Consider the following 57671-nt stretch of genomic DNA (forward strand, 5'->3'; position numbering starts at 1 on the left):
TCCACTGAAAAGAAGCGCCGAGCGCGCCTCGGCATGCGCACGCGCGCCCGCCTTCGAGCGGCCGTCCCGTGCGCATTCCAAGGCCACCCGCTCATCGAATCGCATAACCCTTAGCCGTATGGAACACATCATGTCCACGCCCTCCAACGTCTCTCCACCGATCGCGGCCGAACGCAGCGCCGTGCTCGACGACGCCCACCTGGGCGACATCCGCGGCGCGCTCGGCACGATCTCGCACCACGACACCGGCGCACGCGGCACGTGGTGGGCGCGCCTGCGCACGCTGCTCGCGATCATCGGCCCGGGGTTGATCGTGATGGTCGGCGACAACGACGCCGGCGCATTCGGCACCTATACGCAGGCCGGCCAGAACTACGGCACGACGCTGCTGTGGACGCTGCTGCTGCTGGTGCCCGTGCTGTACGTGAACCAGGAAATGGTGCTGCGCCTCGGCGCGGTCACGGGCGTCGGCCATGCGCGCCTGATCTTCGAACGCTTCGGCAAGTTCTGGGGCGCGTTCAGCGTGATCGACCTGTTCCTGCTCAACGCGCTGACCATCGTCACCGAGTTCATCGGCATCACGTTCGTGCTGGATTTCTTCGGATTGCCGAAGGTGGCCGGCGTGTGCGTGGCCGCCGCGCTGACGATGGCGGCGGTGAGTACCGGCGATTTCCGGCGCTTCGAGCGGTTCGCGATCGGCCTGTGCGTGATGAGCCTGCTGCTCGTGCCGGTGCTCGTGTCGATCCACCCGCCCGTCGCGCAGATGACGCGCGACTTCTTCGTGCCGAACTGGCCCGCGCACGCGAAGCTGTCGGACGTGATGCTGCTCGTGATCGGTATCGTCGGCACGACGGTCGCGCCATGGCAATTGTTCTTCCAGCAGAGCTACGTGATCGACAAGCGCATCACGCCGCGCTTCATGAAATATGAAAAGGCCGACCTGTGGATCGGCATCGCGTTCGTGCTGGTCGGCGCGGTCGCGATGATCGGCTTCAGCTCGGCGTTGTTCAGCGGCCATCCGGAAGCCGGCAACTTCACCGACGCGGGCGGCATCATCGCCGGCCTCGAGAAGTATGCGGGCCGCACGAGCGCGACGCTCTTCGCGATCGCGCTGCTCGACGCGTGCATCATCGGCGCGGCGGCCGTGTCGCTGTCGACCGCGTACGCGATCGGCGACGTGTTCAAGATCCGCCACTCGCTGCACCGCGGCGTGACCGACGCGAAGGGCTTCTATCTCGTCTATTTCGGTATCGTCGCGGCCGCGGCCACGCTCGTGCTGATCCCGGGCAGCCCGCTCGGCCTGCTGACCGAAGCCGTGCAGACGCTGGCCGGCGTGCTGCTGCCGAGCGCGACGGTGTTCCTGCTCGTGCTGTGCAACGACCGCCAGGTGCTGGGGCCCTGGGTCAACTCGACGAAGCTCAACGTGTTCACGGGCGCGGTGATCTGGGTGCTGGTGCTGCTGTCGATCATCCTGACCGCATCGGTGATGTATCCGGATATCAGCGGGGAGGCGATCGTCGACGTGCTGGTGGGCGGCACCGTGCTCGCGATCGCCGGCTATCTGGCGACGGTGTTGATTCGCCGCAACAAGCGCGTCGTCGAGCCGGGCATCGACCGCTCGCTGCGCGACTCGTGGCGCATGCCGCCGCTCGATACGCTCGAGCCGCAGAACATGACGCTCGCGACGCGGATCTGGATGGCCGTGTTGCGTGGCTATCTGGTGATCGCGGTCGGGCTCGTGATCGTGAAGGTCGTGCAGATGACGCTGCTGAAGTAACGGCGATCGTCTGCGAGGAAGCGGCGCCGGTCCGGCGCCGCGCCGCAACCGAAACATGCCGGCCCGCGAGGCCGGCATGTGCGTTTACGCGATCGGCGAAACGAAACTGCGCCGCGCCGCCGCCCGCGCGTCAGATCAGCTCGAGCTTCGACGTCAGGTACGTGAGCTGGATCCGGTTCGCGACGCCGAAGCGCTTGCGCAGCTTGCGCAGGTGATAGTCGACGTTGTGCGCGCTGGTGTCGAGGCGCCGGCCGATCTCCTTGTCGGACGCCCCTTCGGCGATGCCGAGCAGCAGTTCCTGCTCGAACGGCGTGAGCCCGTTCACCGCGCGTTCGCGCGACGTCGAGATCAGTTGCGGCGATGCGAACTTGTGGACCGACAGTCCGATCGACAGCGCCTGCTCGATCGTCGCCGGCGTGATCCATTCGCGCGTGCGGCGCGGCGCGGTGAAGCTCATGAACGCGTGCAGCCGCGTGCCGGGCACGGCCATCGAATACATGATGCCGCTGCACATCCCGTCGTCCTGCATCGTCTGCAGGAAGCCGTCGAGCGCGGCCGGGCTCACGGACGGCGCGTCGTCGCGCTCGCGGTGTTCGCGGCGCAATTGCTGCAGGTCCCACACGATCGGCATGTTGCACACGCGCGCGCCGAGCGTGCGCGGATCGACGTCGTGATGGTTGTGCCGCACGTAGTCGCCGCGATAGGTGGCCGGCGTGAACGCTTCGTGCAGGTAGAGGCTTTCGACGCGCTCGCGCGCGAATTCGAGTGCGAAGTACGCGAACGTCGAGAAGCCTGTCAGATGCAGCAGGCTCGTGACGATCCGGTTGCGCTCGGCCGTGCTCTGCGCGTGCGCGAGCGTATCGGCGACGCCGAGCTTCGGTGCGTGCGGCTGCGCGTCGTCGCCGCGCTTCACGTCGTCGCACCAGACGACCTGCACGGGGCGCTCGCGCAGCGCGTCCGCGCATGCGTTCAATCCGCGCGACGCGCGCGGCAAGGTGGTTGGGGCGACCGCTTCTTCATGCAATGCAATATCGGACATGAGCCATCCCTCGGAATCGACGCGCATCGCCTGGCGGCGGCCGTATCGTGTACGGCATTCGCGGCGGTGCGACCGAGCATCGTTGTGATATGCGCCGATCGTCATCCCTGACGAAACGCGGGGGCATTGTACAAAAATGTCGGTGTGTGGGTAATATGCCGTAATACTAATCGCGGCGAAAGTTTCATGTTCGTGTGCATATAACGACGACCAGAAAATCATAAAGAAAAGACCAGATCGTGACGGGGCGCAGTTTCACATATTGGGAAAGGGCGGGCTCCTCATGACATATGCTGACGGCACACCACGCGTCGAGTGGTTCTCACAAGCCGATATAGCGGCCGCTGCCGCTTATTCGAACGAATATCACGCAATCGAGCGTGACGTTTTTACCGGTATTCAAATAGCGCCCGGTAAAACCGACCTTGCGTCATTCGATTTCTCGCAATGCCATGCGCGATTGCGGCAAATCGGATTCAGTACGCTCGGTTACGGCGCCTACGAAATGATCGGGCGGCGCATTCTGCGCGCGCATCTGCTGCGCGACCTCGCGCCGGCGACGTTCATGCAGCCGTTCATCGAAGGGATGCTGTACGACAGCGACCCGCGTTTCGCGCAGGTGCGGCAGAGCGGCTTTCCGGTCGCATGGAGGCTCGACGAGATCGAGGCGGCCGCGCAGGGCAGCGGCGATCGCAAGGTGCTGGCGCTGGCCGGCCACTTGCGGGCGCACGCAATGAACAGCGGCGTGATCTTCAGCCTGTCGGCGCCGCGGCTCGACCTGCGCGTCGCGGTGAACCTGACGTCGGAAACGCACGGCACCGAATGGATCGACGATCGCGTGATCGGCGGGGCGCTGTCGGTCAGTCTTGCCGTGCATCGCGTCGCGCTGCCGTTCCTCGAGGCGCGGGTCGCGCGCATGCGCGGCTTCGCGCTCGGCGACGAGCAGCAGGAAGTGCTCGACCGGCTCGTGCACGGGCTGTCCGACCAGGAGATCGCGAGCGCGCTGCGCACGTCGCTGCACAAGGTCGGGCACCACATCCGCTCGCTGGAAAAGCTGTTCAACGTGCAGAACCGCGCGCAGCTCGCGTACCTCGCCGCGCGGCGGCTGCCGTCCTGAGCTGACGTTTGCCGCAGGCGCGCGCCGGCGCCCCGGCGCGCGATGGAAGCGGTTCCGGCGGCGCGTGCCCGAAGTGGCCGCCGGGTTTCGTAGTCCGATTCGATCGTCTGAGGAAAACGCGCTTTCACGCTACGAGGCGCGCTTCTTTTTCCGCGGTTTCCCGTCGCTACACTCGTCCCATTCAACGGTCCGCGCGGCATGGGGCAGGGTTGCCCGTGCCAGCCGGCGATAACGACAGGACGACGGCACGATGGCTGAACCGAAGGCGCTCCCCCGCGACTGGCAGCGGTTGTTTTCCGCCGGCCGCGGCGTGTCCGGACGGCGCCTCGGGGGCGCGTCGCCGCGCGCCGACCTGTTTCTCGCGGCCTTCATCGTCGCGGTCGTCGCGCTGTTCATCCTGCCGCTGCCGCAGGCCGCGCTCGACGGGATGATCTCGCTGAATCTCGCGGCGAGCGTCGTGCTGCTGACGGTGTCGACCTACGTGCCGTCGGCGGTCAGCTTCTCGTCGTTTCCCGCGCTGCTGCTGTTCACGACGCTGTTCCGGCTCGCGCTGAACATCGCGTCGTGCAAGCTGATCCTGCTGCATGCGAACGCCGGCCACGTGATCGACGCGTTCGGGCGGCTGGTGGTCGGCAACAACGTGGTGGTGGGCGGGGTGGTGTTCCTCGTGATCGCGGTCGTGCAGTTCATCGTGATCGCGAAAGGGTCGGAGCGGGTGGCCGAAGTCGGCGCGCGTTTCTCGCTCGATGCGATGCCGGGCAAGCAGATGAGCATCGACGCGGACCTGCGCGCCGGCATCATCAGCGCCGACGAGGCGCGCGAGCGGCGCGAGAAGCTCGAGCAGGAATCGCAGATGCACGGCGCGATGGACGGCGCGATGAAGTTCGTGAAGGGCGACGCGATCGCGGGCCTCGTGATCGCGTTCATCAACATCGTCGCGGGGATCGCGGTCGGCACGCTGATGCACGGAATGGACATCGGCGAGGCGCTGCAGCGTTACGCGATCCTGACGGTCGGCGACGGGATGGCGTCGCAGATTCCGTCGCTGCTGGTATCGATCGCGGCCGGCATCGTGACGACGCGCGTCGCGACGCGCGATGCGCGGCAACGCCAGCTCGGCGAGCAGCTCGGCGAGCAACTGGGCGCGCATCCGCGCGCGCTGCTGATCGCGGCGTTCGTGCTGAGCGGTTTTCTCGTCGTGCCCGGTTTTCCGAAATGGTCGTTCGCGCTGATCGCGTTCGGCCTCGGCGCCTTCGCGTTCTCGCAACTGAAGCGCAAGACGTCAGCGCCGAGCTTCAACCTGATCCATGTCGCGGGGCGGGTCGGCGCGGCCGACGACGGCCAGCCCGCGAAGGTATCGCACGCGGCGGGCGTCACGTCGCTGATCGCGGTGTCGCTGTCCGACGACCTGCGCACGGGTCTGAACCTCGCGCAACTGCAGGCGGCGCTGTCGAGCGCGAAGGCGCGCGTCGACGCGGACATCGGCACGGTATTCCCGCGCATCACGCTGAACGACGACGAGGGCGCGCCGGCCGGCACGTACCGGATCTATCTGCAGGACGTGCTCGTCGCGCACGGCGCGCTGAAGCCGGGCTGGCTGCTGTGGGACGGCGTCGCGCCGTTGCCGGAGCGCGCGGAGCGCCAGCCGGCCGAGGCGTTCGGCCCGTTCGCGACCGCGCTGTGGATCAAGCCCGACGGCGCGGCGCCGGACGGCAAGTGGCTGTCGAGCGAGAGCGCGCTGGCCGCGCACGTCGAGCAGATCGTGCGCCAGCATGCGGACGAGCTGCTCGGCATCCAGGAGACGCAGGCGCTCGTGCATCTGGTGCGCCGCGACCATCCGGAGCTGGTGGGCGAACTGACGCGGCTCGTGCCGCTGCAGCGCGTGACCGAAGTGCTGCGCCGGCTGCTCGCCGAGCAGGTGCCGATCCGCAATCTGCGCGTGATTTTCGAGAGCCTGATCACGTGGGCGCCGAACGAGCCCGACGACGTGATCGCGCTGGTCGAGCTCGTGCGCGTCGACCTGCGCCGGATGATCACCGATCGCCATGCGGGCACGGCGCGCCAGCTGCGGGTCGTGCTGTTCGAGCAGAACCTGCAGGAGCGGATCGAGCGCGCGGTGATGCGCACGAAGCAGGGCAATTTCCTCGCGCTGTCGAGCGCGGTCAAGCAGGACATCGGCGAACAGGTGCGCGCGATCGTGCAGGCCGCGCAGTCGGCCGGCCCCGGCGGCCACGGCAACGCGCAGGGTGGCGCGCACGGTGGCGCGCGGCTCGCGGTGATGGTCGCGCTCGGCGCGCGCCGCTACGTGAAGACGATCCTGCAGCCGGTGCTGCCCGAACTCGCGGTGCTGTCGTACCAGGAAGTCGAGGAGGACGTGCAGTTGCATACGGTCGGCTGGGTGAAGAACCCGCCGGACGACGGCACGGTCGGCGCGGGCGCCGACGTGCGCGCGCCGGGAGTCGTGCAATGACGAGCTCGACGATCCTCGACCTGACGCGCCAGGCGCTGACGCTCGTGCTGCTGCTGTCGCTGCCGATCGTGCTGATCGCGACCGTCACGGGCCTCGTCGTCGCGATCCTGCAGGCCGTCACGCAGGTGCAGGACGCCAACATCGGCATCGCGGTGCGGCTGATCGCCGTGATGGTCGCGCTCGTGCTGCTGTCGGGCTGGCTCGGCGGCGAAGTGCTGCGCTTCGCGCAGCAGGCGCTGGAACGCATGTTCGTTTCTTCCACAGGAGTTCTTTGATGCGTCGACGCGTCGCCTCGATCCGGTTTCAACCGCGCAGCCTGCAACGGGCCGCGCTTGCCGTGTGCGCGACCGCGCTGCTCACGGCGTCGCTGTGCATGGCGCCCGCGCAGCATGCGCGCGCCGCGGACCTGCGCTGGCGCAACAAGCCGTTCACGATCGTCGCGAACGGCAAGAAGATCGGCGACTTCATTCGCGAGCTCGCGTCGTCGCAGGGCGTGACGGCGGTGGTCGACCCGAAGGTCGACGGCGTGATCAGCGGCCGCTTCTCCGGCACGCCGCAGCAGACGCTCGACACGATCTGTTCCACCTACGGGCTCACGTGGTACTACGACGGCTCGTTCCTGTATGTCGATCCGGCCGACCAGTCGCAGACGCAGATGATCCCGATCCCGCCGAATGCATCGGGTGAAATCGGCCGCGCGCTGCAGGCGATGCAGATTCCGGACAAGCGCTACACGCTGGTGATCAACGATCGCGCGAACAGCGTGTACGTGGCCGGCCCGCGCCGCTACGTCGAACTCGTGCGGCAGGCGGTCGGCTCGGTCGGCGATCCGTCGGCGAACGGCGCGCATGCGGACATCCGCGCGTTCCGGCTGAAATACGGCTGGGCGTCGGACTTCACGATCAACCGCTCGGGCAAGGAAGTGACGGTGCCGGGCGTCGCGACGATCCTGCGCCGGCTGTTCGGCAAGGGCGGCGGCACGACCGCGGCGCCGTCGAGCACGCCGCTCGGGCAGGCCGCGCGCCAGGTGAAGCTCGGCTCGGGGCTGACGATCGCGGTGCCGCGGCTCGACTTTCCCGACATTTCCGGCGGCCCGCGGCAGGGCGGTTATGGCGGCGCGGACAGCGGCATGGGCGGCGGCTTCTCGCCGTTCTCGAACACCGGCGGCGGCGACACGCTGCCGCAGATCGTCGCCGATCCGGCGATCAACGCGGTGATCGTGCGCGACCTGCCGGAGAACATGTACCGCTACCAGTCGCTGATCGGCCAGCTCGACGAGCGGCCGCGCATCGTCGAGATCAACGTGACGATCATCGACATCAACGAGGATTCGCTCGACAGCCTCGGGATCGACTGGCGCCTGCACACGACGCACGGCGACGTGCAGATCGGCAACGGCCAGAACGCGCTGAACGGCAACACGCAGTACAACGGCGCCGGCAACCCGCCGCTGACGTTCGGCATCGGCACGTCGGAAACCGGGCAGACGGGCACCTTCATGCCGACCGGCATCGCGCTGACCGCATCGATCGGCGGGTCGCTGCGCAACTACCTGCTCACGCGCGTGAACGCGCTCGCGCAGAAAGGCCAGGCGCAACTGCGATCGAAGCCGAAGGTGCTCGCGCTCGACAACACCGAGGCGATTCTCGAGAACCTCACGCAGTTCTACGTGCAGGTGCCGGGCTATCAGGATTCGTCGCTGTACAGCGTGACGACCGGCACCAGCATCAAGGTGACGCCGATGATCGTCGACGAGGCGATCCGCAACGCGGCGGCCGTGTCCGGCAATCCGCAGAGCGTGATGATGTCGATCGACATCCAGGACGGCAACATCGTGCCGGGGCAGGCCGTGTCGAACGTGCCGGTGATCCAGCAGCGCAACATCGTCACCAAGACGATGATCGACGAAGGCAAGAGCCTCCTGATCGCCGGTTTCAACGACGACGAGGTGAAGCTGAACAAGAGCGGCGTGCCCTGGCTGTCCGACATCCCGCTGATCGGCAACCTGTTCAAGTACACCGACAAGTCGGGCAACCACATGGAGCGGTTCTACCTGCTGACGCCGCGGGTCGTGACCAGCGCGTCGATGTACGCGCCGGACGGCTCGCCCGTGAACCCGGGCCTCGATGGGCCGGCGAGCCAGGAAGGGATGTCGATGTATCGGCCGCCCGACAACGACGTCGCGGTGCCGCTGACGCCGAAGCCACTGCCCGGCACGAAGTTCGGTCCGCCCGCGTTGCCGGCGCAGCCGTTGGATGCGGCGTCGCAGCCGGTGGCGACGACCGCAGGAGCCCCCGCCCATGTCGACGAGCATCATTGATCCGCACGGCGACGGCGCATTGCCCGGCGGCGCGGGAAGCGCGGGGGCCGGCTCGGCCGCGCTCGCGTCGCCGTGGAACCTGTGCTTCCTGAGCGGGCCGATGTACGGCCGCACGATGTCGCTCGCGCGCGGCGCGAACTGGGTCGGCACGGCGGCCGACTGCGAAGTGATCCTGCCCGATCGCGAGATCGGCGCGAAACAGGTGTGCCTGCAGGTCGGCGCGCTTGCGGTGACGGTGCAGAACCACGGCGGCGACGCCGGCGCGCCGGTGCTGTTCAACGACGAGCCGCTCGGCAGCGGTCGCCGCTCGCTGACGCCGAACGACGTCGTGACGGTCGGCTCGATCCGGCTCGGTATCGCGCGGCATGCGCAGGCGAGCGTCGCGGTGCCCGACGAAACCGATACGCCGGACGCCGCGCGCGAAGCGGCGTGGCTCGGCTGGCTCACCGGCGGCCTGCGGCGGCTGGGCAGCCGGCGGCTCGTGATCGCGCTGGTCGCGTTGTGGATCGGCGTGCTGCTCGGCGCGCTCGGCTACGGCTTCGTCGCGTGGTCGGGGCGGCTGCCGTGGCAGCACGAATCGGTGCTCGCGCGCACGCACCGGCTGCAGCAACTGCTGCATGCGTATCCGGAGCTGGCGGTCGCGCCGCGCGACGACGGCGTGATCGTGTCGGGCTATGTGAGCGACCCGGCCGCGCGCGAGCGCGTCGCGCAGATCGTCGCGGGCGTCGACAACGCGGCGCTCGGCAACATCTACGTGGTCAGCGATCTGGTCGCGACCGCGCAGACCTATTTCAGCGATACGGCGCTGACGGTCACGTATCTCGGCCGCGGCCGGATCGAGTTGACGGGCACGGCCGCGCGCGCGCAGATCGAGCCGCGCATCCGCAATTACATGAAGGACGCGCGCCCGGCGCTCGAGGTGGTCGACCACGTGCGCGATGCCGATGCGGCCGCGCCGCGCACGGCGACGACGCTCGGCGGCACGGCGGGCATTCCGGAGATCACGACCGTGTTCGCCGGCGACGGCGATCAGCGCTACATCGAGACGGTCGACGGCAGCCGCTATTTCGAAGGCGCGCGGCTGAAGGAGGGCGCGACCGTCGTGTCGATCGGCCCGGACGAAGTGGTGTTCGAGCGCAACGGCCAGCGCATCACGATGCCGCTCGGCGGCCCGTCGGCGCGTGCGCCCGAACAGGCGCCGGCGCCGCCCGTGGCGCCGCTCGCGAGCGGCGCGGCGGCGGGCGTCGCGCAGCCGGTGCCGGGGCCGACGCTGTTGCCCGATGCGCCGGCGACGCCGGCCGTCGCGGCGGCCAGCGTATCGAAGGGCGCGACGCACTAGGGGCGCGACAGGATCAGCGCATCGCGTTTCGCGATGCGCGCATTACGGGACACGCCGCGCGCATGCGGCGCGTCACGTCGCCGGCGGGGCATGGGGCCGCCGCCGGAAGGTGGAGTGTGTTGTTCACGTAAAGGAGCGAAGCATGGGTACCTCGGCAGCAGGTGGTGTGACGAACACGGGCGACGTGCAGAAGCAGGCCGACGACCTGACCAAGACGCAGCTCGAACTGACCAAGATCAACTTCCAGGTTCAGCAATCGACTGCGACGTTCGAAACCAGCAACGCAGTGACCGCGCAGGAAGGGACGGCGAACGCCCAGGTTGCGCAACACCTGAGTTCCGCCGGCCGCGCGTGATGCCGGTCGCCGGCCGTGCCGCGCGACGTCGCATGCCGGGGCCGCCCGTGACGGGCGCTCGGCGTGGCGTAGGTGCGTGCCGGCCGGCCCGTTTCCGGCTTTGCCGGACAAGGAGGACACGATCATGTCGGTAACAGGCGTAGGCGCGGCGCCGCCGGGCGCGGCTGCGCTCGCGAGTGCCGCGCAGCAAACGGGCGCGACGTCCGATCCGGCGCAGGTGCGCCAATTCGATGCGCTGATGCAGCCGGGCGCATCGGCGGCCGCCCCGCCGTCTGCGTCGGGCGTCGCGATGTCGCGCGCGCCGGCGGATGCGGCACCGGCCGTGCAGATGACGCCCGCGCAGGCGAACCAGTCGTCGCTCGTCGAGCGGTTGCGCACGTACGGCAACGATCTCGATTCGCGGTACGCGAACATCGACAAGCATCGCAGCGAGATGCTGACGTCGATGGCGGACAGCCGCAGCGACCCGCTGATGACGATGGTGAAGGCGATGGATTTCCAGTGGACGGCAACCACCACGATTTCGGAATACCAGTTGAGCCTGTCGGTTGCGCAGGCGGCGAACGGCTTCACGCATACGGTGCTGAAGACGCAGGAGTGAAGCGCGCGTGATGGCTGGAGACGCTGGCCTCACGCGCCCTGAAGCGGACAAACGATGACGACGATCGATTCGACGCCACGCATGCATGCGTGGCGCAGCCGGGCGGCGCGCGCGCTGCTCGCGGGGCTGCTCGTGCTGTTGGCCGGGTGCCAGAAGGAGCTGTACTCGGGCCTGTCGGAGCGCGACGCGAACCAGATGATCGCGGTGCTCGGCGACGCGGGCATCAGCGCGTCGAAGGACAACGATGCGCGCGATACGTCGGACCGCAACGCATGGCTCGTGAGTGTCGCGGACGGCGACATGCAGGCGGCGCTCACGGTACTGCAGGCGAACGGGCTGCCGAAGCCGAGCTATGCGAGCCTTGGCGAGCTGTTCCAGAAACAGGGCCTTGTGTCGACGCCGGCCGAGGAGCGCGTGCGCTACCTGTACGGCGTGTCGCAGGATCTGTCGCGTACGCTGCAGGACATCGAGGGCGTGGTGGTCGCGCGCGTGCAGGTCGTGATTCCGGAAAACGATCCGCTCGCGGACAAGATCAAGCCGTCGTCGGCCGCGGTGTACATCCGCTATCGGCCGGGCGTCGACCTGCGCGCGATGGCGCCGATGGTCAAGGATCTCGTCGCGCACAGCATCGAGGGGCTGCAGTACGACAACGTGTCGCTGTTCCTGCAGCCGGCCGCCGCGCGCGCGACGCGCGTGGACGGGATCGGCAGCGCGGTGTCGGACATCCTGCGGCTGCGCTCGCCGCTCGGCTGGCTCGTGTTCGCGCTGATCCTGCTGACCTGCGCGGTGATCGCGCTGTCGGCCGCGCGGCGCGGGATGTTCGGCGCGCGGCTCGCGGGCCTGCTCGGTGCGCCGCGCGGTGTGAGCGGGAGCGGTGGTACGACCGCGCAGCAGGCCGGCGGCGGGCTGCGTACGCCGGACGGCGCGCGCGACGGCGCATGAGCGAGCCGCACGCGCCGCCGCCGGGCCAGGTGCACGATGCGGCCGCTGCATCCGACGCGGCGCCGCTGCCATGGCTGCATCCGCTTGCGCCGCCGCCCGCCGCACGCGCTGCCACGTTCCATGCGCTCGTCTGCGACTTCAACCTGCGGCCCGACCGCTATCTGCACGTGACACGCGTGCCGGCCGACTGGCCTGCGCGCTACCGTTCGCCGGACACGTTCGGCGCGGCCGGCCGCAAGCTGCTCGCGCGGCACCTGCTAGACCTGAGCGGCGTGGCCGACCGGCACGACTTCGACGTCGCGAACCCGTGCGCGCGGCTCGCGCTGCTGCCGGGCGCGGCGCTCGAGCAACTGGCCGCGTATGCGGGTCTGCTGCTGCATCGCGCATGGCTGCGCGACGCGCTGGCCGGGCGGCGCATCCGCGCGGAAATCGCGGCGCGGCTCGGCGGCGATGCGCTCGAACTCGCGCTCGAACGCGCGCCGGAATTCGGCGCGCTCGCGGAAACGCTCGAACCGTGGCGTGCCGATCCCGCCGCGCTGCCGGTCGTGATCCGGGCGCGCGGCGGCCGGTTGCTCGCGGATTTCATCGGCGTGGCCGGCGACGCGGTCGCGCGGCGCGTACGCCTGAAATTCAACCGCGCGATCGACGACGAGGTGCCGTACTGGCTGAACCGCGCGCAGCGCGACCAGTTCGGCGAACTGATGTTCCTGTTTCTGATTCCCGAGAGGCTTGCGTCATGGGACTGGCTTTTCTGATCACGAGCGACAACCTGCAATTGTTGTCGGAACGCAAGGTGCTCAAGGAGCGCGAATACGCGGCGCTGCTCGACGCGTCCGCGGTGATCGCGACCGCGCATGAAGAGGCGGCGCGCATCGTCGCCGACGCGCAGCGCGAATTCGACAAGCGCCAGGCGGCCGGCTACGACGAAGGCATGCGCCGCGCGCAGCGCGAGCAGGCCGCGCAGGCCTACACGCAGGCGCTTGCCGCCACGCGCACGATGGAGACGATGAAGGACGCGATGGCCGATATCGTCGTGAAGGCCGTGCGCGCGATCGTCGGCGAGATGAGCACGCAGAAGCTGTACGAGGCCGCGCTCGCGCGGATCGCGCCGCTCGTGCGCGACGAGGCGTTCCTGATCGTGCGTATCGCTCCCGGCCGCAAGGACGAGATGCGCGACGCGCTCGACGGCGCGTTCGCCGGGCAGTCGAACCGGCAGAAGATCCGCATCGTCGAGGACGCGCAGCTCGAGCGCCATGCGTGCACGGTCGAGACGCCGTCCGGGCGCATCGACGCGAGCCTCGACCTGCAGATCGACGCGTTGCGCCAGGCGATTCGCCGCGACGCGCTGAAGGGCGGCACGCGATGAACGCGCCGCTCGACGATCCACCCTCGTTCGGCGACGACGACGGCGCGCCGTTCGATCGCGGCCGCCTGGTCGGCGAGCTCGATGCGGGGCTCGCGTTCTTCTCGCCGGTGTCGGTGCAGGGCCGCGTCAACCACGCGGTCGGGCAGATATTGAACGCGACAGGCATCCGCGCGCGGCTCGGCGAGATCTGCGAGCTGCGCACGCCGAACCAGCCGACACTGCTTGCCGAGGTGGTCGGCTTCTCGCGGCAGACGACGCTGCTCACGCCGCTCGGCGACGTGGCCGGGCTGTCGCCGGAGACGACCGTCGTGCCGTCCGGGCGCGAGCACGTCTTTCCGGTGGGCGAGGCGCTGTTCGGCCGCGTGCTCGACGGGCTCGGCCGGCCGCTCGACGATCGCGGGCCGGTGACCGGCGCCGCGTGGGTCTCGACGCAGCAGGACCCGCCGAACCCGCTCGCGCGCAAGATGATCGACACGCCGTTTGCGACCGGCGTGCGGGTGATCGACGGCCTGATGACGCTCGGCATCGGGCAGCGCGTCGGCATCTTCGCGCCGTCCGGCGTCGGCAAGAGCACGCTGCTCGGGATGATCGCGCGCGGCGCGCAGGCCGACGTGAACGTGATCGCGCTGGTGGGCGAACGCGGCCGCGAGGTGCGCGAATTCATCGAGCACAGCCTGTCGCCCGAGGTGCGCGCGCGTTCGATCGTCGTCGTGTCGACATCCGATCGCCCGGCGATGGAGCGCGTGAAATCCGCGCTGGTCGCGACCGCGATCGCCGAGCACTTCCGCGATGCGGGCAAGCGCGTGCTGCTGCTGGTCGATTCGCTGACGCGCTTTGCACGCGCGCAGCGCGAGGTCGGCCTCGCGAGCGGCGAGCCGCCGACGCGGCGCAGCTTCCCGCCGTCGACGTTCGCGGTATTGCCGCGCCTGCTCGAACGCGCGGGGCAAGGCGCGCACGGGTCGATCACCGCGCTCTACACGGTGCTCGTCGAAGGCGACGAGGAATCGGACCCGATCGCCGAGGAAGTGCGCTCGATCCTCGACGGCCATATCGTGCTGTCGCGCAAGATCGCGCTCGCGAACCGCTATCCGGCGATCGACGTGCTCGCGAGCCTGTCGCGCGTGATGCCGCTCGTCGCGAGCCGCGCGCACCAGCATGCGGCCGCGCGCGTGCGCGAGCTGATCGCGAAGTACCAGGAGATCGAGCTGCTCGTGCAGATCGGCGAGTATCGCGAGGGCAGCGACCGGCTCGGCGATCTCGCGCTGCGCGCGCGCGACGCGATCGCCGCGTTCTGCGCGCAGGCGTCGGACGAGGACGTGCGCTTCGACGCGCTGCTCGCGAAACTGACGAAGCTGGCGAACGATCATGTCTGAAGCCGACGATCGCCTCGTGCTCGCGACGCTCGCCCGCCTGAAGCGCGTGCGCGAGATGCGCAGCCAGATCGCGCGCGTCGCGGCCGCGCGCCAGCAGGGCATCGCCGCGCAGAGCCGGCGGCCGCTCGCGGCCGCGCAGGCGCAGCTCGCGCGGCAGGTCGCCGCGAAGGCCGCGATCCAGACGCGGCTCGCCGACGACGTGCGCGAGGCTCGCGCGTTGCAGGACGCGGCGGCCGATACGCGTACGTTCGACCGGCATATCGGCACCGCGAACGCGTCGGTGAGCGAGGCCGCGCACGTGTATCGCGGCCACGAGGCGACGCTCGCCGACCTGCAGCGCGCGGCGCGCAAGGCGAAGGCCGCCGAGGACAAGCTGGAGAAAGCCGGCGAGAAGGCGCTGCACGCGCGCGCCGCGCGGGTCGAGCGCGACGCCGACGACGTCGCGGACGGCTACGCGGTGCGGCGCTTCGCGACGGGCGGCACCTGGGTAGCCGGTGCGGGCGATGCGGCCGGACATGCGTTCGCGCCGCCCGAGGCCGCCGCTGCGTTCGACGCGGCGATGACCGAAGCGGAAACGGACGCCGACATCGCCGCTGAAACCGTCGGTGAAACCGACGCATCCGCCGCGCCCGATGATCCCGCCGCGCCCGCCCCGCCCGCCGCCGCGGAGCGCCGATGCTAGACCAGGCCGCGGGCTTCAACGACGTCGCCGGCATGCTGCGGCCGCTGCTCTACGTGATGCCGCGTCTGCTGCCGATCATGTTCGTCGTACCGGTGTTCAACGAGCAGATCATCACGGGGCTCGTGCGCAACGGGATCGCGGTCGTGATCGCCGCGTTCGTCGCGCCGACGATCGATGCCGCGCAGGTCGCCGCGCTGCCGTTCCTGATGTGGTGCCTGCTGGTCGCGAAGGAGGCGATGGTCGGCATGCTGCTCGCGGGCGCGTTCAGCGCGGTGCTGTTCGCGATCCAGGGCGTCGGCTACCTGATCGACTTCCAGACCGGCAGCGGCAGCGCCGCGTTCTTCGATCCGATGGGTGGCCACGAAGGCGGCCCGACCTCGGGATTCCTGAATTTCGTCGCGATCGCGCTGTTCGTCACGGCGGGCGGGTTGCAGGTGCTCGTGCAACTGTTCGCGCAGTCGTACGCATGGTGGCCGATCGGCTCGCTCGGCCCCGACTTCTCGTCGATGCTGCAAACCTTCATCGTGCGGCAGACCGACACGATCTTCGAATGGATGGTGAAGCTCGCCGCGCCGGTCATGATCGTGCTGGTGCTCGTCGAGCTCGGCATCGGCCTGGTCGGCCGCGCGGTGCCGCAGCTCAACATCTTCGTGTTCTCGCAGCCGCTGAAGAGCGCGCTCGCGGTGCTGATGATGATCCTGTTCCTGCCGGTGGTGTACGCGTCGCTGCATGCGCTGCTGAGCCCCGACAGCGGGCTGATGGCGCTGCTGCGCGCGCTGTTCGCCGCGCACGGCGGCGGCTGAGCGCGCTGGAGCCGGGATGGCTGAAAAGGACCAGAAGCCGACCGCGAAGCGCCTGCGCGAGGCGCGCGAGAAAGGCGACGTACCGAAGAGCGCGGAAACGGTGTCGTCGGCGTTCTTCGTCGGCGTGTGCGTGGCGCTCGCAGTGGGCATCGGCTCGCTGTTCGCGCGCGTGCAGGCGCTGTTCCGGCTCGTGTTCGACGCGGTCGGCGCGGCCGATCCGTCCGCGCGGCTCGCGGCGCTGATCGACGGCGCCGCGCGCGACTGGGCGACGCTGTCCGCGCAGATCGTCGCGGCCGGGCTGCTGGCGGGGCTGCTCGCGGGCTTCGTGCAGGTGGGCGGCGTGATGGCGTGGAGCCGCCTCGTGCCGCAGTTGTCGCGGCTCAACCCGGCCGAGGGGATGAAGAACCTGTGGTCGCTGCGCAACCTCGTCAATCTCGCGAAGATGCTGCTGAAGACGGCGCTGCTCGTCGCGACGCTCGGCTGGCTGATCGTCGAGTCGCTCGATCCGTCCGTGCAGTCGGGTTTCACGCGGCCGGCCTCGATCCTCGCGCTGATCGTGAAGCTGCTGATGCTGCTGTTCGGCTGGGCCGCGCTGATCTACATCGTGATGGCGCTGATCGACATCGTGCACCAGCGGCACGAATTCAACCAGAAGATGAAGATGTCGATCGACGAAGTGCGGCGCGAGCACAAGGAGGACGAAGGCGATCCGCACATTCAGGCGAAGCGCCGCCAGCTCGCGCGCGAAGCGCAGTTTGCGTCGCTGCCGGACCGGATTAGCTATGCGTCGGTGGTCGTCTATTCGCCGCGCGTGGCGGTCGCGCTTTACTACGGCGGGATGGGCTCGCTGCCGTGGGTGCTCGCGCGCGGCGAGGGCGACGCGGCCGAGCGGATCGTGCGGCTGGCCCGCGACGCGCTGCGCCCGACGCTCGCCAACGTCGGGCTCGCGCAGGCGCTGTACGAGACGACGCCCGAGAACGGCACGATCCAGCCGCAGCATTTCCGCGCGGTCGCGCAGTTGCTGAAATGGGCGACCGGCACGGCTTGACGGCGGCGTGGCGGGTTGGCGTCGCATCGCATCAAGCCCCTTTTTTGGCGGCAATGCTTGCCGGCGATCCGGTCGGATTCGATATGACCCTATCGCTCGACCATCGGCATACGGCGTTTGACGTCCATTTTTTTCCGGATTTCGCCGACATTCACTGGTGAATTATTGCTGATTTATTTCTTCGTAATATGGCTCGACCGTCACGTCCGACGGCGGGCCGCGAGGTTGCGCCACCCGTGACGGACCAGGTCAACAGGGGCAGACAAATCAATGTGCGGAATCGACGGCTTTCTGAATAGCGTCGCCTTCGATGAGGAGACAGCGCGCGGCACGCTCGCGCGAATGACGGCGAGCCTCGCGCATCGCGGGCCGGACGGGCAGGGCATCTGGGTCGACCCGGAAGCCGGCATCGCGCTCGGTCACCGGCGGCTCGCGATCGTCGACCTGTCGGTGCACGGCCGGCAGCCGATGGCTTCCGCGTGCGGCCGTTACGTCCTCGTCTTCAACGGCGAAATCTACAACCATCGCGAACTGCGCGCGGAGCTGGAGCGCGCGGGGCGTGCACCGGCGTGGCGCGGCCACTCCGACAGCGAGGTGCTGATCGCGGCGATCGTCGCATGGGGTGTCGAGGCCACGTTGCGCCGCGCGACCGGCATGTTCGCGTTCGCGCTGTGGAATCGCGCGTCGCGGGTGCTGACGCTCGCGCGCGACCGGATCGGCGAGAAGCCGCTCTACTACGGGCGGATCGGCGACGCGCTCGTGTTCGCGTCCGAGCTGAAGGCGCTGCGCGGCTACCCGGGCTTCGATGGCACGGTCGACCGCGACGCGCTGTGCCTGTACCTGCGCCAGTCGAGCGTGCCCGCGCCTTATACGATCTATCGCGGCATCCGCAAGCTGCCACCGGGCACGTACATCCAGTTCGAACATGCACGGGACACGCCGCGCCTGCGCGCGTACTGGACGCTCGAACAGGCGATCGAGGCGGGCCGCGCGCAGCCGTTCGAGGGCAGCGCCGACGAAGCCGTCGGCCAGCTCGACACGGTCCTGCGCCAGGCCGTCGCGCGCCAGATGGAGGCCGACGTGCCGCTCGGCGCGTTCCTGTCGGGCGGCATCGATTCGTCGGCGATCGTCGCGCTGATGCAGGCGCAATCGGCGACACCGGTCGACACGTTTACGATCGGCTTTCACGAAGCCGGCTACGACGAAGCCGGTTACGCGAAGGCCGTCGCGCGCCATCTCGGCACGCGCCATACCGAGCTTTACGTGACGGCCGACCATGCGCTCGGCGTCGTGCCTAAGCTGCCGTCGATCTACGACGAGCCGTTCGCCGATGCATCGCAGATCCCGACCTTTCTCGTCTCCGAACTGACGCGCCGGCACGTGAAGGTGAGCCTGTCCGGCGACGGCGGCGACGAGCTGTTCGGCGGCTATACGCGCTACTTCCTGACGCCGCGCCTCTGGCGCAAGCTGCATCGCGTGCCGGCGGCCGTACGTGCGCGGATCGCCGCCGCGCTGCACGCGTTGCGGCCCGATCACGCGGACCAGCTCGCGGCGGTCGCGCAGGGCGCGTGGGGCGGCGGCGTGGAAGCGCGCGAATCCGCGTCGCGCATCGGCGATCGCCTGCACAAGCTCGGCCATGTGATGACGGCCGAGAGCCGCATCGGGCTGTACCGCCTGCTGATGTCGTCGGTGCATCATCCGGAGCGCCTCGCGCTGTCGGGGCAGGAGCCGCCGACGCCGCTCGACACGGTGTCCGCGTGGCCCGCGCACCTGAGCTTCGCCGAGCAGGCGATGGCGATCGACACGCTCACGTACCTGCCGACCGACATTCTCGCGAAGGTCGATCGCGCGGCGATGGCCGTGAGTCTCGAGACGCGCATGCCGTTCCTCGATCATCACGTCGTCGAATTCGCGTGGCGCGTGCCGGCGTCGGTGCGCTTGCCGGAAGGGCAGTCGAAGGCGCTGCTGCGCCGGTTGCTCGACCGGTACGTGCCGTCCGCGCTGATCGACCGGCCGAAGCAGGGCTTCTGCGCGCCCGTCGACCACTGGCTTCGCGGCGCGCTGCGCGACTGGGCCGACGCGCTGTTGCGGCCGTCGCGCTTGCGCGAGGAGGGCTTCTTCGATGCGGCGTCGGTCGAGCGGCTGTGGCGCCAGCACCAGACGGGCCGGATGAACTGGCAGCACCAGCTGTGGACGGTGCTGATGTTCCAGGCGTGGCTGGAACATCAGCGGGCGGCGTGATGCGGCATGCCGCGCGCCACCGGTGCGCGCGGCGCCACGCGGCCCGCGCGCCGATATCAGCCCACGATCAGTGGCGTGCCGACCGACAGGCGGTTCGGATCGCGTGAAACCGACGGATTGAGCTGGAGGATCTCGTTGAATGCACGCGTATCCTGCTCGCCGCGCGTCATCGCCTGCTGATCGGCGCGTGACACGTGCGCGGCGTCGAGCAGCGACTGGCGATGCTGGTCGGCGATGACCCACAGCGAATCGCCCGCGACGACGATGTAGGGCTGCGGCGACCCGGACGGTTGCGCGGTCGACGGCGTGGCGCTGGCCGACGGCGAAGCCGGCGCGGCCGGCGACGTACCGGGCGATGCAGTCGCCGAAGTGCTGGGTGCAGTACTTGCCGCAGCGCTTGCCGAAGGACTGGCCGAAGCGCTCGGCGAAGCGCCGGGCGCGAGATTCGACTGCGACGAATTCGACTGATTCGACTGATTCGACGAACTGGACCCCGAGCCGAAGAACGTCGTCCACAGACTTTCGATCAGCTTGTACGCGAACGCGCCGACCGGAATCAGCACGACGGCCGTCGGGATCTTCTTGATCAGCGGCGTCGCGTTCGGGAAATGCGTGTTCAGACGGCCCCCGAGCAGCAGCGCGGTGGACACGCCGGTCGCGATCGCGAGGTCGTAATGGCCGCCGCTCCACTGCACACCGGTGCCGAGGCCGCCGTACGCGACGGCCATGAAGTCGCTCGCCGAATCGGTGAAGCGCACGATGCGGCTGCGCTTGTCGGCATTCACGCGGTGCGCGCCGATCGTGTAGACGAGCCCCGCATACGTGGCGCCGAACGCACCGCTCGCGATGGCGGCCGAGCCGTAGGCGAGATCGAACGCCCCGTGCGCGTGCACGACGCCGCTGATGCCGACCGCGAGCGTCGCGGTCGACGTGATCGCGGCGCCCGCGCGGCCCGCGATCCCGAACAGGTGACGCGGGTTGCCGGTATGGAGCTGCTGCAGCGACGTGCCGCCGACGGTGCCCTGCATCTGCGCGAGCACGTCCGCGGCGAGCGCCTTGATGTGGGTCGTGGCGTCGTCGAAACTCATCAGCCCGACGCGGTTCAGCTCGACATACTGCGCGGCCAGCGTCCGCGCTTCGTTCGAGATCTGCTCGAGCTGGGCGCGCCGGTTCTGGCCGTAATCGTGCGCACCCGAGCGCAGTTGCCGCGACAGCGTCACTTCGAGCCGCGTGAGCACCGCCTGCGCGGCCTTCGGATCGCCGGCCTGCAGGCTGCGCACCGCACCCTGGTGCATGACCTGGAACACGCGGCCCAGGCGCGCGCCCAGCAGGAACGACGACGTCGCGCTGCCGAGCATGTCCTGCCGCAGCACGTGCGTCGCGCCGAGCGTATCGGCGATCACGAGCGCGCCGGCACCGGTGACGAGCGAGCTGAAGCCGATCGATTTCCACAGCTCCGCCTTGCGGAACGACGGCCGATGCACGCGTAGCGCGTTGATCTGCGCGAGCGCCTGCAGTTCCTCGATCATCTTGGCCTGTTTCGGGTTCGCCGCGATCTGCCGGCCGACGCTGATCGGCTTCGACGGATCGTTCTTCAGCGCTTCGCGCTCGACCACCGACTGCCAGTACGCGCGACTGTCGGGCAGCGGCCCGGCGGGATCGGCGGTCGACACGACGGTGCCGCGGGCCGGTGCGCGGCCGCCGGCTTCCGCGAGCCAGCGCTCGCCGAAGCGGCGGGCGAGTTTTTCGGTGCGCGTGGCGGGCGGATGATCGGCCGACGCCCACTGCGTCATCGCATGCTCGATCGTCGCCTTGCGCGCCTGGTTGACGAGCGCGGTCGTATTGCGTTCGTACAGGTCGCCGCGCAGCGTCGCGAGCGCGTCGTCGGACAGCCCTTTCGACTTGCCGATGCGCGCGATCTCCGCGAACAGCACCTGCTGCTGGTTCGCGAACGCCTCGGGGCTCACCGGTTCGAAGACGCGCGTGAGCGCATCGGCGCCGTGCAGTCGCGCGAACTTGCCGTGACGGTCGGTCTGGTAATAGTCGACGATCCGTTCCGCCAGCGCCCGCGTCAGGTCCTGGTTCGCGATGAAGTCGGCCCCGTGCGTGCCGTACGACAGCCCGACGTGCAGCCAGTCGATCGCCTTGCGGTCGAGCAGCGCATCGAGCAGCTCGACGTGGCCGGCGCCCGGCACCGGCTCGAGCACGGCGTCCCATCCGTGGAAGCTCAGCATCACGTTCGGCGCGGGCTCGCCCGCGTGATCGTGCGACCAAGTCTCGAACGACGTCATGAGCCGCGTGTACTCGGCATAGCTGTCGTTGGTGCCGGCGATCGTACGGCGGTCGTCCGCGGAGACGAGCGGGCGGCCCGACGCGGCTTCGAGACGAAGCTGGAAGCCATGGCGCGCCGCCGCGGTGAGCCATTTGTGCAGATGCGCGATATCGTCGAGCTCGAGCGTGCGCGTGGTGCCGTCCGGCGCCTCGCGCGTGATCGTCGCGTCGGCCTCGTTGTAGCGCGCGCCGATCGGGGACCCGAACTTGCGGGCGCGCCGGATGAACGCCGGATCGTGCTTGCCGCCGCGCGCGGCCGCGAGCGTGTGCGGATCGACCGGAATCGACACCACCGGCATCGCGCCGCCATATTGCTCGACGTAGCGCACCGCGAGCGCAGGATCGTCGCGCAGGTTGAACGCACGCGCCATCGGCGCGACGCGGTCCTGGATCTCGGCCGGCGCGCGCACGAACGCCTGGATCGCGCGCTTGTCGATCATGCGCGCCGCGCTGTGGCGCGTGGCGTACGCCTGCATCCACTTCACGAAGCGGTTGTGATCGCCGCCGGGATCGGCGACCGGCCCGCGCGACGGCATGCTGGACACCTCGCGCGCGAGACCGATGGGGATGCCGAGCGCCTTCAGCATCGGTGCGTCGGCCAGGATCGTCTGCGGTTCGTCGGTCAGTGCGAGGCCGCCGGCATCGGGCTGGTTGCGACGTGCGGCGACCGCCTTCACGCGGTCGATCGTCGGGAACCAGTCGGCCACTTTGGCGGCGCCGTAACGCATCACCCATTCCGCGACCGTGCTCGAACCGAGGCTAGGCTGGTAGGGCCGCAGCGTCAGCGGCTTGGCCGCCGGCGTCTTCGGTGGCTTCTGCGGCTTCGGCGCGGCCGGCGCATTCGACGCGTTTGCCGCATTCGCGGCGCGGCGATTGCGCCGGCCGCGCTTGCCGCGCAGCGCATTGCGCACCCGGCCGGCAGGGCCCGTGGAGCCGCCGCCGGCCGGCTGCGCGGCTTGCTGGGCCGCGGCGAGATCGGCCTGAGCGGCTTTCACGCGATCGATCTGGCCGGCGATCTGCGTGCGGATCCAGCGCGTCGCGAGGTCGAACTTCTGCGGCAGCGCATCGAAATACGACTTCTCGTCGAGCAGCTGCGTGAGTCGTTGCGCGAGCGCGGCTTTCTGCGTGGCGGTCGCGCGCGGATCGAACGCATCGGGCGCGAGCGTCGACAGCAGGAAGTGCTGGTTCGCGCCGAACGGGCCGCGCCCGAGCGGCATCTCGTCGAGCGGGCGGCCCGCGTCCGGGTGGTCGCGCAATTGCTCGGCGTCGTCGTACCAGAGTGCGTTGCCGTCGTGGATCGCGATGATGCCGCGGCGCGTATGCAGCGATTCGGCAACCGGATGATCGGTCTCGTACACGTACACGTAGTGATCGCCGCGCAGCGCCTTCAGCTCCAGCGCGCGCATCAGGTGCAGCGTGTTCGCGCCGCTGAAGTCGATCGCGAGCTGCTCGCTGTCCGGGACGAGTTTCGGCGGCAGGAACGGACTGTCGGCGCCCTCGATCTCGGCGATCTTGCGGCGCACGCCGGGGTCGGCTTTCGCGAGGCCGCGCTGCACGCGCGTGCCGAGTTTCTGCATCGGCGGCTTCTCGTCGCCGAGCGCCTTGCGCATTTCCGCCGGCGCGAAGCCGCCGTAGCGCTCGACCGTGTCGTGCGTGACGTCCGTCACGACGAATCGCACGCCGCGCCGGCCGCCGGACAGGTTGCGCGCGCGCCGGCGGAACGCGGCGCCGAGATCGCGCGGCGCGATCGTCGCGTCGCCGAGCGAGGTCGACTCGTGATAGGTCCAGTCGTGCGCGGCGTTGCGCGTCGCGTAGCCGAGCACCTTGCCGGTTTCCTTGTCGATCGCGTAAAGCGTCGCGCCGTCGCCGGCCGCTTTCGCCGCTTGTTTCGGCCGGCGAAAGCGCGGCGCGTCGGCGAGCGACTTCAGCTTCGTGACGACGTCCGCGTCGGGCGTCGCGGCCGCCTGTTCGGCTTCCCAGGTGCGGCCATCGCTGCGCGCGGTGATCCGTGCGGCGCCGCCGTATTCGCGCAATTGCGCGAGCGGCACGGGCGACACGTAGAAATCGACGTTCGCCCGTTCCGCGCTGCCGTTGTCCTTCAGCGCGCGATAGACCGCATCGCGGATCGGCACGGCCGGATCGGCGGACGCCTTGTCGACGAACGTACCGTGCTCGTCGGTGCGCATGCTCGCGACGAACGTCGGCTGCGCATGGCGCGCGTCGATCGACGCGTCCGGCCGCGCTTCATGCTCGGCGATCAGCACGTGCGCATTCGTGCCGAACGCCTCCTTCATTTGCTCGAGCGACGCGAGTTGCGAACCGTCGATGCGTATCAGGTCGCGTTTGCCGTGCGAGGCGAGGTGATCGAGCGCATGCTGGCGGCGCGCGGCCTCCGCCGTCGCCGCGGGCATCGGCGCGTTCGACGCCGGCTGCGGCGCGGGCGCCGGCATCTCGCGCGGCACGCCGAACGCGTGCACCGCATCGGCCTGGCTCGCGTAGTACGCGCGATAGGTCGCGTGGCCCGGCACGGACGGCGCGACGTCGCCGAATGCGGCCGCGAGCCGGCGCAGCCCGGCTTCGTCGCCGGGCATCACGTGATCGGCTTCGCGTGCGATCGCATCGGGCAGGCGGGCATCCCTCGCGATGTCGAGGCCGGCATCGTCGAGGATTTCGCGGCGCACCGCGAACGCGTTCGCCTGCGCGCGCGCTTCGGCCATCAGCGCGCTCTCGGTCAGCGCCTGCGGCGACGAACGGTCGAGCGCGAGGCGGCGCGTGATCGTCTCGACCGCGTGCTGTGCTTCGTGCGCGAGCGTGTAGACGAGCGTGTCGGCGCCATGGAACTGCCCGTCGAGCACGATCCGCTGCTTCGCGGTATCGATCCGGCTGCCGCGCCCGGGCCGGCCCACCACGATTTTCCAGCCGGCCTCGCCGGCCAGCGCGACCTGTTGGCGCAACAGGCTCGAGCGGTCGACCAGCGCATGGGCGGCCTTGGGCAGCGGCGCGCCGCCGAACCGCATCCGGATGCGCGTGATGACGGACGGCTTCTGCACGAACGCGTCGGGCGGCAGGTGTTCGGTGATGCCGGGATGCGCGAGCTCGATCGCGCCGCGCGCGATGCCTTCCTCGAGCATCACGCGCAGCGTGCCGATCTCACGGACGATGCCTTCCACGTTCAGCTTCGGCGCATCGGTCATGACCGTCGACGGATCGCTCAGGTAGAAGTCGCCGTGCGCGTCGAACACGCCTTCGAAGTCGTAGTACAGACGGTGCCGCGCGGTGATGTCGCGCGCGCGGTCGAGCTGCGCGAACGCATCGCGGGTGACGCGCGACGGCAGCATGCCGGCCATCACGTCGTGGCTGCTCAGCGACGCGAACGGCGCGTACATCACGGCCACGCGATCGAATGCCGCGAACGGGCCGCCGACCGTGAGCGTGCGCAGCCCGTGCGCGCGCAGCGCCGCGAGGCCTTCCTGTTCGAGGCGGATCGATTCGATGTGACCGAGAATCGCGCGATTGTCCGTGCCCTCGTAGAGGCCGATCGCATTGCGGCGGCCCAGTTCGAACACGGTCTTCTCGATGCCGGCGCCGGTCGCCGCGCCGGTGAAGCGCTCGACCGGCACGCGCGCGGCCGGATCGCCGCTCACGTGGACGCCGTTGCCGTCCACGTCGAGCGCGCCCAGGTCCGGGCGCTGGTGCGGCGCCGGATCGTAGCGCAGCCACGCGTTGGTATGGCTGAGCCGCGCCTCGGCGCCGAGCCCGACCGCGATCGTCGGCGGCGCGTAGACGGGGCGCTGCCACACGTTCGCGAGCCAGGCGGCGGCGTCGCGGCCGTTGCGTGCCGACAGAATCACCGACGAGCCGGGCAGGCCGAGCACCGAGCGGTGCGCGAGCGTGACCTCGACCGGCGTGTACGGCTGGCCGTCCGGATCGACGAGGCGGCCTTGCGCGTCGGTGACCCCATGCACGATCACGATGCGGCCGTCGCGGTCGTAGGACAGCGGGCCCGAGCGGTCCAGCGTCAGCGCGTCGACGCCGGCCACCGGCTTGCCGTCGAACGGCGAGGCCTTCACCGGCCGCGCGCGCGACCATGCCGTTTCTTCGGCAAGTGTCGCGGCCGTCTCGCGCGGCGCCGGCATCGTGACGCCGGTGCGCTGCGCGGCCTGCGCGTGGCGCCGATACAGCTCGCCGTAGGTCGCGCCGCCGTCGAGCGACGTCGGGCTGTGCTCGAACGCGTCGGCGAGGCGCGCGAGCGAGGCGGCGTCGCCGGCCCGCGCGCGGCCGTATTCGTTGGCGATCGCCTCGGGCAGCGCGACGTGGCGGCCGATGTCGATGCCGAGGTTCGCGCGAATCTCGTCGCGCACCTCGAATGCGTTGACCTGCGCGCGTGCCTCGGCGAGCAGCGCGCTGCGCACGTAGCGCTGCGTCGAGCCGTAGTCGAGCCCGAGCGTGCCGGTCGCGGCCTCGAGCGCATGGCGGGCTTCGTGCGCGAGCACGTAGACCATCGATCCGGTCGACTGCAGTCCGCCGTCGATCGTGACGCGTCGCCGTCGCGTGTCGATCTTGCTGCCGGCACCGGGCTTGCCGCGCACGACTTTCCAGCCTGCGTCGGCGCCGAGCCGAAGCTGCTGCGACAGCAGGCTCGATGCGTCGATCAGCCGGTACGCTTCCTTCGGCAGCGGCGCGCCGCCAAAGCGCATCCGCACGCGCGTGATGATCGACGGCTTTTGCACGAACGCATCGGGCGGCGGCGTTTCGGCGAGTCGCGGATGCGCGAGTTCGATGTTGCCGCGCTCGAGGCCTTGCGTCAGCGCGCGCTCGATCACCGCGAGCCGCTGCAGCGTGGTGAAATGCTCGCCCGCGCCCATGCCGATCGCACCGGGGTCGCTCAGCAGGAAGTCGCCGTCGCGCGTGAAGAGGCCTTGCAGGTCGAAGCCGATGCCCGTGCGTTCGACGACTTCGCGAATCTGCCGAATGTGCTCGAGCGCCGCGCGCGACACCACGCGCGGCAGCGCGCCCGTCTCGAAGCCGAAGCTGTGGAACACGCCGAGCGGCCGGTACAGCACGGCGACGCGATTCAGCGCGGAGAACGGACCGTCCATCGTCACGGTCTTCAGGCCGTACGACGCGAGATCGTCGAGTGCGATGCTCTCGTCGATCGCCGCCTCGATCTGGCGGGCTTCCGACGTATGCGGGCCGTTGTCGTAAACCGCGAGCGCGGCATCGTGGCCGAGCGCGAACACGGTTTTCTCGGCGCCGGCGCCGAGCAGCTCGCCGACGTGACGCTCGACATCGATCCGCGCGGCCGGATTGCCTTCGAGGTGCACGCCTTCGGCGTCGGCCGCCAGGTGCCCGAGATCGTGCGGCGCCGCGGGCGCCGGGTCGTAGCGGCGGAACACGCCGGTGTCGAGCAGCGCCGCGCGTTCGCCGACCGCGTGCGGGGGCGGCGCATACACCGGCCGCTGCCACAGATTCGCGAGCCCGGCGGCAGCCGCCTCGCCGCCGTGCTTGGCGGACAGCACGATCGAATAGCCGTCCTTGACCAGGAACGACGGCGCCTGGTCGAGCGCGTATTCATGCACGCCGGCCGGCCGCCCGCCCGCGAGCAGCGTGCCGTCCGGCAGCGTGTCGGCGTGCAGCATCATCACGCCTTCGTTCTCCAGCATCGTGAAGTGGCGGCTGCGCGCGGCCTGCAGGTCGGCCGCCGCGGGCACCGGCCCGTCGCCGAACGGCGACGCATATTCCGCATGCGCGCGGCTCCATGCCACGCGTTCGTCGAAGCTGCGCACGCCGTGCGGCGCGTCGCCGGTCTCGTGCGCCTGCGGCGCGGGCATCCGGCGCGGGATGCCGCCGCGGCGCTTCTGGCGCGACCACACGTCGTCGTAGAAGTCGCGGTAGGTCTCGCCGTCGCGGCCCGACACGGGCGCATCGGCGAATGCGTCGACGAGGCGTCCGACCGTGCCCGCATAGTCGTGCGACGGCGCGCGCCATGCGGCGCCTTCGCGCTCGATCGCATCCGGCAGGCGCACGTGCGCGGCAATGTCGCCGCCGCCCGCGAGCTCGATTTCGTAGCGTGCCTCGAACGCGTTGATCTGCGCGCGCGCCTCGGCTTCGAGCGCCTTGCGCGTGAAGCGGCTGCGGTTGCCGTAGTCGAGGTTCAGCACGCCGGCCATCGCCTCGACCGCATGGCGCGCTTCATGCGCGAGCGTGTACGTGATGCTGCCCGGGTGCTGGAGCGCGCCGTCGATCGTCACGCGGCGCTTGCGCGGATCGATGCGGCTGCCGCCGCCGCGCTTGCCGAGCGTCACGCGCCAGCCGGCGTCCTGCAGCATGCGCAGTTGGGTGGCGAGCGTGCCCGACTGCATCGCGAGTGCCTGCGCGGCTTCGGGCAGCGCCGCGCCGCCGAAGCGCATCTGCATTCGCGTGACCCAGCCCGGCTTCGCGGCGCCGGGGTCGGGTGGGGCGGTTTCGGTCGTTTCCGGGTGCGCGGCGGCGAGGCCGATGTCGTCGTTCGCCGCGGTGCGGCGCTCGCCGCCCGCCGGTGCGCGGGCGGCCCGGCCGTGCGCGTCGTCGGTCGCGCGTGTGCCGCGGTCGGCCGCGGCCGTGTCGCGTTCCGCCATCCGCTCGGGCGCGCCGGCGCGTTCCGGCTTGACGAGCACGAGCACGCGGTTCGGCGCGCTGAACACGCCATCGAGCGCATTGACCGGCTCGGGCGGCGCGGCCGGCCGCGGCATCGCCGGGTCGTTCGGGCCGCGCTTGCCGGCCAGCACGATCACCGTGTCGTCGGCGGCCGGGCGTGGCGCGGCCTGCGGCGCTTCGTCGGGCGCGATGCCGTCCGGCAGGCCGGTTTCACGGGCCGCCGCGACCGTCTCCGGCGCGGGATCGAAGCGCAGCACGCGCGCGCCCGCGCGCAACTGGCCGTCCGCACCGAATGCGTCGGGCGCGGCCGCGTAGACGGCTTTCTGCCAGCGGTTCGCGAGCTCGGGTGCGAGCGCCGCGTCGTGTTCGCCGGCGACGACGATCACCGGTTCCTCGAGATCCTGCGGGCGCGGCGACGATGGCCGCGCACCCGGCGCGTCGGGTGTCGCGCCGCTGCGCACCACGTAGACCGTGCGATCGCCCACGTCCATCGGCTCGGCGCTCGGCCCGCGCGGCACGGCGATGCCGGCCGGATCGGACGTCGCCGCGCGCGTGACGGGCGCGGCGTCCGTCAGATCGACGACCTTCGCGTTGACGCGCGGCGGCGCGCCGTCCGGCCTCGCCCGCGTGCCCGGGCCGGCCGGCTCGTCGGTCGCGACGGGCCGCCAGCGCATCGATTGCGTGTCGGCGCTGCGCCGGTTGGCGCTCGCGGTCGTGCTGCTTTCGGCATCGGTTTCGTCGCGCTGCTGCTGCACGCGGGCGTGTTCCTCGCTGGTGCGGCGCGTGCTGCGCGCGTCGGCGGACACGCTCGCGGCTTCGCCTTCGGCCGCCGTCTGCGCGAGGCGGCGCGGCGCCTGTGCGCCGGCGACCGTCTGCCGATAGGCGTCGCTGGCTTGGTCGAGCACGTGTTGCAGCACGTCGAGCGGCGTCTTCGCGACGATCTTCGGCGTCACGCTCATCTCGCCGTCGGGGCCGAACGACATGCGCTCGCCGGTGCCTGTCACGTCGTCCACACGCGTGCCATTGGTCCAGGCCTTCGGCGACACCGAGACGACGGACAGCGTGCCGTCTTCGCCGAGCACCACCGATTTGCCCGGCGGCAGGCGCTTCGCGGATGCGCGGTCGAGCACGCGAATCGGCGTGTTCTCGTAGGTCAGCACCTTGTCGCCCACGCGAAGCGTGCCGTCCGGCGACACCTTGACGGCTTCGCCGTCGAGCGTCACGCGTGTGCGGCCGGCCGCGAGCGACGACGCGTCGCCGCTATTGAGGATCCGGCCGATCGTCTGGCTGTCGACGGTGACGGTCTTGCCGTCGGCCCCGCGGATCGGCACCGGCTGGCCGGTGCGCGTGCGCACCGACGTCACCGCACGTTCCTTGAGGCCGCCGGCGGCCATCAATGCGACGTTGGTGATCCCGGACTTGAGCTGCTCGCCGGCCGCCTTCTTGTCGCCGGTGACGAAATAGTCGTAGCCCGCTTCGCCGAACGCCTCGACCGCGCCGCCCACGCCCGTCACGACCGCGGTGGTCCGCGCGCCGGTGGCGAGCACCGACGCGACCTTCGGCGTGCGCGTGAGCGCCGTGACCGCGCGCGTGAACAGCTTGCTGCCGGCGAGCTTCGCGGCGCCCGCCGCGCCCATCGGCACGAGGTTGATGAAGTCGGCCCGGGCGCCCGCGTCGGTAAACGGATTGAGACTGCGCCCGTGGTCGGCGCGGTTGGCCAGATCGAGGCCGGCGCTCGTCATCGTCGCGCCGATCGCCGTGTACATCATCCCCGCGCCGAGGATGTTCAGCGGCACGCCGACGATCGCGCCGATGCCGGTGCCGTCGAGCAGCGTGCCGAGGCCTTCGAGCGCCATCCCGCCGACCATCATGCCGATGTTCAGGCCCGTGCTCGTCAGCGTGTTCAGAAAACTGTCGAAGCCGCTTTCGTGATGCGCGGCCTTCGACACCAGTTGCAGCGTGCCGTCCGCGTTGTGGCCGGTCGCGATGTCGACGGTGCCGTCCGTCGACAGCTCGTTGTTGTCGATGTAATCGTTGATGTCGTCGTAGTTGCTCGCCGTCTCGTCGACGTACTGCGTGCCGTCCTTGCCGCTGACCTTGAACAGCGCGCTGGTGGTCATGCCGGCATCCTTCGCGGCGTAGACCATCGGCAACACGCTGACCTGCGTCGTCGCGCCGCCGCCGATCGACAGCAGCTTGTCGCGCACGCTGTTGATCGTCTTCAGCTTGTCCTTGTCGGTGTAGCGCGCGACGTCGTCCTTCGTCGGCGATACGGGGTCCGAACCATCGCTCGACGCCGCGTCGTTCTGGACGTCGGGCTGCATGCCGAGCGCGACGCCGATCAGGTTGCGCTGTTCGTTGTCGGTCAGCTTGCCGAACGCGATCGTGCCGCCGTTGTTCGTGCTCGCGCTGGCCGCGTCGAGCAGCGAGTTCGACAACTCGCCGCGATGCGCTTCGTAGAAATCGTGCAGCGCCTTCTTGTAGTCGTTCTCGGCGTCCGAACCGGGTGCCGCATAGCGCAGCCGTTCGTCGAGGCCGGCGTCGAACCCGTCCATCAGCACCTGCTGGTGCGACGTCTCGCTCAGCAGCTGCAGGCGCTGCACCGCGTTGTCGGCCTGCGTGACGGCCGCCTTCGCCTTGTCGAGCTCGCCCTGATACAGGTTCGGGCGCGGCGCCGACGGCGCCGGGATCATGTCGTCGCCCGCGACGGTGCGAAAGCGCATGGGCGGCGGATTCGCGGCTGCCCAGTCGTCGTACTTCTTCTGCACCGACTCGAGCGTGCTCTTCGCCTGCGTCTGCTTGACGCGCGCCTGCGACAGCGCGAGCTGGGTCGCGCGCTCGTTGACCGAATCCGACATCCGGCTGTCGGCCGCGCGGATCGCGCCCGCGACGGTCTGCATGCGCTTCACGTCGAGCATCGTCGGGCCGGCCTGCGCGGCGGTCGGGCCCGACGATTGCGGCAGCAGGAACGGGCTGTCGAGCAGCGGCGACGTGGGCAGCGACGATGCGCCGTTGGACCCGGGCAACGTCGGCAAGGCCTGCGGCGAAGCGCTCGGCAGCGTCGGCGTGCCGGTGGGGGCGGCCGACGAGGTCGACAACGACGATGCGGGCAGGCCCGGCAGGCCGTTCGCGGTCGACAGCGACGGCGTCAGCAGCGGCGGTTGAAGCGTGGGTTTCGTGAATACTGATTGCGCGTTCACCCGCGCCTTGATCTGCGCGGCCTGATCGTCGTACTGCTGCGCGAGCGTCGCGCCGTACGCGACGACGAAGCCGTCGTGCGCGATGCTCGCCTGCTGCTTCGCCTGATCGAGCTTCGCATACGCATCGCCGAGGTCCAGATCGACCTGCGGGTCCTTGATCATCGCGTGCGGATTGTCCTTGTGCCACGCGTTGGATGCGTCCAGCTTCTTCGTATAGTCGCCCTGCAACGTGTCGACCTGCCGCTGCGCGGACAGCATCTGCAGATAGCCGCCGCTCGTGTTCGCGGCCGTCTGCGCGCGGGCGAGCGCGGTCTTCGCGTCCGACACGGCGTTCGGGACGATCACCGTCGGTCCTTCCTTGCCGCTGGCCGAATCGTAGCGCTGCTGTGCGTTCGTAAGCGCCAGGCTGTCGTTGGCCGCGCCGTACGCGGCGTTCGCATAGTTCGCATCCTTCGCGGCGGACGTGACGGCCTGCTGCGCGGCATCCTGCGAAGCGGGCGCATCGGGCATCGTGACCTGCAGCTCCAGCGGCTGCAGCGCGTCGTTCAGGCGCCCGACGCCCGCATCGAGCGCGGCCTTGTAGTCCGGATCGGCGAGGTACGACTGGAACTGCGTATACGCGAGGTTGGAATTCGCGACATCCGCGAAATATTTCGACGCGCCCACGGCCGCCTTCGCGCTCGCGGTCTGCCAGTCGTCGTAGAGCCGGATCTGCAGCGGGTTCTTGCAGTCGCCCGGCTGCGGCACCCAGTCGGGATCGTTCGCATGATCGGGGAAGGCGTCCAGCAGCGTCTTGAACTGCTGGTCGGCCGCGTGCTGCGCGTCACCGGGGTCGGTCACCTTGCCGGAATCGTCGATCTTCATCCCGGCCGGCATGTCGGCATTCGCCTGTTCGCCGTACAGGATCATGTAGCCGGCGTCGGTCGTCACGTTCAGCTCGCGCTGCGCGGTGTCGGCCGTCGTGCGCGCCTTCGCGTAGTCGGCCTGCGCGGTCTTGCGGTCGTCGGCCGTCGACTCGGGATCGCGGTTGACCAGATGCAGCACGTTCTGCGCGCCTTGCAGCGTCTGCGACGCGTTGTCGTACTTCGTCTGCGCGTCCTGGATCGCTTTCTGTACCGCGCGCGTCTTGTCGTTCTCGACGGTGATGTCGGGCGGCGGCGCCGTATATTGCGCGGCCATGCTCTGGATCAGCGACGTCGCGGACTGGATCTCGGCGTTGGTCGGCTTCGACGGATCGGTGGCAAGCGATGCGGTGACGGGAATCGGCGGGGCGGCGCTCGGGTTCGCGGGCCCGGCGGCCGGGTCGTCCTTCTTCGGCGGCGGAGGAGGCGGGGGCGGCGGTGCAACGACCGGATTCAGCGTTTCCGACAGGAAGCGCTGCCAGTTGACACCCAGTCCCAGTCCGTCGATCAACAGCATGCTCGTCTCCGTTGAGCCGCGCGATGCGCGGCACGTGCGGCGTCCTGCACGCCGCGACGTGATCGTTCGAGTGTACGGACGCACCCGGCGGCGGGAACGCCGCTGTTTCGTAGCGGCGGGAAGCGGCCGGCGCCCCGGCGTCGCGCGGGCTACGAGACGCGCGCGGCATGGCCGCCGCACGCCGCGCGTCGTCGTTCGGGCCCCCGAAAGCGACGTGGGCGCGCCCGCACGGCGCCCCGCGCGATCATGCGATCACTGATCGAGACACCGCACGCACAGCCGCTTCGCCTGGTTCGCCGGCAGCCCGCGGCACATCATCACCACCGGGCGCGCATGGCACGACGGTGCGTCGGCGGACGCGGCGGGCGACGGCAGGCGGCGCGCGCGTTCGGGCGGCGTCGTGGCGGCCGCGGCCATGCGCCGCTGGCGCTCCGGCGGCGGCGTGTCGCTCACGACGGGAATCGGTTCGACGCCGCCTTCGTGCGCATTGCGCTGCGCGCTCGCGACGACGCGGCTCACGTAGCCGCTCGAGAAGCCGGTCGTGAAGTTGCCGCTGTAGTAGCACGACAGCGCCGCGCGCAACGCGGCCTGCGTGGCGCGGCCGGTGCCCGACGAGCGCGCGAAGCATTCGGTCAGGATCGCGCCGCCGGCCTGCAGGTTGCGGCACGGCTCGAACATCGTCGCTTCGTCGAGCCCGTATTTCGCGAAATTGCGTTCGTTGACCTGCGCGAGGCCGACGCTGTAGCTGAAGCCGCGCGACGACAGTTCGCGCGCGGTCGCGCGCGCCTCGTCGAGCGAGGCGGGCTGGCGCGTCAGGTGGCCGCCCACCACGCCGATCGCATAGGGATTGAAGCCCGACTCGGTGCGCACGAGCGCGGCGAGCGTATCGGGATCGACGTTCGGCGCGCAGGCGCGCGCCAGTTGCGCGAAACCGGCGGCGCTGCCGGCCGCATGCGCGACGCCGTGCTGTCCGCATGCGAGCACGAGTGCGACGAGCGCGGCAACGCACGCGGCGGCGGTTCGCAGGGCGCGTGCGCGCATCATCCGGCTCCGGCGACCCGATACGACAGCACGAGCCCGTGCACGAGCAGCGACCAGCCGTCGAGCGCGACGAACAGCAGCAGCTTGAACGGCACCGAGATCGTCGTCGGCGAGATCATCTGCATCCCGAGCGCCAGCAGGATGTTCGCGACCAGCAGGTCGACGACGATGAACACGATGTAGATCACGAAGCCGATCTGGAACGCCTTCGTCAGCTCGGCGAGCGTGAAGCTCGGCACCAGCACGAGCAGGTCGTCGTCCTTGATGCCGTCCGCGCGGTTCTTCGGCCAGACCGACGTCGCGGTGCGCACGAAGAATTCGCGGTCGCGCTGGCGCGTATGCGACACGAGGAAATCCTTGATCGGCGGCAGCGCCGCGTCGGCGAGCGCGCCGATGTCCGAGGTCGACAACTGCCCCGACGCATCGAAGTGGCGCGCCTGCAGCGCATCGCGGATCGACATCCCGACGGGCGCCATGATGAACAGCGACAGGATCAGCGCGATGCCGTTCAGCACCAGGTTCGGCGGCACCTGCTGGATGCCGAGCGCGGAGCGCAGCAGGCCGAGCACGACGACGAGTTTCGTGTAGCTCGTCACCATCAGCGCGGCGAACGGCGCGATGCCGAGCGCGGCGATCACCGCGATCAGCGCGACCGGATTCGGCAGGTTGCCCATCGTTCAGCGCTCGCGCGGCGCGGGTTGCGTCAGCGTGACGACGCGCACGCCGAGCTTCTGGCCGACCGCGATCAGGTGGCCGGTGCCGATCAGCATCCCGTTCGCGACGAGATGGATCACGCTCTGGTTGATCCCTTGCTGCAGTTCGATCACGGCGCCCGGCTGCAGCGCGCTCAGTTCGCCGAGCGGCATCGACGTGGGCGGCAGCTCGAAGCGCAGGTCGACCGCGAGGCCGTCGAGCGAGCGTGGTGCGTCGGCGGGCGGCGCGTCGTGCGTCGTCGGCGGCGCGGAGTCGGTGCGGGTCGGTTCCAAAGGCATCTCCCTGATTCGTTCGACGGTCAGCCGGTTGCCCGACGGCCGCCCGGTGATCTCCCATGCCGGCGCGGCCGGCAGCCGCGCGACGCACAGCAGGTTCTGCTCGTGCGCCTGCCAGCGCTCGATCGCGATGATGTCGCCGCCGACCACATCGGCCAGCTCGGCCGTCGTCAGCTCGGTGCGGCCGATCTCGAACACGAGCGGCACCGGCAGGTTCGCGTAGGCCGTGCGTGTGTCGGCGAGCGCGGCCGGCGCGGCCGCGAAGAACACGGCCAGCGCATCCGGCGCGTCGAACAGCAGCGCGCCGTGGCAGCGCCACGCGGCGTCGGCGCGCCGCAACTCGAACCGCAGCGCGGCCGGCGACGCATGCCAGGCCGGCACGCCGTCGGGCGGCGGCAGCAGTTCGACGCGCTGCCGCGTCGCCGCCTGCAGCACGGCCGTGAGCGGCGCGCACAGATCGGCGAGCAGCGCCGTGCGGATCACGGCCGGGACCGCCGGATCGGCCGCGTCGCCGAGCCATTCGGTTTCCGCGAGCGGGTCGATCCAAAGCGTGCCGGCGGCCGGGCCGACGACGAAGCGGTAGGCGTGCGCATCGGCAGCCGGCTCGGCGTCGACGCGCCAGCGCACCTCGTACGCCTGTTCGCCGAGCGTGACCGGGACGGCGCCGGTCGCGCAGTACGCATGCGACAGCCCGCGCGCGGCGGCGGCGGACAGGCGCGGCAGGTAGGGCGACGCGTCGAGCGCGACCGCGGCCGGCGCGGCGGCGGGCGGCGGGGAAGCATCGGGCAGGGCCCGGTTCGCGGCGTCGCCGGCGTCGGCATTCGTCAGGAACAGCGCAGGCACGGCGGGATCGGGGCGGATTCGGCGTTGGTTCGACGGGTTGTTCTGGGGCCGGCGGCGCCGAGGGGCGCGCGGCTGCTGCGTCGATTGTAGGGACGGCGCTGGCCGCGTGCCGCGCCGGAATCCGTAGTCGCGGCCATCGCGCGCGGACGGCGGAAGCGGGGCGCTACGAAGCGCGACGAAGTGCGGCGGAGGGACGAAGTGCGGTGGAGCGGGCGGTGCGACGGCCGGCGGTCAAAAGCAACCGCCGCCCGAAGGCGGCGGTTGGGGCGTGACTGGCTGGCAGGCCGGGCGGCGTGCAGGCCGCATCCGGCTGGCAGGCCGCGAGGGGCTGCGAATCCGCGCAGCACGGTGGGACAAGCGTGGCCGGCGTGCCGCGAACGGGCGGCGCGCGGGCGAAGCGTTACGCGTAGTCGGCGGCCATCGCGGCTTGGGGCGCCGCGCGCAGCACCGGCGCCGCGTCGTGGCGCTCGACGTGCGTCATCGCCGCACCGAACAGCACCAGCCGATAGCCGACCGCGTAGATCGGGATGATCCGCAGGTTCTTGTCGTGTTCAAGTTGCAGCTTCGAACGGATTCGCGAGATATGGGTGTCGAGCGTGCGTGACGACACGCCGAGCTCGCGGCCCCACACGGCTTCCTGGATTGCCTGCCGCGGCACGATCTTGTTCATGTTGTCGAGCAGGAATTCGACGACGTCGAATTCGCGCGGGGTCACGTCGACGATCTTGTTGTCGATTTCGATCGTGCGGCGGACGAAGTTGATTTTTATGTTGTCGATGTACAGGTATTTGCAATCCATGGTGGCCCTCGCATGTCCGTAAAGGAGTGTTTGCGGGGTCCTGTGCTGCAACTTCCGGGCCAGGAGGCGGGTGGTCGGGCGGTGCCGGCAGGCGGCGACGGCACGGATGGCGGGGAGGCCTTGAATTTAAAAGAATTTTTAACGGGGAACGCCGAACGATCGATGAAAGGGGGCCGGGCGATCATGAAGGATTGTTACGTAGCATCGCGGGGCGACGTTACGGGCGTTACGTCTGACGTAACGTGGGGGAGACGCCGGTAACAAGCGCGCAACCGGGTCGGCTGCATGCGTTGCGAACCCTACATGGAACCCTACATGGAACCCTACATGGAACCCTACATGGTTATAAAAAAATCAATATAAATCAGCAATATAAGTGATTATAATTGCCGACATTGAACCCTACATGGAACCGTACAAGGAAGCATGACGACCGTTGCTACCTTCGAACCGTTGTTTCCCGAGGATCCTGTACTCGATCCGCTGCTCGAGCAGGCCGCCGAACTTGTCGATTCTTCGCAGCGGTTACTTGCCATACGAGATACCCCGCTGGCCACCGCGCTCGTGCCGCAATTGCGCGCGATGAATTCGTACTACACGAACAAGATCGAAGGCCAGCACACGACGCCTGCCAAGATCGAGGCGGCGCTGCATCGGGATTATTCGACCGATATCGTCGAACGCAAGAAGCAACGCTTTGCGGTTGCGCATATCGCGGCAGAAGCCGCGCTCGAGGAAGAATGGCGTGCGCTTCCGGTCGCTGCGTTGTTCGAGCCGGCGCGAATCTCGGCCATTCACGATCGCTTCTTTTCCTGCCTGTCTGACGACGAGCGATTGACCGCTGACGGAAATGTCGTCGTCCCGGGCGAATTTCGGCACGCGGATGTGACGGTCGGGCGCCATCTGGCGCCGGAACCGGAAATGATCGAGCCGCTGCTTCAAGCTTGGGCGACACGTTATGCGCGCATTCGCGCCAAGGAATATCAACTGATCGGCATTGCCTGTTCCCATCATCGTCTCGCCTGGGTGCACCCGTTCATGGACGGCAATGGGCGCGTGGCGCGCCTGCATTCGCATCTCGGGTTGCGCGCTGCCGATCTGACCCACGGTCTCTGGTCGCCGCTTCGAGGGCTGGCGCGAGAGCATGAGCAGTATTACGCGAGACTGAGCGAGGCCGACCAGACGCGTCGCAACGATCTGGATGGCCGTGGCAATCTATCCCAGGAAGGGTTGGTCAAGTTCGCCCGGTTTTTTCTCGACTGCTGTCAGGACCAGGTCGGTTTCATGGTGCATATGACCCAGTTCGACGGAGTGACGGGGCGGCTGCTGGATTTACTGAGGTTCCTGGAGGCCAACCCGTGGACGATTCGCTCGGAAAAATCAGTGATCAAGCCGGAAGCCGCGGCGCTGGCGATGGAGTTCGTGGCGCTGCGCCGGACCGTCACCCGCGCGGAATTCGCGCAGATGCTGGGTGTCAGCGACGTATTGGCGCGCCGGATCGTTCGATCGCTGCTCGACTTCGGGCTGCTGACCTCGCCTTCGCATCGCGGCGAGCTTTCTTTTGGATTGCCGTTGAATAGCCTCCGGTTTCTGTTTCCGAGGCTTTGGCCTGAAGTCGAGCAGGAGTGAACGAGCGTGGTGGGCCGCATCCTTTCATGCGGCTTCCGCTCGGATGGGCATGGTGTTTTCGCGATGCGCCGAAAAACACCGGCCACGGCGCACCCCTCGCCCCGTAGCCGGCGTCCCGGCACATCAAGCCTTCGCGCCATCCGCCGAATCGAACGGCAGCACGTAATGCCGCTTGCCCGTCGCCGCGAAGATCGCGTTCGCCACGGCCGGCCCGACCGGCGCGACGCCCGGCTCGCCGACCCCGGTCGGCGCCTCGGCCGACGGCACGATATGCACCTCGACCTTCGGCATCTCGGCCATCCGCAGTACGTGGTAGCCGTCGAAGTTACGCTGCTCCACCTGGCCGTCCTTCAGCGTGATCGCGCTGTGCATCGCCGCGCCGAGCCCGAAGCCGATGCCGCCTTCCATCTGCGCGGCGACGATGTCGGGATTGATCGCGATCCCGCAGTCGACCGCGCATACCACGCGCTCGACCTTCACCTTGCCGTCCGCGTCGACCGAGACCTCGGCCACCTGCGCGACATAGCTCTTGAACGCCTCGGCCACCGCGATCCCGCGCCCGCGGCCCTTCGGCAGCGGCTTGGCCGGGTCCCAGCCGGCCTTCTGCGCGGCCAGCTCGAGCACCGCGCGCATGCGCGGCTCCTTCGCGAGCAGGTCGCGGCGGAACGCATACGGGTCCTTGCCGGCCGCGTGCGCGGCTTCGTCGATGAACGCCTCGACCGCGTAGGCCGTGTGCGAGCTGCCGACCACGCGCCACCACAGCACCGGCAGGCCGACCTGGGTGGTGGTGAGCTCGACCGACACGTTCGGCACCGCGTACGGCAGGTTCGCCGCGCCCTCGACCGACGTCGCGTCGACGCCGTTCTTGACCATGAACGCCTCGAACGGCGTGCCGGCGAGGATCGACTGGCCGACGATCCGGTGGCGCCAGCCCACCAGCCGGCCGTCCGCGGTCAGGCCCGCGTCGAGCTTGTGGAAGTACATCGGCCGGTAGAAGCCGCCCTGGATGTCGTCCTCGCGGGTCCATTGCAGCTTGACGGGCTTGCCGTCCGCGCCGAGCGCCTTCGCGATCGACACGGCCTCGACCACGTAATCCGACCACGCATTCGCGCGCCGGCCGAAGCTGCCGCCCGCATACAGCGTATGGATCTTCACCTGTTCCGGCTTCAGCCCGGCCGTTTTGGCCGCGTTGCCCTGGTCGACCGTCTGGAACTGGTCGCCGGCCCAGATCTCGCAGCTGTTCGCCGTCAGCTTGACGACCGCGTCGAGCGGCTCCATCGGCGCATGCGCGAGATACGGGAATTCGTACGTCGCGCTGACCTTGCGCGCCGCCCCGGCGATCGCCGCATCGGCATCGCCATCCTTGCGCGCGGACGTGCCCGGCTTCTCGGCGAGTTGCCGGTATTCGCGCATCAGTTCGTCCGAGCCGCGCTTCTCCGCCTTCGTTTCGTCCCAGTCGATCTTCAGCGCGTCGCGGCCCTGTTTCGCGGCCCAGAAGCCCGTCGCGACGACCGCGACGCCGCCCGGTACCTGCACGACCGAGACGACGCCCGGCACGGCCTTCGCGGCCGTCGCGTCGAACGATTTCACCGTCGCGCCGAAGCGCGGCGGCCGCTGCAGCAGCGCGACGCGCATGCCGGGGAAGGTGGTGTCGAGCGTGAAATGCGCGGTGCCGTTCGATTTCGACGCCCCGTCGACGCGCGGAATCCGGTGCCCGATCAGCTTGAAGTCGGCCGGCTGCTTCAGCGCGACCTTGTCCGGCACCGGCAGCTTCGACGCATCGGCGACGAGCGTGCCGTACGCGGCCGTCTTGCCGCTCTTCGCGTGCGAGACGACGCCGTTGGCGGTGGTCAGCTCGCCGGCCGGCACCTTCCAGCGGGCCGCCGCGGCCGACACGAGCATCGCGCGCGCCTTGCCGCCCGCTTCGCGCAGTTGCTGCCACGAGTTCGACATGGCCGAGCTGCCGCCCGTGCCCTGCATCGTGCCGAACGCGAGGTTCGCATAGCGTTTCGCATCGGCCGGCGCGCTTTCGACGCGCACGCTCGACCAGTCGGCGTCGAGCTCCTCGGCGACGATCGTCGCGATGCCCGTATACGCGCCCTGGCCCATTTCGACGTGCTTCGCGATCACCGTGACGGCGCCGTCGGGCGTGATGCGCAGGAATGCGTTCGGCGCGAAATCGCCGGCCGGCGCGGTCGCGGCGAGCGCGCGGCGACCAAGGCCGGCCCAGTCGAAGCCGATGGTCAGGCTGACGGCGGCCGCGGCCCCCGCGGCTTTCAGGAAGGTGCGGCGCGACGGGCGCACCGCATCGGTGTGGTCGAGTTCGATCGTCATGGTCAGGCTCCCAGCGTCGCGGCCGCGTCGTGGATCGCGGCCCGGATGCGGGCGTAGGTCGCACAGCGGCAGAGGTTGCCGTTCATCGCGGCGTCGATGTCCGCGTCGGTCGGCTTCGGATTCTGTTCGAGCAAGGCGGTGGCCGACATGATCTGGCCGGACTGGCAATAGCCGCATTGCGGCACCTGCAGCTTGACCCATGCGGCCTGCACGGCCTGCGCGGGCTTGCTCTGCAGGCCTTCGATCGTCGTGACGTGCTTGCCCGCGATGCCGGCGAGCGGCAGCACGCACGAGCGGACGGCCTGGCCTTCGAGATGCACCGTGCACGCGCCGCACTGCGCCATGCCGCAGCCGAATTTCGTGCCGGTCAGTCCCGCGTGTTCGCGAATCGCCCAGAGGACGGGCATCGACGGATCGGCGTCGAGCGTGACGTTCTTGCCGTTCAGGACAAACGAGGTAGGCATGTTGTGTGTCTCCGTGGGGAAAACCCGCCATACGGGCAGGTTAGCCGGGAGTGTGCGCGAGCAGCCCGTTTTTGCGTCTACCCAATCCTGCAAATTTATTGAACAATCCTGCAAATTGCCCGCACGCGGCGAGCCGTTTCGCTATGCTCGCGCGACACGGGAAATCATTCGAGGATGCGCCATGGACATGACCGATATCGTCGCGTCGCGCGAAGCCGGGCGGCGCGAACTGGCGTCGCTGATCGGCCGTTTCGCGCCCGCGGACGGCTCGCATTCGACGGCCGTGCCGGGCCTGATGCTGCATCGGCACACGCGGCCGGTCGATCTCGGCTGCGCCGTGTCGCGCGCCGCGCTGGTGATCGCCGCGCAGGGCGCGAAGCGCGTGATCGTGGCCGGCCACGCTTATGAATACGACACCCACAATTGCCTGATTACGTCGATCGACTTGCCGATCCTCTCACGCGTGACGCGTGCGTCGGCGGACGAACCGTACCTGTGCCTGTCGCTGACGCTCGATCCGCAGCGCATCGTCGAGCTGGCGGCCGAGATGCGCCTGCCCGAGCCCGACGCGGGCCCGGAAGGCGAGGGGATCGCGCTCGCGGAGCTGACGCCGCCGCTGCTCGATGCGGCGCTGCGGCTGCTGCGGCTGCTCGATACGCCGGCCGACATCGCGGTCGTCGCGCCGCTGATCGAGAAGGAAGTGCTGTACCGGCTGATGACGAGCGGGCAAGGCACGCGGCTGCGCCACATGGCGATCGCCGGCAGCCAGACGCACCGGATCGCGCGTGCGATCGAATGGATTCGCGATCACTTCGCGGAGCCGATGCGCGTCGAGTCGCTCGCGCAGGCGGTCAACATGAGCGTGTCGTCGCTGCACCATCATTTCAAGCACGTGACGACGCTGAGCCCGCTGCAGTACCAGAAGCAGTTGCGGCTGCACGAGGCGCGGCGGCTGTTGCTGCGGCAGGGCGGCGACGTCGGGTCGGTGGCGGCCGTCGTCGGCTACGAAAGCGCGTCGCAGTTCAGCCGCGAATACAGCCGGCTGTTCGGCGCGCCGCCGATGCGCGACGTCGTGCATCTGCGCAAGAAGGAACTGCTCGGCTGACGGCCGACCGGTCGCCGATCGTCATTGCGCGACGACCGACCGCGTAGCGCGGGCAGTCGAACACCGGCAGGCGCGGTTCGGCGAAGCGGCCGCGCTCCCGAAATCTGCATTCCTGACGAATAAACCTTCCATGACGACGCGTTCGAACACGTAGCTGCCGAGAAAGCCTGCGCCGTTCGTGACCGGTGCGCGCCGACCGGCACGCGTGTCGATCGCGCCCCTGTCATTCATGGCTTTCGTCGTCGTCGAGCATCTCCAGGAACCACACGTCGATTTGCTCGACGGCGTCGCGCACGCGTTCCATCCCGCCGCACGGATATCGCTTCGGCAGGCGCCGGTCCGCCTCTGCCGATGTCGACGAAGCGCCGCGACAGGCGCTCCGGTTTCGTTGACAACCCCGCTGATGCTTGAACGACGCAAGCGTCGATCGATCGGTTGTGATCTTCATCGCCTTTTCCCTAGCACGCTGATTGACGAATGGCCGCCGCTTGTATTTCGTGTGCCGTGGCGTGCCGCTCGGTGAGAGCCGGACCTCAGGCAATCGGCATGCCATGAACGACGAAGTCCCGCTGCATGCGGGCGTCGCCATGCAATGACCGTTCGGCGCGAACGTTTGTGTTTCAGGCGTGAATCGTGGGGCCAGGGACGCGCCCGTGGCGATCGCTGGATCGATACGGTTCGATACGACGAAACGCGCGATAAATCAGGATTTTACGGGACTGGAGGCTTAAAAGCTGTTTTTAATCGGAATGTTTCAGTGATGAGAATCGAGCGGATAAGTGATCGAAAGCGTCTCTTCAATGAGTCGATCTTATGGGTCATGGGGTGAAAGGTGAATCGAGTTGAAATGAAAAAATGATGCTCGTGTTTCTGTCGGGGTCGTGCGTTTACATTTGTTTTAATTATTACGCTCGCAATGTGCCGGACGGCGAGGTTTTTTACCGGATGATCGTGTCGGTATTTTCACGGATGAATCAAATTCGTTTCGTATTTCCGAGTGAACCCGGGTTCCAGCCTTGTCGGTGGCCGTGCCGCGCGGAGCGTCGTGCGCCGGGAACTCCGTTCGCCAGGGGTAACGAACGGCTGTAGGCATGCCGCAACCTGCGGTTTGTCAGCGGAAACGTACGAATCACCGGCCATGCGCCGAGGCGCGCTTCTCAAGTTTGAAACACCCGTTCGCAGGCGCGTCCGGCCAGCTTGGGCGCGCCGGATTCGTCCATCAAATCACGGCATTGCGTCGCATTGTTCAACGATCGCCGCCGCGCGCTCCCGGTTATCGCGATACATTCCTGAAACAAAAAATGCCGTTCCGGGCGCAATGGTCAGGCCTGGCGGCCGCATGCCGCGCGCAACGCCCGATGGCATATCGCATGGCATGCGGTTTGCGAGGTTGGACGCACCGGCGAGCGGTCGACACGATGCAACAACGATGTGGGGGCGACCAGTTCGTCACGAGCCAGTCGGGGAAGCGGCGATGAACACTATAAGTAGTGGCTTGATCCGCGCGTTTCTTGCGCACCACAGGGGTAGTCGGAATGATCGGGGTCGTGCTCGCGACGCAGTGCCAGCGTCGAGGGTCGCGCCTTGCCGATTTCCCGCCCTCCGCGCGCGCCGCGTGCTGGAGCGGTTGCCGTTCCGTGCGGCAACCGGGCGACAGCGGTGCTCGACCTCATTCAGCATTCCCGGATGGGGCAGGCTGTTCGTGCCGGACAGCATGACGCCGATTCCTCTTCAACCGTGCAGAGCCGTTTCGATCGCGCCGGGCCAGTTCCGGCGCCGGCCGGATTAGATCGAACGCGCGTCGGCCGGATTATCCGGAAGGCCTTTCTTCGATAGCTCAGGGAGCAGACATGTCGTCTGGCTGCAATGCAGGCCCGTCGTCGCCCGGCTAAAGGTCGCGTATCGAGCGGTCGCTGCATTTAGCGGTAGTCGATGCATTCGCGAATTTTCAATTCCGAAATCGGGTGCCAGTGCCGGCATCGGTTTTCGACGGGGTATTGAAATCGCGAGCCGGAAAGATGTGCGCATCATTCCGGTAAATCTAATCGAGGTGTTTTTGATTTGACTTCAATGTTCATAAAAATAATAGAAAACACCTACTCGGAAATTTTGGACAACTTAAAAACATAAAACTAGACTTCGGCTGGCCAAAAAATAAAAGCACCGATTTGCGATTAAACAATGATTTCTTGATTTGATAGTGATCCTTATTTTTAAGGATTGCTCGAGGCAGGAAGGTTGATGGCGTGCGATCTTCCATGCTCATTCTCTCCACGCCGTTTTGGAGTCGACCATGAAGAAGCTTCTGATTGCAGCAGCAGTTCTGGCGGTTTCGGGTGCAGCGTTTGCCGGCAGCGGCACGGTGTCGAGCAGCAATTCGTCGAGCGGTGGCCAGACGATGGCCGGGGTCGCCGGGTTCGGCCACTTCACCGCGACCGATTCCGGCTCGGCACTCGGCGCAGCCGGCGCAACGGCCGGTGGCGGCAGCAGCGGTTCGATCTCGTACACGAACCACACGCAAACGTCGACGGTCGGCGGCTTCGGCTTCGGCGGCGCACAAGCGGGCGGCAGCAGCGGCGCGAACGCGGGCTCGACCGGCTGGACGTATCACCACTAAGCCGCGACGCGTAGCGTTCGTCATTGGCTGGCGGCACGGATGCCGGGTCTTGTCCCGCAAGGGCAGGCCCGGCTCCGCCACCGTCGAACTTCCTCACAGCAAGGAATTGCTATGAAAGCCAAAGTCATTTTAGCGACAGCGCTCACCGTCATTTCGTCCGCTGCGTTGGCGGCCGGATCGTCCACGACCAACCAGACGCAATCCGTCGCGGCGGGTGTTTCCGGTTCGGTGCTGGTCGGCTCCGGCAGCTATACCAGCAATTCGACTTCGACGGCCGGCGCGAATGCAGGCAGTACCGTGACACCCGCCGGCTCCGCCGGCACGGCATCCGCGTATCACAACTCGACTTCGACGGCCAGCGGTTCGGGCACGAACGGGGGCGCGTTCGCGGCGGGCGGCGGTATCGGTGCCGCGGGCTCGTTTGCTGGAAACGGCAGCACGAACGAAAACGCGAATGCGCTTTCGGGAGGGGTGACCGCCACGATCGTACTCGGCGCGAACCACTACACGGCCACGGGCGCGAACGACCACGGCAATGCCAACGCGGGTGCCGTGGGATGGACGGGCAGTGGCGGGTCGGGCGCGATCACGGGCTCGAATCACTACAACTCGTCGACCGTCTGGAGTACCGGTCCGGCCGGTTCGCCGTCCGCATCGGGCGGAAGCCAGGGCGACTCGAGCGCGACCGGGAGCAGTCATTAGTCAGGTGTGGGGGGACCAGTTTCCAGTTTCCCAGCGACGCTGGTCTCTTTTCCGCATCGTTGTCACGTAAGGAGTTGGCATGAAGCAGAACCTGATTGCCGCCGCTCTGATGTTCGCGTCTCTGACGGCGTATGGCGCTGACCGTGCCGCCGATGGTGGGCAATCGACTATGCAGACGTCAAACAAACCTGACCAGACAACCAAACCGTCAGAACAACAAACGCTTTCGTCGGGCAGTGCCATCGGCGGACCGGACACCCAGCAGTGGCAGGGCATGTCGGCCGGCTCGTGGTCCCAGCTGGGCAGCGGCTGGAAGCAGTTCGGGGAAGCAGCGAAAACTGAAGGCATTCAGGGGAATTAGTACGGTTGCCTGGGTCGGAGGTCAAACCTCGTCCGGAGAGTGAAATGAACAGCAACAGGATCAAGGTGGCATGTGCGGCGATGTTCGCGATGACCACGATCGGTGCCCAGGCGCAAACCGCCGATTCGACGTCGAGCGCGCAATCGTCGACATCGTCGACGGCGATCAGTCAGGGCGGCGGCTCGAGCATGAACACGAACACCACGAGCTCGCGCGGCGGCAACGCCACGAGCAGCAGCGGGGTGCGCGGCAGCGGCAATTCGAGCGTGAACGTCAACGTGACCATGCCGTCCAGCACGGCCGGCGGCAACGTGACGCCGCAGAGCACGAACACGCTCGCGGCCGGCGCGCCAGGCTCCAGCCCGTACAACACCCAGGCGACGGAAAACGTCAATTACTCGGGGACGCAGACGATCAAGACGAACCCGTCGATCCAGGCGCCGGGCCTCACGACCACGCTGTCCGATACCTGCATGGGCTCGGTGAGCGTCGGCGTGTCGTTCCCCGGGTTCGGCGCGACGGGCGGCACGACGCTGGTCGACCAGGCCTGCGTGCGGCGTCTCGATGCGCGTGAATTCCGTGCGATGGGCCTGACCGACGTGGCGCTCGCGCTGCTGTGCCAGAGCGACGCGAACCGGCGCGCGGTGGAAGCGACCGGGCACCTGTGCCCGGGTACGACCGCGCCGCTCGCGCGTTCGAACGTGGCGCCCAGCGTCGAAGCGACCGTCGCGGACGACGTGAAGTATCGCGATCCGATCGTGCGTGACCGGATGGGCCTGCCGCCGCTCGGCTCGGCCGCACCGGCGCCCGCAGCGACGCGCCCGATCGAGACGGCTTCGATGCGCGCCGCGCCCGTTTCGGTGCCGGTTCCGGTGCCGGCGCTCGCGCCTGTCGCCGCCGCGCCGGCCGTCGCGATGCCAGCCGTTGCCGCAGCTGCTCCGGCCGTCGCAGTGCCGACGGTTGCCGCCGCAGTTCCGGCCGCCACGGCGCCGGCTGCTGCTGCCGCGCCTGCTGTCGCTGCCGCACCCGCAGCCTCGGTAGTACCGGCGGCCGCAATGGCAGCCGTGCCGGCTGCAGCCGTCATCGCCGCGCCGGCCGTGGCTGACAAGGCAGCGCCGGCACCTGCCGCACCGGTCGCCGATACGAAGGCAGCGGAGCCCGTGCAGCCGGTCGCCGACAAAGCCCCCGAGCCTGCTCCGGCGGTTGCCGACAAGACGCCCGAGCCTGCCCCGGCCGTCGCGGACAAGGCCCCCGAGCCCGCCCAGCCCGTTGCCGACAAGGCGCCGGAGCCGATGCCGGCCCCGACCGACACGGCCCAGGCCGCCGGCGAGCCGGTTGCCGAACCGATGCCGGCGGCAGCCGTCGTCGCGGCGCCTGCCGTCGACGCGAAGGCGGCCGAGCCGGCGCCGCAGGCAACCGCCGAAGCGCTTGCACCGGTGGCCCCGCAGCCTGCCGCCGCCGCCGCGCCTGCCGACATGCCGGCAGCGGACGCGAAAGTCCCGGACGCGGTCGAAGCGGCTGGCACCGCGGCTGCACAAGCCGCCGGCATGCCTGCGCTGACCGATCCGGCACAAGCGTTGCCGCCGGCCACCATCGACCAGCAGGCCGCACCGGCTGCACCGATCGCGCCGGCGCCGGCCGTCATCTCGACGAGTACCTCGTCGTAGGCGTGCGGGCCGGTTTGCCGTGCGACCGGCGCGCTGGTCGCACGGCAGGCGTTCGGCCCGATGCCCGACAGTCTTTTCCGGTTTGACGGGTGTTGCTCCCATCCCCGAGGTCAACACCTCTTTTTGCGTGACGAGGATGCAAGGAGGCCTCAATCATGAGGATCTTTTTGATCGCTTTGTGGCTGGCCAGCGTGCAGGCCGCTGCGCAATCGGTTTTCCAGAATCCCGCGGTCTTCGTCATCCTGAGCGAGCAGACCCTCGCGAATGCCGCGAGCGTCCAGCAGGCGCTGTCGACGCTCGGCCGTCCCGACAACACGGCATGCGCGCCGATGATGATGATCGGCGATCCGCAGATGATCTACATGATGCCGGAAGCGGGTCACGCGCCGTCGTGGCAATCGCCGGTGTACGGCCGCGGTGCGCCGTTCGACGCGCAGAACGGGCCGAAGTCGACCGGCAAGACGGTCGGCGCGATGCAGCACGCCGAGGACATGCGGACGCAGCCGTGGAGCGACGGCAGCGCGATCACGCAGCAGATCGCGGGCGAGTCGAGCGTCATGGCGGCGGACCGGGTGAACGAATGGCGGCACGCCGGGCTCGACCGGATCGAGACGGCCCGCGCGTCGGACGTGACGGTGAACGGCAAGACCTATCGCGCCTATCGCGACGATCTCAACGGCTCGACGAAGCCTGTCGTCGAACCGCAGATCTACACGCAGCGCGTCGTGTTTTGCCGATAACGCAGTATCGATTCGAGGACGGAGCGGCGCCGCGCCGCGGGACCACGGGCCCCGCCGCGCGCGATCGGGCAACGGCCGCTCCGATGCACACCCTTATGCGGCGAGGCGATCGTGAACCATTGCTGTCAGCTGAGCATGTCGGGCCTGCGGGATGTCGAACGGCTGGTGAGCGCGCTGCCGTTCATCGCGGTCCGGCACGACCCCGTCGCGCCGTCGCGGCCGCTCGTCTACCTGTCGCAGCAACACGATGCCGCGCTCGTCGATGTGCTCGCATCGCGCGGCTGGGACGTCTGGCGCGCCAAAACCGTCGCGGACGCGCTGAATCTCGTCAAGGCGAACCGTCCGCATGCGGGCATCGTCGATTTCGACAGCTTCGCGTCGCCGGACGTCGCGTCGTTCGAGGCGCTGCTGCGTGACCCGCGGGTCGGCTGGGTCGCGCTCGCGGACGGCGAGCGGCTGCGCAACATCACGATCGCGCGCCTGATCCGCCATTGCTGCTTCGACTACGTGCGCAATGCGGCGGCCTACACGACGATCGGCTATCTCGTCGGCCATGCGTACGGGATGCTGAAGCTCGCGGACGGCGACCCGGCCGAGGAGGCGCCGCCGCCCGGCGGCGCGATGATCGGCGCGTGCGGCGCGATGCGCCGGCTGTTCGCGACGATCCGCAAGGTCGCGAACACCGAGGCGGCCGTGTTCATCGCCGGCGAATCCGGCACCGGCAAGGAACTGACGGCGGCGGCGATCCACCGGCAGTCGTCGCGTGCCGACGCACCGTTCGTCGCCGTGAACTGCGCGGCCATCCCGACGACGCTGCTGCAGGCCGAACTGTTCGGCCACGAGCGCGGCGCGTTCACGGGCGCGCACCAGCGCAAGATCGGCCGTATCGAGGCCGCGCACGGCGGTACGCTGTTTCTCGACGAAATCGGCGACATGCCGTTCGAGAGCCAGGCGAGCCTGCTGCGGTTCCTGCAGGAAGGCAGGATCGAGCGGCTCGGCGGGCATGCGTCGATTCCGGTCGACGTGCGGATCGTGTCGGCGACCCACGTCGATCTCGAGGCCGCGATGCAGGCCGGGCGATTCCGCGCCGACCTGTACTACCGCCTGTGCGTGCTGCGGATCGACGAGCCGCCGCTGCGCATGCGTGGCCGCGACATCATGCTGCTCGCCGACGACGTGCTGCGGCGCTATCGCGACGACGGCTCGTACCGGATTCGCGGCTTCACGCCGTGCGCGATCGAGGCGATCCACACCTATCCGTGGCCCGGCAACGTGCGCGAGCTGATCAACCGGATCCGCTTCGCGGTCGTGATGACGAACGGCCCGCTGATCTCGGCCGCCGATCTCGAATTGCGTCCGTACACGTCGCTGCGGCAGCCGACGCTCGCGCAGGCGCGCCGGCAGGCCGAGCGGCACGCGATCGAGGAAACGCTGCTGCGACACCGCCACCAGCATGCGGACGTCGCGGCGGAGCTCGGCATCTCGCGCGCGACGCTGTACCGTCTGATGACCGCGCACGGGCTGCACAGCTGACGCGCCACGGCGCCCGACCGCTCAAGACCTCGCGGCGGCGGCCGTTAAAACATGAAATGGCCCGGCCGGCACGCGCGCATCGAGGTGCGCGCGCCCGGCACGCGGCACATCACGTTCATCCGAGGTCATCGTGGGAGAGTGCAGTCACTGCGGCAGGACGTTCCTGCTCGGCGGGCAGTCGATCGACGGGCGCCGCTATTGCGGCCCGGCATGCGCGCACGCGCATCCGGTCGTCGTCGAGGCCGAACGGGTGCCCGACGCGAAGGTCCGGCAGTACGTCGACGACTGGCGCTACGGGCCATGCCCGATCTGTTTGCGAGAAGGGCGGCCGGTCGATGTTCACGCGTCGCATCGCGTCGTGTCGCTCCTGTTCGTCACGCGCTGGGCGACGCGGCGCCACGTGTGTTGCCGCCGCTGCGGGCGCAGGAAGCAGGCGCTCGCGCTGCTCGCGTCGGCCACGCTCGGCTGGTGGGGGCTGCCGTGGGGCCTCGTGCTGACGCCGATCCAGCTCGCGCGCAACCTGCTGGGCCTCGCCGCGCGCGAACCGGAGGTCGCGACGCAGCAGTTCGAGGAGCTCGTGCGGCGCAAGCTGGCCGCACGCCGGCTCGCCCGCGCGGGGCGCGGCGCCGGCGCCTGATCGCGCTTCGGCGCGCCGTGTGGGCTCAGGCAGGCCGGTCGAAGCCCGAGGCGACCCAGCGTTCGGCGCTGGCCTTGTTGAGCTTGAACCCGGCCGACACCTTCGCGTCGGCCAGCAGCTCGCCATACGGATCGAATGCCTTGAGCTGCGCATACGGCTCGAACTCGTCCGGCACGATGTCGAGCGTCACCGACACATCCTGCCCGGCTTCGTCCTGCACCGTCACTTCCTTGTGCAGCAGCGCGCGCCGCTGCTGTTCGTGCCGCATCAGCACTTCGGTCGCGGTTTTCACGAGCGTGCGGAACGCGTTCGCGTCCATCGGCTTCGGGTTTTTCTTGTCGCGGCCCATGGTCCACGGCCCGACGAGCGCGGGCTCGGATTCGCCGTCCTTGATCATCTCGACGGCCCAGCCGTCGTCGTCTTCGTTCTTGATGATGCGGGCCGTCCAGCCGTTGTCGCGCCAGAGGCCGTCTTCGTGGATGGAGGTGTCGTCGGATTGCAGGTCGGAATCGGTCATGAGGAAAGCGGGCGGTACGGGCAAACCGGCGAACGGGGCGGGGCGCGCGGCCGGCAGCGGCGCGTCGCTCGCCGCCGGCGGGGCCGGGGTGGCATGCAAAGGCGCAATTTTACCTGTTGACCGGCCGCGCGGCGCGCGACCCTGGCCGTCGGGCCGATGCCGCTGCGGCCGATCGCCGGCCGTCGGGCGTCGGACCGGTGCAAATATCAAACCCGTATTACGTCTGCGGCGGCCAATTCGTACGCCGTCCGATATCGCGCTCGCGCGTACGTCCATAGAATCGACGTTCGGGCTAAAAATAGCCTGAACGTCCTTTCAACGCCCAACCGGCCGCACACACTCGCGTGGCGCGGCCGGTGAACCACCAGGAATTGCGCATGAGGAAATTCAATGTTCGCATCGTCGTCGCTTACGACTGGCCGTTGACGCTGGCCGGTATCGAGCAGATCGCAGGCGGCGCCTGCGCGATCGAGCTCGCCGCGGTCTACCGGAGCGCGGCCGAACTGGTCGCATCGCTCGGCGGCATCGACTGCGACGTCGTGCTGGTCGACTATGCGATTCGCGGCGACGAGCAGATGGACGGCCTCGCGCTGTTCGACTGGCTGCGCCGCACGCGGCCGAACGTCGGGATCGTCGCGCTGGTCGCGAACGAGAACCCGCTGATCTTCCGGTCGATCCTCGCGATCGGCGGCGTGAGCGTCGTCAGCAAGCTCGACGAGGTCGGCCATATCGTCACGGCGATCCATTCGAGCTACAGCGGCGCGACCTACCTGTCGCCGTCCGTGCGCCGCGCGGTCGATGCGCTCGGCACGCGCGGCGACGCGCCCGTGAAGCTGTCGGCGCGCGAGATCGAGGTGATTCGCCTGTATCTGTCGGGCGTGCCGATCAAGACGATCGCGCAGCGCCTGAGCAAGGGCAAGCAGACGGTCAGCGCGCAGAAGATCAGCGCAATGAAGAAGCTCGGCGCGAACAACGACGTCGAGTTGATTCAGCGCGCGGCGGGGCTGGGGCTCGGGAGCGGCGAGGCCGCGCTGCGGGCGGGCAGCGCGGCGTGAGGGGGCGTCGGGCGGTGTGAGGGCCGGGCAGGGTGGCGTGAGGGGCCGGGCGGGGCGCCGTCAGGCCGGCAACGCGAACCGCGTCACCGCGTCGCGCAGCGCCTCGGCCTGATCGCGCAGCGAATGCGCGGCCGCCGCGGCCTGTTCGACGAGCGCCGCGTTCTGCTGCGTGACCTGGTCCATCTCGCCCACCGCGCGGTTGACTTGCTCGATCCCGGCGCTCTGCTCGCGCGATGCGTGGCTGATTTCGTCGAGGATTTCGTTCACGCGCCGCACCGACTGCACGATCTCGGCCATCGTCTCGCCTGCATGCGTGACGAGCGTCGCGCCGTGCTGGACCGTCTCGTTCGACGACACGATCAGCGACTTGATCTCCTTGGCCGCCGTCGCCGAGCGCTGCGCGAGCGACCGCACTTCGGCCGCGACCACCGCGAAGCCGCGGCCCTGTTCGCCCGCGCGCGCCGCTTCGACGGCCGCGTTCAGCGCGAGGATGTTGGTCTGGAACGCGATCCCGTCGATCACGCCGATGATGTCGCCGATCTTGTGCGAGCGGTCGGTGATCTCGTTCATCGTGCGCACGACGTCGTCGACCACCGCGCTGCCGCGCGTCGCGACCTGCGCGGCCTGGCCGGCGAGCGACGCGGCCTGCGCGGCGCTGTCCGCGTTCTGCTTCACGTTCGCGGTCATCTCGTCCATGCTCGACGCGGTTTGCACGAGCGCGGCCGCCTGTTCCTCGGTGCGCTGCGACAGGTCCGTGTTGCCGGATGCGATTTCGCTCGCGCCGACGTTGATGTTCTCGGTGCCCATCCGGACGCGCGACACCATGTCGATCAGCCCCCCTTGCATCGTGTGCAGCGCATGCAGCAGGCTACCGCGATCGTCGTGCTTCACGCTCACGCGCGCGGTCAGGTCGCCCTGCGCGATGCGCTGCGCGGCGTCGAGCGCCGCTTCGAGTTCGCCGCCGAGGCTCGCGCGCACGCTTTTCAGCACCAGCACCATCACGGCGGTCGCGATCGCGCCGAGCACGGCCGTCATCGCCAGCCAGCGGCCGATGCTCGCGAGCACCGCCGAGCGCACGTCGTTCATGTACATGCCGGTCACCAGATACCAGTCCCACGGCGCGAAGCGCTGCACGGCGCTGGTTTTCTCCTGCGGCTTGTCCGCGCCCGGCTTCGGCCACAGATACTCGACGAAGCCCTTGCCGCCTTCCGCATTGCCGGCCTTCACGATCTCGACGAACAGGTGCTTGCCGTCCGGATCGGTGAAGTTCGACACGTCCTTGCCGTTGAGTTCGGCCTTGATCGGATGCATCACGATCACCGGCTTCGAATCGTTGATCGAGATGTAGCCATCGGCGCCGTGGCGCATCGCGGCGATCGCCTCGATCGCCTTCTGCTTCGCATCGGCTTCCGGCATCGCGTTCTGCTGCGACAGCTTGTAGTAGTGATCGGCCACGCTCGCGGCCTGCGCGACCAGCGACGCAAGCTGGTCGCGGCGGTCCGCGATCATCGACGCGCGGGTCTGCCATGCGCCTAGCCCGGCGATCACGAGCAGGCCGAGCCACAGGATGACGATCATCGAGGCGAGTTTCTGATTCAGGGAAAGATTGCGCATGGTATGAGGTCGGTCAGTCGAGGAAGCTCGCCGGGGCGGCGCGACGGGATATGTGGTTTGACGGCGCGCGATGCGCGTCGCCGTAGACGGGAAATCCCTTAGACGCCGTCATTTCCCCATGCCCGCGACGCGAGCGCGGGCATCTATGCATATGCATAACAGCGGCCGCTATACTGTCGGGCAACGGTTGGCGTCGCGCCCGCACGGGCGGCAGCGCGACACCGACCGAAACCGAAAGGAGGCAACGATGCGGATTCTGGTGGTAGGGGCCGGCGCGGTCGGCGGATACTTCGGCGGCCGGCTGGCCGCGGCGGGGCGCGACGTGACGTTCCTGGTGCGCGACGGCCGCGCCGCCGCGCTCGCGCGCGACGGGTTGCTGATCCGCAGCCCGCGCGGCGACCTGACGCTCGCGAACGTGCAGACCGTACGCGCGGGCGACGCAGGCGCCGGCGTCGCGCCGTTCGACCTCGTGCTGCTGAGCTGCAAGGCGTACAGCCTCGACGACGCGATTGCATCGTTCGCGCCATTCGTCGGCCCGCAGACGCTGATCCTGCCGATGCTCAACGGGATGCGCCACCTCGATGTGCTGCGTGAGCGCTTCGGCGCCACGCAGGTGCTCGGCGGGTTGTGCGTGATCGCGGCGACGCTCGATCGCGAACAGCGCATCGTGCACCTGAACGATACGCACGGCGTGTCGTTCGGCGAGCTTGCCGGCGGCGAATCGCCACGCGTGCGCGCGGTGGCCGACGTGCTCGGCGGCGCGGGTTTCGATGCAACGCTCAGCGACGACATTGCCGCGCGGATGTGGGACAAGTGGGTGTTCCTCGCGACGCTCGCCGCGAGTACGTCGCTGTTCCGCGGTTCGATCGGCGACATTCTCGCCGCGCCGGATGGCCGTCGCCTGCTCGAGACGATGCTCGCCGAATGCAGCGCGATCGCCGAACACAACGGCCACCGGCCCGACCCGGCGGCCAGCGAGCGGATGCAGCGGATGGTGCTGACGCCGTCGCCGTTGACCGCGTCGATGCTGCGCGACGTCGAGAACCATGCCCGCGTCGAAGCCGATCACGTGATCGGCGACCTGCTCGCGCGGCGCGACCCGCAGGCGGCAGACACGCTGTCGCTGCTGCGGATCGCGTACAACCACCTGAAGACGTACGAGATCCGCACGGCGCGCGAGCACGCGGCGGCATAAGCCGGTGCGGACAGTGGCGCGGGCGGCCGCCCGCGTCGTTCCGCGCTGCAACAAATTTGCCATCCGGCGCCATTTCAGCCAGTGGGCGGCAAAAAAGTATCGAAAATCAGGCGTAAAGTTGGTGGAGCCGCGCGCTCGATCGACCTACATTGCTTCCCATGCGACCGGTCGCATCGCCGCGCGAGACACGCGGCGATGCACGCACAGCCGAACAGGCCGGCAGCGAACCATGGGAATGGAGACGCCAACATGATGCACCCCGATCTCGAAGTGGTCGACGTGCGACGCGACGAGTCGTTCAAGGTCTGGTCGCACGGCTATCCGTATCGCACGATCCGCTGGCATTTCCATCCCGAATTCGAGCTGCACCTGATCGTCGCGACCCACGGCAAGTATTTCGTCGGCGATCACATCGGCTCGTTCGGCCCCGGCCATCTCGTGCTGCTCGGCCCGAACCTGCCGCACAACTGGGTCAGCGACATGGCCGAAGGCGAAACCGTCGAGCGCCGCAATCTCGTGATCCAGTTCGATCCGTCGTTCGTGCGCCGCTGCATGGACGCGTTCCCCGAATGCCGCGACGCACAGGCGCTGCTCGACGACGCGCGGCGCGGGGTCGGCTTCGATGCCGCGACGAGCGCCGCGATCGCGCCGTTGTTCGACGAACTGTTGACCGCGCGCGGGATGCGCCGCATCGCGTTGTTCATGACGATCCTGGAGCGGCTGTGCGGCGCGGCCGAGCGCACGTTGCTCGCGAGCCCCGCGTACGACCAGGCCGACGTCACGCCGACGCGGCTCAGCCACGCGCTGTCGTATATCGGCAAGAACCTCGCGTCGGAGCTGCGCGAATCCGATCTCGCGCAACTGACCGGGCAGAGCGTCAGCGCGTTCTCGCGTGCGTTCCATCGCCACACGGGCATGCCGTTCGTCCAGTACGTGAATCGTCTGCGAATTGAATCCGCCTGCCAGATGCTGCTGGCCGACGACGCGAGCATCACCGACATCTGTTTCCAGGCCGGCTTCAACAACGTGTCGAACTTCAACCGCCAGTTCCGCGCGGTGAAGGGGATGGCGCCGTCCGAATTCCGCGCGCTGCAGCGCCTGAACGCGCGCAGCCGCGAGCTGGCGCTGCATGCGGCGCCGACCGGTAATCCGCTGCCGCCGCGCGTGCTGACGCCCGGCGTGCCCGAACTCATGCCGCAGCCCGGATGATCGCCGGGCCGTTGCCCGCCTGAGTTTCCCCAACCGCTTTACCCCGCCGATCGCGTCGCTCACGTCGCGAGGGGCGCATTCACCCACGAAAAAGCCGCACACAATTCTGGAGACACCGTCATGACGCACGCATCGCCCGCTTCATCCCCCCGCCGCGCCGCCCGCCTGGCGGCCGTTGCCGCGCTCGCCGCCGCGGCCCTGTTGCCCGCCGCCGCCGCGCATGCTGCCCCGCTGCGGATCGGCATGACGTTCCAGGAGCTGAACAACCCGTACTTCGTGACGATGCAGAAGGCGCTGAACGACGCGGCCGCGTCGATCGGCGCGCAGGTCGTCGTCACCGACGCGCATCACGACGTCAGCAAGCAGGTGAGCGACGTCGAGGACATGCTGCAGAAGAAGATCGACATCCTGCTCGTGAACCCGACCGATTCGACCGGCATCCAGTCGGCGATCACGCAGGCGAAGAAGGCCGGCGCGGTGGTCGTCGCCGTCGATGCGAACGCGAATGGCCCGGTCGATTCGTTCGTCGGCTCGAAGAATTACGACGCGGGCGTGATGTCGTGCGAATACCTGGCGAAGGCGATCGGCGGCAGCGGCGAGGTCGCGATCCTCGACGGCATTCCGGTCGTGCCGATTCTCGAACGCGTGCGCGGCTGCAAGGCCGGGCTCGCGAAATTCCCGAACGTCAAGCTCGTCGATACGCAGAACGGCAAGCAGGAGCGCGCGACCGCGCTGTCGGTCACCGAGAACATGATCTCCGCGCATCCGAACCTGAAGGGCCTCTTCAGCGTGAACGACGGCGGCTCGATGGGCGCGCTCGCCGCGATCGAAGGCTCCGGCAAGGACATCAAGCTGACGAGCGTCGACGGCGCACCCGAGGCGATCGCCGCGATCCAGAAACCGAACTCGAAGTTCATCGAAACGACCGCGCAGTTCCCGGCCGACCAGGTGCGCATCGCGCTCGGCATCGCGATCGCGCGCAAGTGGGGCGCGACGGTGCCGAAGGCGATTCCGGTCGACGTGAAGGTCGTCGATCGCGGCAACGCGAAGGGTTTCAGCTGGTAAACGACGTGCGACGCGACGCGAAGGGCGGCGGCGCGGCCGACGCTCTTCGCACGGAGAAGCCGATGGACACGATACTCAGGCTCAGCCACATCACGAAAAGCTTTCCCGGCGTGAAGGCGCTGTCCGACATTCATCTGGAAATCGCGCGCGGCGAGATCCACGCGCTGCTCGGCGAGAATGGCGCGGGCAAGTCGACGCTGATGAAGATCCTGTGCGGCATTCATCAGCCGGATGCCGGCACGATCGAGATCGACGGCGCCGCGCGCCATTTCGCGGATTATCACGACGCGGTCGCGGCCGGCGTCGGCATCGTGTTTCAGGAATTCAGCCTGATTCCGCACCTCGATGCCGTCGACAACCTGTTCCTCGGCCGCGAGCTGCGCAACCGCTGGGGCGCGCGCGACCGCAAGCGGATGCGCGCGGCGGCCGCGGCCATCTTCGCGCGGCTCGGCGTGGCGATCGATCTCGATGCGCCGATCCGTACGCTGTCGGTCGC

General features: G+C 68.9%; 43 protein-coding genes (2 of these 43 only partly in view). 32 read left to right on the forward strand and 11 right to left on the reverse strand.

The window, feature by feature from the left end:
- Together HWX07_RS02710 and HWX07_RS02715 are read left to right on the forward strand one after the other, a co-directional pair.
- Positions 1–8: the 3' portion of a hypothetical protein gene (locus HWX07_RS02710; RefSeq protein WP_164725537.1), read on the forward strand. It extends 130 nt beyond the left edge of the window; 8 of the gene's 138 nt are visible here — the last part of the coding sequence; the start codon falls outside the window, past its left edge; the stop codon is at positions 6–8.
- Between the two features lie 122 nt (positions 9–130).
- Positions 131–1777, forward strand: a complete 1647-nt coding sequence (locus HWX07_RS02715) for an NRAMP family divalent metal transporter (protein WP_175875082.1) — start codon at positions 131–133, stop codon at positions 1775–1777.
- Between the two features lie 130 nt (positions 1778–1907).
- Here HWX07_RS02715 and HWX07_RS02720 read toward each other — a convergent pair whose 3' ends face one another.
- The gene (locus HWX07_RS02720; RefSeq protein ID WP_011547292.1) at positions 1908–2816 is read right to left on the reverse strand and encodes a LuxR family transcriptional regulator; all 909 of its coding nucleotides are present in this window, start codon (positions 2814–2816) and stop codon (positions 1908–1910) included.
- A gap of 283 nt (positions 2817–3099) precedes the next feature.
- On the opposite strand from HWX07_RS02720, the gene HWX07_RS02725 reads away from it, so the two are divergent.
- From HWX07_RS02725 to asnB, 16 genes are all read left to right on the forward strand, one after another.
- Entirely contained in the window at positions 3100–3933 is an 834-nt protein-coding gene (locus HWX07_RS02725; protein WP_175875083.1) for an autoinducer binding domain-containing protein, read from the forward strand.
- 250 nt (positions 3934–4183) lie between these two features.
- Entirely contained in the window at positions 4184–6403 is a 2220-nt protein-coding gene (sctV, locus tag HWX07_RS02730) for a type III secretion system export apparatus subunit SctV (protein WP_175875084.1), read from the forward strand.
- Entirely contained in the window at positions 6400–6678 is a 279-nt protein-coding gene (sctS, locus tag HWX07_RS02735) for a type III secretion system export apparatus subunit SctS (RefSeq protein ID WP_175875085.1), read from the forward strand. The genes sctV and sctS overlap by 4 nt, the downstream gene beginning before the upstream one ends.
- Complete coding sequence (sctC, locus tag HWX07_RS02740; RefSeq protein ID WP_175875086.1) at positions 6678–8723, forward strand: type III secretion system outer membrane ring subunit SctC; 2046 nt, start codon at positions 6678–6680, stop codon at positions 8721–8723. Before sctS ends, sctC begins: the two co-directional genes overlap by 1 nt.
- Positions 8704–10062 carry a type III secretion system inner membrane ring subunit SctD gene (gene sctD, locus HWX07_RS02745; RefSeq protein WP_175875087.1) on the forward strand — a complete coding sequence of 453 codons (1359 nt, stop codon included), beginning with the start codon at positions 8704–8706 and terminating at the stop codon, positions 10060–10062. Before sctC ends, sctD begins: the two co-directional genes overlap by 20 nt.
- A 142-nt stretch (positions 10063–10204) precedes the next feature.
- Positions 10205–10417 carry a hypothetical protein gene (locus HWX07_RS02750; protein ID WP_006480857.1) on the forward strand — a complete coding sequence of 71 codons (213 nt, stop codon included), beginning with the start codon at positions 10205–10207 and terminating at the stop codon, positions 10415–10417.
- Between the two features lie 124 nt (positions 10418–10541).
- Positions 10542–11018, forward strand: coding sequence for a hypothetical protein (locus HWX07_RS02755; protein WP_175875088.1), 477 nt, complete (start codon positions 10542–10544; stop codon positions 11016–11018).
- A 54-nt stretch (positions 11019–11072) separates the two neighbouring features.
- Positions 11073–11960, forward strand: coding sequence for a type III secretion inner membrane ring lipoprotein SctJ (gene sctJ, locus HWX07_RS02760; RefSeq protein WP_175875089.1), 888 nt, complete (start codon positions 11073–11075; stop codon positions 11958–11960).
- The gene (locus HWX07_RS02765) at positions 11957–12715 is read left to right on the forward strand and encodes a SctK family type III secretion system sorting platform protein (RefSeq protein WP_175875090.1); all 759 of its coding nucleotides are present in this window, start codon (positions 11957–11959) and stop codon (positions 12713–12715) included. Before sctJ ends, HWX07_RS02765 begins: the two co-directional genes overlap by 4 nt.
- Positions 12697–13326 carry a type III secretion system stator protein SctL gene (gene sctL / locus HWX07_RS02770; RefSeq protein ID WP_126369039.1) on the forward strand — a complete coding sequence of 210 codons (630 nt, stop codon included), beginning with the start codon at positions 12697–12699 and terminating at the stop codon, positions 13324–13326. The genes HWX07_RS02765 and sctL overlap by 19 nt, the downstream gene beginning before the upstream one ends.
- Positions 13323–14699, forward strand: coding sequence for a type III secretion system ATPase SctN (gene sctN, locus HWX07_RS02775; protein ID WP_175875091.1), 1377 nt, complete (start codon positions 13323–13325; stop codon positions 14697–14699). The genes sctL and sctN overlap by 4 nt, the downstream gene beginning before the upstream one ends.
- Positions 14692–15381: a hypothetical protein gene (locus HWX07_RS02780; protein ID WP_175875092.1), complete on the forward strand. Its 690-nt coding sequence runs from the start codon at positions 14692–14694 to the stop codon at positions 15379–15381. Before sctN ends, HWX07_RS02780 begins: the two co-directional genes overlap by 8 nt.
- On the forward strand, positions 15375–16184 hold the full coding sequence (sctT, locus tag HWX07_RS02785; protein WP_175875093.1) for a type III secretion system export apparatus subunit SctT: 810 nt from the start codon (positions 15375–15377) through the stop codon (positions 16182–16184). The genes HWX07_RS02780 and sctT overlap by 7 nt, the downstream gene beginning before the upstream one ends.
- A gap of 16 nt (positions 16185–16200) precedes the next feature.
- Positions 16201–17232 carry an EscU/YscU/HrcU family type III secretion system export apparatus switch protein gene (locus HWX07_RS02790; RefSeq protein WP_175875094.1) on the forward strand — a complete coding sequence of 344 codons (1032 nt, stop codon included), beginning with the start codon at positions 16201–16203 and terminating at the stop codon, positions 17230–17232.
- On the forward strand, positions 17211–17393 hold the full coding sequence (locus HWX07_RS02795; RefSeq protein WP_175875095.1) for a hypothetical protein: 183 nt from the start codon (positions 17211–17213) through the stop codon (positions 17391–17393). Before HWX07_RS02790 ends, HWX07_RS02795 begins: the two co-directional genes overlap by 22 nt.
- Positions 17394–17502: 109 nt before the next feature.
- A complete protein-coding gene (gene asnB / locus HWX07_RS02800) occupies positions 17503–19473 on the forward strand; it encodes an asparagine synthase (glutamine-hydrolyzing) (RefSeq protein WP_175875096.1) in 1971 nt (656 codons plus the stop codon).
- 56 nt (positions 19474–19529) lie between these two features.
- Here the strand turns inward: asnB and HWX07_RS02805 are convergent, their stop codons facing one another.
- The 5 genes from HWX07_RS02805 to HWX07_RS02825 form a co-directional block, all read right to left on the reverse strand.
- Positions 19530–33059 (reverse strand): LWXIA domain-containing protein, encoded by a 13530-nt coding sequence (locus HWX07_RS02805; RefSeq protein ID WP_175875097.1) that lies wholly within the window; start codon positions 33057–33059, stop codon positions 19530–19532.
- Positions 33060–33311: 252 nt separating this feature from the next.
- Positions 33312–34100 (reverse strand): lytic transglycosylase domain-containing protein, encoded by a 789-nt coding sequence (locus HWX07_RS02810; RefSeq protein WP_175875098.1) that lies wholly within the window; start codon positions 34098–34100, stop codon positions 33312–33314.
- The gene (gene sctR, locus HWX07_RS02815; protein ID WP_006480865.1) at positions 34100–34774 is read right to left on the reverse strand and encodes a type III secretion system export apparatus subunit SctR; all 675 of its coding nucleotides are present in this window, start codon (positions 34772–34774) and stop codon (positions 34100–34102) included. Before sctR ends, HWX07_RS02810 begins: the two co-directional genes overlap by 1 nt.
- Positions 34775–34777: 3 nt before the next feature.
- Positions 34778–35932: a type III secretion system cytoplasmic ring protein SctQ gene (gene sctQ / locus HWX07_RS02820; protein ID WP_175875099.1), complete on the reverse strand. Its 1155-nt coding sequence runs from the start codon at positions 35930–35932 to the stop codon at positions 34778–34780.
- Positions 35933–36332: 400 nt separating this feature from the next.
- The gene (locus HWX07_RS02825) at positions 36333–36731 is read right to left on the reverse strand and encodes a winged helix-turn-helix domain-containing protein (RefSeq protein ID WP_175875100.1); all 399 of its coding nucleotides are present in this window, start codon (positions 36729–36731) and stop codon (positions 36333–36335) included.
- A 426-nt stretch (positions 36732–37157) separates the two neighbouring features.
- Between HWX07_RS02825 and HWX07_RS02830 the strand changes: the two genes are divergently transcribed.
- On the forward strand, positions 37158–38360 hold the full coding sequence (locus HWX07_RS02830) for a Fic family protein (protein ID WP_175875101.1): 1203 nt from the start codon (positions 37158–37160) through the stop codon (positions 38358–38360).
- 123 nt (positions 38361–38483) lie between these two features.
- Here the strand turns inward: HWX07_RS02830 and HWX07_RS02835 are convergent, their stop codons facing one another.
- Entirely contained in the window at positions 38484–40694 is a 2211-nt protein-coding gene (locus HWX07_RS02835; RefSeq protein ID WP_175875102.1) for a xanthine dehydrogenase family protein molybdopterin-binding subunit, read from the reverse strand.
- 2 nt (positions 40695–40696) lie between these two features.
- Complete coding sequence (locus tag HWX07_RS02840; RefSeq protein WP_006480868.1) at positions 40697–41158, reverse strand: (2Fe-2S)-binding protein; 462 nt, start codon at positions 41156–41158, stop codon at positions 40697–40699.
- Positions 41159–41339: 181 nt separating this feature from the next.
- On the opposite strand from HWX07_RS02840, the gene HWX07_RS02845 reads away from it, so the two are divergent.
- Complete coding sequence (locus tag HWX07_RS02845; protein WP_027809702.1) at positions 41340–42263, forward strand: AraC family transcriptional regulator; 924 nt, start codon at positions 41340–41342, stop codon at positions 42261–42263.
- A 223-nt stretch (positions 42264–42486) separates the two neighbouring features.
- Here HWX07_RS02845 and HWX07_RS02850 read toward each other — a convergent pair whose 3' ends face one another.
- The gene (locus tag HWX07_RS02850; protein ID WP_175875103.1) at positions 42487–42852 is read right to left on the reverse strand and encodes a hypothetical protein; all 366 of its coding nucleotides are present in this window, start codon (positions 42850–42852) and stop codon (positions 42487–42489) included.
- Positions 42853–44556: 1704 nt separating this feature from the next.
- Here HWX07_RS02850 and HWX07_RS02855 point away from each other — a divergent pair.
- The 7 genes from HWX07_RS02855 to HWX07_RS02885 all read left to right on the forward strand — a co-directional run bounded on the left by HWX07_RS02855 (position 44557) and on the right by HWX07_RS02885 (position 50520).
- Entirely contained in the window at positions 44557–44880 is a 324-nt protein-coding gene (locus HWX07_RS02855; protein WP_011547313.1) for a hypothetical protein, read from the forward strand.
- A gap of 111 nt (positions 44881–44991) precedes the next feature.
- Entirely contained in the window at positions 44992–45582 is a 591-nt protein-coding gene (locus HWX07_RS02860) for a hypothetical protein (protein ID WP_175780003.1), read from the forward strand.
- A gap of 79 nt (positions 45583–45661) precedes the next feature.
- A complete protein-coding gene (locus tag HWX07_RS02865) occupies positions 45662–45943 on the forward strand; it encodes a hypothetical protein (RefSeq protein WP_011547315.1) in 282 nt (93 codons plus the stop codon).
- 44 nt (positions 45944–45987) lie between these two features.
- Entirely contained in the window at positions 45988–47610 is a 1623-nt protein-coding gene (locus HWX07_RS02870; RefSeq protein WP_175875104.1) for a chemotaxis protein CheA, read from the forward strand.
- A gap of 155 nt (positions 47611–47765) precedes the next feature.
- A complete protein-coding gene (locus HWX07_RS02875; RefSeq protein WP_175875105.1) occupies positions 47766–48350 on the forward strand; it encodes a hypothetical protein in 585 nt (194 codons plus the stop codon).
- 135 nt (positions 48351–48485) lie between these two features.
- The gene (locus HWX07_RS02880; RefSeq protein ID WP_226210316.1) at positions 48486–49883 is read left to right on the forward strand and encodes a sigma-54 dependent transcriptional regulator; all 1398 of its coding nucleotides are present in this window, start codon (positions 48486–48488) and stop codon (positions 49881–49883) included.
- 130 nt (positions 49884–50013) lie between these two features.
- Positions 50014–50520: a hypothetical protein gene (locus tag HWX07_RS02885; protein WP_175875107.1), complete on the forward strand. Its 507-nt coding sequence runs from the start codon at positions 50014–50016 to the stop codon at positions 50518–50520.
- A 25-nt stretch (positions 50521–50545) separates the two neighbouring features.
- Here HWX07_RS02885 and HWX07_RS02890 read toward each other — a convergent pair whose 3' ends face one another.
- On the reverse strand, positions 50546–51037 hold the full coding sequence (locus HWX07_RS02890) for a hypothetical protein (protein ID WP_124624441.1): 492 nt from the start codon (positions 51035–51037) through the stop codon (positions 50546–50548).
- 377 nt (positions 51038–51414) lie between these two features.
- On the opposite strand from HWX07_RS02890, the gene HWX07_RS02895 reads away from it, so the two are divergent.
- Positions 51415–52092 (forward strand): response regulator transcription factor, encoded by a 678-nt coding sequence (locus tag HWX07_RS02895; RefSeq protein ID WP_175806981.1) that lies wholly within the window; start codon positions 51415–51417, stop codon positions 52090–52092.
- Between the two features lie 60 nt (positions 52093–52152).
- Here HWX07_RS02895 and HWX07_RS02900 read toward each other — a convergent pair whose 3' ends face one another.
- On the reverse strand, positions 52153–53706 hold the full coding sequence (locus HWX07_RS02900; RefSeq protein ID WP_175875108.1) for a methyl-accepting chemotaxis protein: 1554 nt from the start codon (positions 53704–53706) through the stop codon (positions 52153–52155).
- A gap of 247 nt (positions 53707–53953) precedes the next feature.
- Here HWX07_RS02900 and panE point away from each other — a divergent pair, with 247 nt between their 5' ends.
- The 4 genes from panE to HWX07_RS02920 form a co-directional block, all read left to right on the forward strand.
- The gene (panE, locus tag HWX07_RS02905; RefSeq protein WP_175875109.1) at positions 53954–54901 is read left to right on the forward strand and encodes a 2-dehydropantoate 2-reductase; all 948 of its coding nucleotides are present in this window, start codon (positions 53954–53956) and stop codon (positions 54899–54901) included.
- A 249-nt stretch (positions 54902–55150) separates the two neighbouring features.
- Positions 55151–56110: an AraC family transcriptional regulator gene (locus HWX07_RS02910; protein WP_175875110.1), complete on the forward strand. Its 960-nt coding sequence runs from the start codon at positions 55151–55153 to the stop codon at positions 56108–56110.
- A 120-nt stretch (positions 56111–56230) separates the two neighbouring features.
- Positions 56231–57175: a substrate-binding domain-containing protein gene (locus tag HWX07_RS02915; RefSeq protein WP_077220623.1), complete on the forward strand. Its 945-nt coding sequence runs from the start codon at positions 56231–56233 to the stop codon at positions 57173–57175.
- Between the two features lie 62 nt (positions 57176–57237).
- A protein-coding gene (locus HWX07_RS02920; RefSeq protein WP_175875111.1) for a sugar ABC transporter ATP-binding protein crosses the window boundary here: on the forward strand, positions 57238–57671 show its start. Its footprint extends 1087 nt past the window's final position; 434 of the gene's 1521 nt are visible here — the first part of the coding sequence; it begins with the start codon at positions 57238–57240; its stop codon lies off the right edge, out of view.

It is taken from the genome of Burkholderia sp. BCC0097 (assembly GCF_902832985.1).
Taxonomy (GTDB): Bacteria; Pseudomonadota; Gammaproteobacteria; order Burkholderiales; family Burkholderiaceae; genus Burkholderia; species Burkholderia orbicola.

Bases quoted from the DNA above. Each gene is read 5' to 3' on its own strand.
- HWX07_RS02715 (WP_175875082.1), top strand. From the start codon at position 131: ATGTCCACGCCCTCCAACGTCTCTCCACCGATCGCGGCCGAACGCAGC.
- HWX07_RS02720 (WP_011547292.1), bottom strand. From the start codon at position 2,816: ATGTCCGATATTGCATTGCATGAAGAAGCGGTCGCCCCAACCACCTTG.
- HWX07_RS02725 (WP_175875083.1), top strand. From the start codon at position 3,100: ATGACATATGCTGACGGCACACCACGCGTCGAGTGGTTCTCACAAGCC.
- sctV (WP_175875084.1), top strand. From the start codon at position 4,184: ATGGCTGAACCGAAGGCGCTCCCCCGCGACTGGCAGCGGTTGTTTTCC.
- sctS (WP_175875085.1), top strand. From the start codon at position 6,400: ATGACGAGCTCGACGATCCTCGACCTGACGCGCCAGGCGCTGACGCTC.
- sctC (WP_175875086.1), top strand. From the start codon at position 6,678: ATGCGTCGACGCGTCGCCTCGATCCGGTTTCAACCGCGCAGCCTGCAA.
- sctD (WP_175875087.1), top strand. From the start codon at position 8,704: ATGTCGACGAGCATCATTGATCCGCACGGCGACGGCGCATTGCCCGGC.
- HWX07_RS02750 (WP_006480857.1), top strand. From the start codon at position 10,205: ATGGGTACCTCGGCAGCAGGTGGTGTGACGAACACGGGCGACGTGCAG.
- HWX07_RS02755 (WP_175875088.1), top strand. From the start codon at position 10,542: ATGTCGGTAACAGGCGTAGGCGCGGCGCCGCCGGGCGCGGCTGCGCTC.
- sctJ (WP_175875089.1), top strand. From the start codon at position 11,073: ATGACGACGATCGATTCGACGCCACGCATGCATGCGTGGCGCAGCCGG.
- HWX07_RS02765 (WP_175875090.1), top strand. From the start codon at position 11,957: ATGAGCGAGCCGCACGCGCCGCCGCCGGGCCAGGTGCACGATGCGGCC.
- sctL (WP_126369039.1), top strand. From the start codon at position 12,697: ATGGGACTGGCTTTTCTGATCACGAGCGACAACCTGCAATTGTTGTCG.
- sctN (WP_175875091.1), top strand. From the start codon at position 13,323: ATGAACGCGCCGCTCGACGATCCACCCTCGTTCGGCGACGACGACGGC.
- HWX07_RS02780 (WP_175875092.1), top strand. From the start codon at position 14,692: ATGTCTGAAGCCGACGATCGCCTCGTGCTCGCGACGCTCGCCCGCCTG.
- sctT (WP_175875093.1), top strand. From the start codon at position 15,375: ATGCTAGACCAGGCCGCGGGCTTCAACGACGTCGCCGGCATGCTGCGG.
- HWX07_RS02790 (WP_175875094.1), top strand. From the start codon at position 16,201: ATGGCTGAAAAGGACCAGAAGCCGACCGCGAAGCGCCTGCGCGAGGCG.
- HWX07_RS02795 (WP_175875095.1), top strand. From the start codon at position 17,211: ATGGGCGACCGGCACGGCTTGACGGCGGCGTGGCGGGTTGGCGTCGCA.
- asnB (WP_175875096.1), top strand. From the start codon at position 17,503: ATGTGCGGAATCGACGGCTTTCTGAATAGCGTCGCCTTCGATGAGGAG.
- HWX07_RS02805 (WP_175875097.1), bottom strand. From the start codon at position 33,059: ATGCTGTTGATCGACGGACTGGGACTGGGTGTCAACTGGCAGCGCTTC.
- HWX07_RS02810 (WP_175875098.1), bottom strand. From the start codon at position 34,100: ATGCGCGCACGCGCCCTGCGAACCGCCGCCGCGTGCGTTGCCGCGCTC.
- sctR (WP_006480865.1), bottom strand. From the start codon at position 34,774: ATGGGCAACCTGCCGAATCCGGTCGCGCTGATCGCGGTGATCGCCGCG.
- HWX07_RS02825 (WP_175875100.1), bottom strand. From the start codon at position 36,731: ATGGATTGCAAATACCTGTACATCGACAACATAAAAATCAACTTCGTC.
- HWX07_RS02830 (WP_175875101.1), top strand. From the start codon at position 37,158: ATGACGACCGTTGCTACCTTCGAACCGTTGTTTCCCGAGGATCCTGTA.
- HWX07_RS02835 (WP_175875102.1), bottom strand. From the start codon at position 40,694: ATGACGATCGAACTCGACCACACCGATGCGGTGCGCCCGTCGCGCCGC.
- HWX07_RS02840 (WP_006480868.1), bottom strand. From the start codon at position 41,158: ATGCCTACCTCGTTTGTCCTGAACGGCAAGAACGTCACGCTCGACGCC.
- HWX07_RS02845 (WP_027809702.1), top strand. From the start codon at position 41,340: ATGGACATGACCGATATCGTCGCGTCGCGCGAAGCCGGGCGGCGCGAA.
- HWX07_RS02850 (WP_175875103.1), bottom strand. From the start codon at position 42,852: ATGGCGACGCCCGCATGCAGCGGGACTTCGTCGTTCATGGCATGCCGA.
- HWX07_RS02855 (WP_011547313.1), top strand. From the start codon at position 44,557: ATGAAGAAGCTTCTGATTGCAGCAGCAGTTCTGGCGGTTTCGGGTGCA.
- HWX07_RS02860 (WP_175780003.1), top strand. From the start codon at position 44,992: ATGAAAGCCAAAGTCATTTTAGCGACAGCGCTCACCGTCATTTCGTCC.
- HWX07_RS02865 (WP_011547315.1), top strand. From the start codon at position 45,662: ATGAAGCAGAACCTGATTGCCGCCGCTCTGATGTTCGCGTCTCTGACG.
- HWX07_RS02870 (WP_175875104.1), top strand. From the start codon at position 45,988: ATGAACAGCAACAGGATCAAGGTGGCATGTGCGGCGATGTTCGCGATG.
- HWX07_RS02875 (WP_175875105.1), top strand. From the start codon at position 47,766: ATGAGGATCTTTTTGATCGCTTTGTGGCTGGCCAGCGTGCAGGCCGCT.
- HWX07_RS02880 (WP_226210316.1), top strand. From the start codon at position 48,486: ATGTCGGGCCTGCGGGATGTCGAACGGCTGGTGAGCGCGCTGCCGTTC.
- HWX07_RS02890 (WP_124624441.1), bottom strand. From the start codon at position 51,037: ATGACCGATTCCGACCTGCAATCCGACGACACCTCCATCCACGAAGAC.
- HWX07_RS02895 (WP_175806981.1), top strand. From the start codon at position 51,415: ATGAGGAAATTCAATGTTCGCATCGTCGTCGCTTACGACTGGCCGTTG.
- HWX07_RS02900 (WP_175875108.1), bottom strand. From the start codon at position 53,706: ATGCGCAATCTTTCCCTGAATCAGAAACTCGCCTCGATGATCGTCATC.
- panE (WP_175875109.1), top strand. From the start codon at position 53,954: ATGCGGATTCTGGTGGTAGGGGCCGGCGCGGTCGGCGGATACTTCGGC.
- HWX07_RS02910 (WP_175875110.1), top strand. From the start codon at position 55,151: ATGATGCACCCCGATCTCGAAGTGGTCGACGTGCGACGCGACGAGTCG.
- HWX07_RS02915 (WP_077220623.1), top strand. From the start codon at position 56,231: ATGACGCACGCATCGCCCGCTTCATCCCCCCGCCGCGCCGCCCGCCTG.